The sequence below is a fragment of the Pseudomonas sp. UYIF39 genome, from assembly GCF_029963765.1.
In the GTDB taxonomy this organism is placed as follows: Bacteria; Pseudomonadota; Gammaproteobacteria; order Pseudomonadales; family Pseudomonadaceae; genus Aquipseudomonas.
In genome coordinates, this window is record NZ_JALBYU010000005.1 from 169,254 (window position 1) to 224,569 (window position 55,316).

Consider the following 55,316-nt stretch of genomic DNA (forward strand, 5'->3'; position numbering starts at 1 on the left):
AAGCGGCGGCCAATATCACCGGTGAGAAGGGCGACGAGCTGAAAAAACGCCTGCGCACCGGCACCGTACTGACCTACGACGACCGTAACTGGGAATTGCGCTGGGCTCAGGAGCGTCCGCTGATCAACCTGTCTCGGGCCGTTGCGGTGGACATGGAGAGCGGCACCATCGCGGCGCAAGGTTATCGCTTACGGGTGCCATACGGCACGTTGCTCTGTGTGTCGGACAAACCGTTGCACAGCGAAATCAAACTGCCGGGTTCGGCCAACGCCTTCTATGAGCGCGCGGTCAGCCAGCATTTGAAGATCGGGATCGAGGCGGTGGATCTGTTGCGCACCGAACTCAACTCGTTGCACTCGCGCAAACTGCGCAGCTTTGACGAGCCGCCGTTCCGCTGATTGTTCTCATGGTTATTTAGCGGTCAGGGCACTAGCATTAGCAGCCCTGACCGTTAGATGTTCCTTTTCCCATGTCTCGTCCTCAACGTCCCGTTTCCCGCCGCCCTGGCGTGAAGCCTGCGCCATCGTCCTCAGCCCCGCGCCGTGTCGCCAAAGCGCCGCCGGCCGAGCCGAAGCTGATTCTGTTCAACAAACCGTTCGATGTGCTGACGCAATTCAGCGACGGCGAAGGGCGGGCGACGCTCAAGGATTACATCGAGATTCCCGGGATTTACCCGGCAGGACGACTGGACCGCGACAGCGAAGGTTTGCTGCTGTTGACCAACGATGGTCAGCTTCAGGCGCGGATCGCTGACCCGAAACACAAACTGGCCAAGACCTATTGGGTGCAGGTGGAAGGCGAGCCGAGTGCCGAGCAATTGCAGCGTTTACGCGATGGCGTGGAGCTGAACGATGGCATGACGCTCCCGGCTGAAGCGCGGCAGCTTGAAGAACCTGAACTGTGGCCACGCAACCCGCCCGTACGCTTTCGCAAAAGCGTGCCGACGAGCTGGCTGGAATTGGTGATTCGCGAAGGGCGCAACCGTCAGGTACGGCGCATGACCGCGGCAGTCGGCTTGCCGACATTGCGTCTGGTGCGGGTCAGAATCGGCGACTGGTCGATCGAAGGGCTCGATCAGGGCCAGTGGAAGGAAGTGCCGGCGCGTTTATAACGTGCCGGATTCGATCAGGCCGATGACCACACTTTTGATCACGAACGCGGCGACGCCCAGGCCGAGTACGAAGAACAGGATGAACGAGCCAAAGCGTCCGGCGTTGGACTTCTTCGCCAGATCCCAGACGATGAAACCCATGAAAATGATCAAAATGCTGACCAGACCGGTCATCATCCACTCTTCGAATACTGCAGGATCCATCGAACATCTCCAGCGCGGACGGGGCTAAAAGGCGCTGGAGTATACGCCACGGCGGATTGGCGGAGCATTGACCTGCGGCAGTGTGCCGCAGTCATTTGTCTGAAAACACACTGTGGCGAGGGGATTTATCCCCGTTTCAGTGCGTAGCACTGGCCGAGACTTTTAGCGTTGCTTCGCAACCCAGCGGGTATAAATCCCCTCGCCACAATCAGCTACGCAAATGAGTCAGCGGCAACTCGGTGCTATTGAGCACCTGGTTCAACACAAAACTCGACCGCACACTCGTCACCCCTTCAATCCGGGTGAGGTGACCCAGCAGCAATTTCTGATAATGGTCCATGTCCGGCACCACCACCTTAAGCTGGTAGTCCGCATCCATTCCCGTCACCAAACTGCACTCCAGCACCTGCGGCAACGTACGAATCGCCGCTTCGAAGTTTTCGAAACGCTCCGGCGTGTGTCGGTCCATACCGATCAACACGTAAGCCGTCAGGCTCAGGCCGAGCATCTTGCGGTCCAGCAGGGCTACCTGTCGGGAGATGTAACCGTCGTCCTCCAGCTGCTTTACCCGCCGCGAGCATGGCGAGGGAGACAGGCCGATGCGTTCGGCCAGCTCCTGGTTGGAGATGCGCGCGTCACGCTGCAATTCCGCCAAAATGCTCAGGTCGTATCGGTCGAGTTTGCTCATCAATCAGGCCTTTGTCATAACTATTGCGGTGGATTATCTATCCAGGGTTAAAAATTGCGCAAGTGATGTTTATTTGAGCAATCTTCGCAATCCTCTGCCGGCGCCGCGAGCCTATTCTTATCACCAGAATCACTGCTCGGACAAACAGTCCAGTGCGGCTCGCCCAATCAGGCCAGCTGCGGTCGCCACCCCCACCGGGGATGAGCCGGCCCCCGAGCGACACGCTGTCCAGAAGACGGCGTGAGGTGAGCCGACGTCATAAGCGTCGAGCACGGACGAAGTTCTCAAAGGGAGGCCGACGGGTCTCCCTTTTCTTTTGCCCGGAATTTGGCGACGACGCTCAATAAATAAGTTGCGCGACTGATAACCTGTTGCAGAACCGGCCGGTGCTTTCCCAGTCTTACGTACAGGCCCTAACCCGCAGTGAGGAAAAGCATGAAGTCGCGCATCTGGCGTTTGGCCGGTGTTGGTTTGCTGTGTGTAAGTGTCACTGCGCAATCGCTGGCCGATGAGCCGCAAAATCGTGGTCCCGATGGCGGACAACGCGGCTCGGATGGCCATCAGGACAATAATCAGGGGCATGGCGGCAACAATCAGCCGCGGCCACAGAACAACCCGCAACAGAATAACCAACCGCGCCCGCAGAACAACGACATCATTCGTGGCGACAACAGCCGTCAGTTCGAGCACAACGGTCAGAATCAGAACAACGGCCAGTGGCAGAACCAGCCCCGGCCTCAGCACGATTACAACAATCCGGTTCGCTCGCCGCCGCCACCTCCGCAGTTACCAGCCAATGATTTGCCGATCCAGGGCCGTCCCGACACAGTGCGCCAGACCCAGCAGCCGCAGCGTGGCTATTACCAGGACGTGCCGCGGCGCTACGACAACAACCAGCATTGGCAGAACAACGGTCCGCGTCCCGATGACCATCGCTGGGCCGGTCGCCCGGATGGGCATGGCAATGGCTGGGGCGCCGGCCCGCAGTACCGTCCCGGTCATGTGATCGATCACTTCCCCGACCGTGATTATCGCGTGCCATATCGTGGTCAGGATTACTTCTACTCCGGCGGCTACTGGTATCGCCCGCTCGGCCCGCGTTATGTGGTGGTGCAACCACCACGCGGGATTCGCGTCAGCTACTTGCCCGATTACTCGCGTGAAGTGTGGATCGGCGGGGCGCTGTTGTTCCTGGCGGCCGGTGCTTATTACGCCTATCAGGAAAACACTCAGGATTACGTCGTGGTCGAGCCGCCCGTGCAACCGCAGCCGCAACCAGCCAGCAATGGTTATGACGTGGTGGCATATCCGGCTAACGGTCAGTCGCCGGAGCAGGTCAACCAGGACGGTTACGAGTGCTATCAATACTCGATTCAGCAGAGTGGCTTCGATCCGCGAACGGCCACCTACCAGCCAGCCCCGTCGGTGGTGCAAGCCTACCGACAGGCCCAGGGCAACTGTCTGAGCAGTCGCGGTTATCAGGTTTCTTTCTGAGCCCTGTCTGCCAGTACCGATTCCTGCGGGTCGGCGTGCACCAGCACTTCGGCACGCGGATAAGCCGTGTGAATCGCATCGGCGGCTTGGTCGCTGATGCCGTGAGCGACTGACAGGGTCAAATTCCCCGGCAATTCCAGGTGCAACTGTACGAACCACTGGTTGCCGGAAATCCGCGTACGCAGGTCGTGCGCCCCCAATACTCCCGGTACGCTGCAGGCCAGTTCGAGCATGTGCTTGCTGACGTCCGGCGGCAGTTCTTCATCCATCAGCACCGTAAAACTTTTCCGGGCGATATGAATCGCGCTCCAGAGAATGTAGGCGGCAATCCCCAAGCCGAACCAAGGGTCGACTTGATGCCAGCCAAACCCGGCGAGCACCAGCGCCACCAGAATGCTGCCGTTGAGCAGCAGGTCCGAGCGGTAATGCAGGGAGTCGGCGTGCACCGCGTTGGAGCCGGTCGCCTTGACGACCCGATGTTGCAACATCAGCAGGGCCAGGGTCAGCACCAGGGAAAACACAATCACCCCGATACTGATCCATGGCGCCCCCACCGGTTCCGGGTGTTTCAGTCGATCAATCGCCTGCAAGGCAATCAGCACCGCACTGCCGCCAATAAACAACGCCTGAGCCATGCCCGCCAGCGACTCGGCCTTGCCGTGTCCATACCGATGATCATCGTCGGCCGGGCGCAAGGCGTAATGCACCGCGAGCAGGTTGAGCAGCGAGGTGAAGCCATCGAGGGTCGAGTCGGTCAACCCGGCGAGCATGCTCACCGAACCGCTTAACCACCAAGCGATGGCTTTGGCGACGATCAGCGTGCACGCCACCGCCACCGAGGCGCGGGTCGCCAGCCGCAGCAGGCGGGCATGTTCGGAGTTGGAGATCATAAGTGCAGCAATTCCTTTAAGTGCACGGATTACGCGGCAGGTTGCAGGCCGAACATAGCCAGTTGCTGCGCGCTGCCCTTGTGCTGGATCAGGCGCGGGTCATCCAGCGGGAAGCTGCGGCCCAGTTCGGTTTCGAGAATAGTCTGCAACTTGCGGTTATCGACCTTGCCGTCGGCGCCGATGGCTTCCTTGAGCTTTTCCGGGGCCACCTGGGCGGTCTTGCCGGGCTCGAAGTAAATCGCGCCGGTGGCGAAGTCCACGGCAAACGCGATTAGGCCGGGGATGATGTAGAACAGCAGGCCCACGGCATCGAGCGCGGCGATGGCAGGGTCGATCTTGCCGTCGATCTGACCGCGACGGTCAGGGTAGAAAATCGATCCGCAAGCGGTCACCTGGGTCAGCAACGTCGCGACCAATACACCGCCAATCAAGCGAAAGGGAACACGCATATGAAATCTCCTGAGTCATCTGGAAAACGAAGCGTCGTCGATATGAATTAGGACAGCAACGAGCGACAAGCAGTTCGCCGTTATACTCGCCGCGGCAGGGCGTGCCCACAGTAAATTACGGCCGCGTCTCACCCCCACTGGAATAGTTGAGGATTGATGTTGTTTTTTCCAGATCGACAACGCGCGACGGCTGATGAATTTTATCGGGGTTCGGCCCTCCGGGCTGAAGCTGTGGGCGCGCCATGCTGCGTTGCGGGACTTGGCAAGGAAACGACCCTTACCGGCGTCCCGCGCCTTGCCTGGCACGCCCACAGCTTCAACGCGACTCGCAATTTACTGTGGGTACGCCCTGGGGAGCCAGCATGATTTCTTTGCCGATTGATGAAGTTTTACCCGCCCTGCGTGAAGCCTTGGCTACACGCCACGAAGCCGTGCTCGAAGCACCGCCCGGCGCCGGTAAAACCACCCGAGTGCCACTGGCCTTGCTCAACGAGCCCTGGTTGGCCGGGCAGACCATTCTGATGCTCGAACCACGGCGGTTGGCCGCGCGGGCGGCGGCGGAGCGTCTGGCCAGTGAACTGGGCGAAAAGGTCGGCGAAACCGTCGGCTATCGCATTCGTCTCGACAGCAAAGTCGGTCCCAACACCCGCATTGAAGTGGTCACCGAAGGGATTCTGACTCGACGCTTGCAGGACGACCCGGCGCTCGAAGGCGTTGGTCTGCTGATCTTCGACGAATTCCACGAGCGTAGCCTCGACGCCGATCTGGCGTTGGCCTTGAGCCTGAATGGCCGCGAGCTGTTTCGTGACGATCAGCCGCTGAAAATCCTGTTGATGTCGGCAACGCTCGAAGGCGAACGCCTGGCCGGGTTGCTCGATGACGCGCCGATCCTGCGCAGCGAAGGCCGCATGTACCCGGTGGCGATGCGTTGGGGTCGGCCGTTCCAGCCCGGAGAATTCATCGAACCGCGCGTGGTGCAAACCATCCTCGATGCCTTGAACGATGAAACCGGCAGCGTGTTGGTGTTCCTGCCGGGGCAGGCGGAAATCCGTCGCGTAAATCAACAGTTGGCCGATGCGCTGGGCGAGAGCACGCAGGTTTTGCTTTGCCCGTTGCACGGCGAACTCGATCTGGCTGCGCAACGTGCCGCGATTGATCCCGCGCCTGTCGGCAAACGCAAAGTGGTGCTGGCCACCAACATCGCCGAGACCAGCCTGACCATTAATGGCGTGCGCGTGGTGATCGATGCCGGGTTGGCGCGGGTGCCGCGTTTCGATCCGGGCAGCGGCATGGCCCGCCTCGACACCCAGCGTATTTCCAAAGCCAGCGCCACTCAGCGCGCGGGCCGGGCAGGGCGTTTGGAACCGGGTGTGTGTTATCGCTTGTGGTCGCAGGATCAGCACGAGCAACTGGCGGCCTACGCCAGTGCGGAAATCCTCTCGGCGGATCTTGCCGGATTAGCGTTGCAGCTCGGCCGCTGGGGCGTGACACCGGGGCAATTGGTGTGGCTCGACGTACCGCCCGCGGCCGCTTATGCACAGGCTCAGGACTTGCTTGAGCGCCTGGGCGCATTGGACGGCGAAGCGTTGACCCGCCACGGTCAGGCCATGGCCGAACTGCCGGCTCATCCGCGCATCGCGCATTTGCTGTTGCGCGGTCAGGCGCTCGGCTTGGCCGACATGGCCTGCGATGTCGCGGCCTTGCTCGGCGAGCGAGATATCTTGCGCGGTGCCGGAGCCGATCTGCATAGCCGATTGGTGCTGTTGTCCGGCGAAGAACGGGCCGCACGCGGCGCTCAGGGTGGCGTGCAACGAGCCCGGCAACTGGCGCGGCAGTATCGCGGATACCTGCGGGGTAAAGCGTCGGAACCGGTCAGCGATCCGGATCATCCGCGCTGGCTCGGCGCGCTGTTGGCGTTGGCCTATCCCGATCGAGTTGCCCAACAGCGCCGGGCCGGTGGCGCGGAGTATCGTTTGGCCAATGGTCGCGCAGCGCTGTTCGCCGAAGCTGACAGTTTGATGAAGCAACCCTGGCTGGTGATCGCCGATCTGGGCAGTCGTCAGGGCCAGCGTGAAGAACGCATTTATCTGGCGGCGGATTTCGATCCGGCGCTGTTCGATTCAGTGCTGGCCGAGCAGGTTCGCGTGGTCGATCAACTGGATTGGGACGAGCGCGAAGGCGTGTTGCGCGCCGAGCGTCAGCGCAAGGTTGGCGAGTTGATCCTCAGCCGCGAGCCGTTGACCGGACTCGACGAAACTGCTCGCAGTCAGGCACTGGTGAATCTGGTACGACGCAAAGGTCTGGAGCTGTTGCCCTGGACGCCGGAGCTGCGTCAGTGGCAAGCGCGAGTGGCGTTGCTGCGCCAGCTGGACCTCAGCAGTAAAGAGCAGAGTGAATGGCCGGATGTCAGCGACGCCGCCCTGCTCAAAAGCCTCGAACATTGGCTGATGCCGTATCTGGGCAAAGTTTCGCGGCTCAGTCACTTCGCCAATCTGGACCTGTCGAGCATCGTCCACAACCTGCTGCCGTGGCCGTTGCCGCAACGGCTCGATGAGTTGGCGCCGCATCATTTGAGCGTGCCGTCGGGGTCATCGATTCGTCTGGATTACAGCGAGCAGCCGCCGATTCTGGCGGTGCGGTTGCAGGAGTTGTTCGGCCTGGCGGAAACCCCGCGCATTGCCGGTGGTCGTCAAGTGGTCAAACTGCATCTGCTGTCCCCGGCGCGGCGGCCGGTGCAGGTCACTCAGGATTTGGCGAACTTCTGGCGCAGTACGTATGCCGAGGTGAAGAAGGATTTGAAAGGTAGGTATCCGAAGCATTATTGGCCGGATGATCCGCTGGTGGCCGAAGCGACCGCGCGGATCAAGCCCCGCAAAAGCTGACGTTGATGCTCAAGAGGCGGCTTTGGCCGTCAACTGCTCCCGGCAATAGTCGGCAAACAACTGCGCCGGTTTGGTCAGTTGCCCGCGCTTGAGCCACGCCGCCACCAGCCCTGAGCCGGTGATGTCTTCGACGATGTCCACGCACACCACTTTCTGGCCGTCATAGGTGCATTCCGAGTGCGGCCGGGTGACCAGGATCGAGAAACCGAAGCCTTGCCCGACCATGCCCCGGACCATCTCGATCGACGGTGAGCTGAAGGCAATGTTCGGCGTCAGTCCCAACTCTTCGAACAGGCTGACGAAGTAGGTCCGGCTCGGTTGCACGTCCAGCAAAATCATCGGCTCCAGGCACAGATCACGTAGCGACACTTGTTTCAGCTGAGCAAAGCGATGATCCGCCGGCAGCAACGCATAAGGCCGCTGCGCCGGCATCAGTGGTTCGGTCTGGATGGTGGCGTCGAGGTCGTGTTCATACAGGATCGCCAGATCGAAGGTGCCGGAGGTCAGGCCTTGCACCAGTTCTTGCTGTTCGCCGTCGCGGATGCGGATTTTCACCCCCGGATACAACGCCGAGAACCCGGCAATCAACTGCGGCAGGTACAGCGGCGCGACCGTTTCGAAGCAGCCGATATCGATTTGCCCGGCCACCACGTCGTTGTCGGCCAGGGCGTTCTGTTCGAACTCCTTGGCCATGCGCAGCAGTTCCTGGGCCTTGCGGTAGAAGCGTGCGCCGCTGGGGGTTAATGACACGCCCTGAGCGTGGTGACGGATCAGCAGTTGCACGCCGAAGCTGTCTTCCAGGCCTTTGATCGCCGTGGAAATCGCCGGTTGGGCGATGTACAGCTTGCGCGACGCCTCGGCGACGCTGCCGCATTCGACGGTGGTGATGAAGTACTTCAATTGACGCAGGTTGTAGGCAGCCACGGCAAACCTCGGGGTGGATGATTTCGACATCCAGGCAATTTTCGCGCCGACTGCGTCCGTTCTGACGACGGTGTTGTTGTGCCTGAACAATAACCACATACCGCGCCACCGGGGAGATCGGCTGCCCAGTTTTTTCATGGTCTGCGAAGACATTTTTACTATTTTTCCTGGACGCAGGCCTGGGCCACCATCCAATCCACAAGAAAGCCCATGGAGCATCTGAACGTGTTCGAGCTTACATTCTGGCAAAACAAAGCCGCTGCGCTGCGGTTTCCCGATCAGGCCGTGATCGACGGCAAACCCCGTGCGGCGCAGTCGGGGCAGACCTTCGCCGCGATCAACCCCGCCACCGGCCAGTGCCTGGCCAACGTGGCCGCGTGCGGCGATGAAGACGTAGACGCTGCGGTGCGCAATGCGCGGCAGGTGTTCGAGGCTGGCACCTGGTCGGCGCGCTCGCCGAGTGAGCGCAAGCACGTGCTGTTGCGCCTGGCCGATCTGATCATGACCCATCGCGAAGAACTGGCGCTGCTCGATTCGCTGAACATGGGCAAACCGGTGATGGACGCCTACAACATCGACGTGCCGGGCGCCGCCGGGGTGTTTCGCTGGTACGCCGAAAGCCTCGACAAACTCTATGACCAGATCGCTCCGAGCGCGCAGAACGTGCTGGCGACCATCACCCGCGAAGCGCTGGGCGTGGTCGCTGCCGTGGTGCCATGGAATTTCCCGCTGGACATGGCCGCGTGGAAACTCGCACCAGCGTTGGCGGCGGGTAATTCGGTGATCCTCAAACCCGCCGAGCAGTCACCGTTTTCCGCCCTGCGTCTGGCCGAACTGGCGCTGGAAGCCGGCCTGCCAGCAGGCGTGTTGAACGTGTTGCCGGGGCTCGGCGAGCAGACCGGCAAAGCCCTCGGTTTGCACCCGGACGTCGATTGCCTGGTGTTCACCGGCTCCACGGAAGTGGGCAAATATTTCATGCAGTACTCGGCGCAATCGAACCTGAAACAGGTGTGGCTGGAGTGCGGCGGCAAGAGCGCCAATCTGGTGTTCGCCGACTGTCAGGATCTTGATCTGGCGGCGCAGAAAGCCGCGTTCGGGATCTTCTTCAATCAGGGCGAAGTCTGCTCGGCCAACTCGCGGTTGCTGGTGGAACGTTCGATTCATGACGAGTTCGTCGAGCGTCTGAAGGCGCACGCCGAAGGCTGGCAACCGGGTGATCCGCTGGACCCGTCGAGCCGCGCCGGGGCGATTGTCGACAGCCGCCAGACGGCACGCATCATGAAGTTCATCCAGCAGGCCGAACGCCAAGGCGCGACGAAACTGTGTGGCGGTCGACAGTCGATTTTCAACGGCTCGGACAACTTCATTCAGCCGACGATTTTCACCGGCGTGACGCCGGACATGCCGCTGTTTCGCGATGAAGTGTTCGGCCCGGTGCTGGCGGTCACTGCGTTCAATGACGAAGCACACGCCTTGCAACTGGCCAACGACAGCGTCTACGGTTTGGCCGCGTCGCTGTGGACCGACGACCTCAATCGCGCCCACCGTGTGGCGCGGCAATTGCGAGCGGGCACGGTGTCGGTCAACAGCGTCGATGCGCTGGATGTGACTGTGCCTTTTGGTGGCGGTAAACAATCCGGTTTCGGCCGCGACCTGTCGCTGCACTCATTCGATAAATACACCCAGTTGAAGACCACTTGGTTTCAGCTGCGCTGATAACAGCCGCTAATAACAAAACGGAGAACTGGCGATGACCACACCACGTGAAACCCGCGACTACCAGGCCGCCGACGCTGCGCACCACATCCACGCATTCGTCGATCAAAAAGCGCTCAACGATGAAGGACCTCGGGTGATGGTCCGTGGCGAGCGCCTGCACCTGTGGGACAACGATGGTCGGCGTTACCTCGACGGCATGTCCGGGCTGTGGTGCACCAACCTCGGTTACGGGCGCAAGGACCTGGCTGCCGCCGCGTCCCGGCAACTGGAGCAGTTGCCGTACTACAACATGTTTTTCCACACCACCCACCCGCAGGTGATCGAGCTCTCGGAGCTGCTGTTCAGCCTGCTGCCGGGGCACTACAGCCACGCGATCTACACCAACTCCGGCTCCGAGGCCAACGAGGTGCTGATCCGCACCGTGCGTCGTTACTGGACTATTCTCGGCAAGCCCGAGAAGAAAATCATGATCGGTCGCTGGAACGGTTACCACGGCTCGACCCTGGCGGCGACGGCGCTCGGTGGTATGAAGTTCATGCACGAAATGGGCGGCATGATTCCCGACATCGAACACATCGATGAACCGTACTTTTTCGCCCACGAGGGCAACCTGACCCCGGCCGAATTTGGCCTGCGGGCGGCGCAGCAGCTGGAAGCGAAGATTCTCGAACTCGGCGCGGACAAGGTCGCCGGGTTTATCGCCGAGCCGTTCCAGGGCGCCGGCGGGATGATCTTTCCACCCGAGAGTTACTGGCCGGAAATTCAGCGGATCTGCCGCAAGTACGATGTGCTGTTGTGCGCCGACGAAGTGATCGGCGGCTTCGGTCGCACCGGCGAATGGTTCGCCCACGAGCACTTCGGTTTCGAACCGGACACGCTGTCGATCGCCAAGGGTTTGACCTCGGGTTACATCCCCATGGGCGGGTTGATTCTGTCGAAGAAAATGGCTCAGGTACTGGTGGAACAGGGCGGGGTGTTTGCCCACGGCTTGACCTACTCCGGGCACCCGGTGGCGGCGGCGGTTGCCATCGCCAACCTCACGGCGTTGCGCGATGAAGGGGTGGTGACGCGGGTCAAGGATGACATCGGGCCGTACCTGCAACAGTGCTTGCGCGAGGTGTTCGGCAATCATCCGTTGGTGGGCGATATTCAGGGTGTCGGCATGGTGGCGGCGTTGCAATTGGCTGAGGACAAAACCAGTCGCAAGCGCTTTGCCAATGAGAACGACATTGCCTGGCGTTGCCGCACGATTGGTTTCGAGGAAGGCGTGATTATTCGCTCGACCTTGGGGCGGATGATCATGGCGCCGGCGTTGATTGCCAGTCGGGAAGAGGTTGATGAACTGGTCGGCAAGACGCTGAAAGCTGTTGATCGCACGGCTCAAGAGTATGACCGGCTCTGATCTTTTAGTGGCCTGGCGGGCCTCTTCGCGAGCAAGCTCGCTCCCACATTGGAATTGTGTCTACCTCGGTAATGGGGTCGACACAGATCCCCTGTGGGAGCGAGCTTGCTCGCGATAGCTATTGCACATTCACCACACCTCTCCAGGCTTTTGCACCCACCTCGGGCATCCCCGCCCACAGCGCCCTTTCGCAGCGCACGCTACCCAGTTTTTTCATCACTCCCATCGACATATTTCCTAATTTTCCTATTCCCCGCCTTGGGCCAACATCGACCTCGCCAGTCAGCCGAACGCTGCTCACCGAAAGGTCCATCAGAGACCTCAGGCGGCAGCTCTTCTCCATGGCCGCTGGCCGTACTGCCCATGACAAAACTAAATCAACAGCTTTGGGAGTGCTCCATGATCAAGTCCTTGCTGAACTGCATCACTCATCCACTGGCGATCACCGCCATCGCCGCGACGGTCGCTACCAGCGTCCAGGCCGGCACCCTCTCTATCGGCCACACCACGTGGGTCGGTTACGGCACGCTCTACCTGGCTCAGGATCTGGGCTATTTCAAGGAAAATGGTTTGACCGTCGAATTGCCTGTCGTCGAAGAGGCTTCGATGTACATGGCCGCGCAAGCGTCGGGAGAGTTATCGGGTTCGGCGTCGACCATCGACGAAGTGCTCAAGTACCGTCCGCAATTCTGCTTCAAGGCTGTAGCCGCGCTCGATGACAGCCATGGTGGCGACGGCGTGCTTGTGGGCAAGGACGTCAAGAGTCTGCAGGAGCTGAAGGGCAAAGCCGTGGCGGTGAACGAAGGTTCGACCTCGCAATTCTGGCTGTCTTACCTGCTGAAAAAGCACGGCATGACCATGAGCGACATCACCGTGCAAAACATGACGGCTGACGACGCCGCCACTGCGTTCATCGCCGGTCGCGTGCCAGCGGCCGTGACCTGGGAGCCGCATTTGTCGATGGTTCGCAGCAAGCAACAAGGCAAGGTACTGATCGATAGCAGCAGCACGCCGGGAGTGATTGTCGACGTGGTCGCGCTCAACTGCACGGTCATCGAGAAGCAGCCGGAAGACGTCAAGGCGTTGGTGGCCGGCCTTTACAAAGCCGTGCAGTACACCAAGGATCATCCGCAAGAAGCTTACAAAATCATGGCCAAAGGCGTCGGCGGTTACCTCGCTGATCCGAAGGAATTGGCCGCAGCCGCGCAAGGCGTGCGTTTCTACGATCAGGCCATGAGCGAAAAACTTCTTGGCTCGCCGGGCAAACCGGGCGACAGCGAACCGCTGATCAAACTGGCCAACGAGACCGCCAGTGAATTGCAGGGCAAACCCTACAACGTCAGCAATGACGACCTGATCGACAACCGCTTCGTCAGCCCGCTCTAGGAGGTTCGCATGTTCAAGCGCAATTCATGGCTGAGCCGCTGCATCACGCCCAAGACCGGCCTGCCGGTGTCGGTGATCTGGAGCGCGAGCGGTCTGGCCTGGGTGTTGTTGGTCGGCCTGTGGGCCGGTTTGTCTTACGGCGGCGTGGTGCCGGGCATGTTCCTGCCGACACCGGGCGCGGTGGTCGAGGCCGCCGTGCGCCTGAGCCGCGACGGCACCCTTGGCCTGCATGTGTGGGCCAGCCTCGAAGTGGTGATGGTCGGCTTCATCGTGTCGTCGCTGGTGGCGGTGCCGTTGGGGTTGCTGATGGGCAGCTTCCGTATCGTTCAGGCGTTCCTTGAGCCGATGGTCAATTTCATCCGCTACCTGCCGGTGACCTCGTTCGTGCCGCTGTTCATTCTGTGGATTGGTATCGGTCTGGAGCAGCGGGTGTCGGTGATCATCTTCGGCGTGTTCTTCCAGCAACTGGTGATGATCGCGGACGTGTCCAAAGGCATCTCCAAGGACCTGATCAACGCGTCTTACACCTTGGGTTCTACCCGTCGCGATGCGGTGCTGCATGTGATCGCCCCGGCGTCGTTGCCGGGTGTGCTTGATACCTTGCGCGTGACCATGGGCTGGGCCTGGACTTACCTGGTGGTCGCCGAGCTGGTTGCAGCCTCCAGCGGTCTGGGTTACTTGAGCCTTAAAGCCATGCGCGGCTTTCAAGTGGATGTGATTTTCCTGGCAATCGCGATCATCGGCCTGCTGGGCCTGGTCACCGATCAACTGTTCCGTTTTCTCCGTCTGAGGATCGCCGCATGGGCTCAGTAAGCGCCGTCAACCCTCGTTTCGTCACGTCACAGGCCGCGCCGGTACACGCCGCGCCAAGGCTGCAAGTGGACAAGGTCAGTCTTCGCTATCAAAAGCCCGACGGTGGCGTGTTCACCGCGCTGGATAAGGTGTCGTTCGAAGTACCGGATCAGCAATTCGCCGTGCTGGTGGGGCCTTCGGGCTGCGGCAAGTCGAGTTTGCTGTACCTCACTGCGGGTCTGAATGAGCCCACGGAAGGCGAGATCTACGTCGGTGGCCAGCAAGTTCAAGGGCCGGGTGCGGATCGCGGCATGGTGTTCCAGAGCTACACGTTGTTTCCGTGGCTGACCGTGCGCCAGAACGTTGAGTTCGGTCTCAAGCGTCGCGGTATGGCGGCCGCTCAGCGCAAGGAAATCGTCGACTACTACGTCAACGAAGTCGGCCTGACCGGGTTTGCCGACAACTACGCCAAGCAACTGTCCGGCGGCATGATGCAGCGCGTGGCAATTGCTCGGGCGCTGGCCAACGATCCGCAAATCCTGCTGATGGACGAACCCTTTGGCGCGCTCGACAGCCAGACGCGTCTGCAAATGCAGCAGCTGTTGTTGCGGGTTTGGGGTAACAGCAAGAAGACCGTGTTGTTCGTGACCCACGATATCGACGAGGCGATTCTGTTGGGCGACCGGGTCTACGTGATGGGCGCTCGGCCGGGTCGGATCAAGCAGATTCTGGACGTGCCGATCGAACGCCCACGGACCCTGGACATGGTCATGGAGCGCTCGTTCATCGACATGAAGCGCAAGATCTTCGGGTTATTGCACGATGAGCTGGAGGAGGAACATTGATCCAGCGAAATCCCTGTGGGAGCGAGCTTGCTCGCGATTGCGTTTCGTCAGTCGACATACCCGTTGCCTGACACACCGCCATCGTCGGATCGCCGCCCGGAACAAGCTCGCTCCCACAGGTTCTGCATAGGGCGGAGGTCAGGGCGCTGCCGGTAGCAGGAAACGGGCGATCACCGGCAAGTGGTCGGAGATCCGCAAGGTGTCGTCCTGTCTCACCGTCGCCTCGACCCGTTTGATTCGCGGGCTGTAGAACAGGTAGTCGACAGTCCGGTCCGGGCCGTTCAAGCCCGGATCATTCGGGTAATGGGTCAACCATCGCGCCCGATCGATGCCGCTGGCTTCACTGTTGGTCGGGATCATCGGGTATTTGTCCCACAGCACATGCAGCGCGCTGTCGGCAGAGTAGGGCGTGCGTTGCTCGGCAGGCAGGCGTCGAAATTGCCCCAGCGGCAACAGGTTGAAGTCCCCTCCGATCAACCACGGCGTGCCGCGGCTTTCGAACTTGTCGAGGACTTTGACCGTGGCCATCACCTGAGATTGCAACGTTTCGTCTGGCGGGATAACGCGGTCCAGATGGGTGTTGAGCACCGCCATCTGACCGCCGTCGCTCAACGGCAGGTACGTGACCAGCAAGGCATTTTTCGGTTTGAATTGGCGGCTGATGAAGTTGGCCGGTGCGATCGGTAATTGCAGGCGTTCGGCGTGTTCGATCTGGTAGCGGCTGAGGGTAGCCAGTTGCCGGCCGACGCTGCCGAAAATGTGCGGCTCAGGCACGAAGTCGGCTTTCCAGTCGAACGCGTGAGCGCTGCACGGATACAGGTCCGCGACTCGCTCCTGAAGCAGCTTGAACTGGTTTTGGTAATCGCTGGCCTTGGCGCCGTCATCGAGCTCCTGCAATAGCACGAGGTCCGGTTGCTCGTCGCGGATCACCCGCGCCACTTCATCGAGGCTGAAGGCCATGTCTTCGGACGTGGGATTTTCGTCATTGCCGGCCGCCAGGTCATTCCAGAACACGTAGCGTTTTCCCGCCAGGTACTGGACGTTCCAGGTCATCACCTTCAGTGCCTGACCGGGCACCAGCGTCGGTGCCTGGGCGTCGCAACTGACCGGTAGGGCTTCCTTGGCGTCGGGGCGCCAGGTCAGGTTGTAGATCAGCAAGGCAATCAGGCCGGTCACGATCAACAGGCCCAGCAGGGTGTAGCGCAGTAGACGGGTCATGGCTCGGCTTATAGCGTTACAAAAGTTGAGCCCGAGCATAACCGACGGAAGGGCTTAAGCCCACGGGTAGAGCGGTCAGAGCGGGCCGTCAATTTTCTCGGGCACATCGCCGATCAGCATGAACAAGCGGAACAGCACCACGCTGACGAACAGTTGCAGGAAGCTGTGGGCGCTGTCGATCAGCAGGGAAATCACCGGGTTCTGCGGTTCCGGGTAGACCGCCAGGGTCGCGCCTTTGAGCACCCACAACGGGCCCATTACACAGAGAATGCACACCAGAATGCGCAGGAAATGGCCGCGGGTCAGGCGCAGGCTTTCCTTCATCGCCGCCAGTGGTGCGAAGCCGCGCAGCACCAGCAGGTACTCGCCAAACGCCAGGGTCACCATCAGCCAGATGCCCGGCAGGAAATACAGCGACAGGCCGATCAGGATCAGCAAGGTATTGAGCGCGGTGAGCAGGGCGAAGCGTGGCCACAGGTAGGCCGACCTCGACAGCAGCTCGCGGTTGCTCGGTGATTCGCCACGGCTGCGGGCATCGAGAAACAGGATCAGCGCGGCGGTGTACAGCGGATAAACCAGCAAGCCGACTATCACACTGATGCCGGGAAAGCTGTCCGGCTCGGTGGAGTGGTCGACCACTTGTTGCAACAGCGCCTCAAAGATCACCAGCGGCAGGCACAGCCGCACGATCTGGCCCAGATTGCGCTTGAAGAAATACAGAGAGTCACGCAGTACATCGAACGAATTCATCAGTCGGTATCGCAGGTTGAAAGCAGTGGCCCACTTTAACCGATGAAGCGCTTTGGGGCGCAAACGTAAACGTTCGGTAAAGACCATTGAAACATCCTGCATCAACCTCCATTACGAGGTTGTACCTTATCCACAGTGGATAGGGCAGATATTCCCGGCAATCTACGAGGTCGCCATGAACAGCGAAGAACAAACCCTGATCGATGGACTGTTTTCCCGGCTGCAACAGGCCGAAACGGATTCAGCCCCGCGCGACGCCCAGGCCGAGGCGCGGATCAAGGAACACCTGACTCGCCAGCCTGCGGCGGGCTATTTCATGACCCAGGCGATTCTGGTGCAAGAGGCCGCCATCAAAAGCCTCGACGAACAGAACAAACAACTCGCCCAGCAAGTCCAGCAATTGCAGGCCGAACTGCAATCGGCCAAGGCTCAACCGGCTGCTGCGGCGCCGAGCAGCGGTGGTTTTCTGTCGAGCATCTTCGGCGGCAGTTCCCGTGATCCGCAGCCAGCGCCCAGCCAAAGCCCACCCGCTTCGAGTGGTGGCGGCTGGCGTGAACCGGCGCGGCCGTCGTTCAATTCACAGTCGCCACAACAGAACTTCGGTGCAGCGCCGCCTCAGCAGAACTACGCCCCGCAACAGCCAGTCGGCAGCGGTTTCCTCGGCGGTGCGCTGAAAACCGCCGCCGGCGTGGCCGGTGGCGTGATGCTGGCGCAAGGCATCAGCAGCCTGTTTCACCACAACCAGCAGCCGGAAGTGGTTGAAGTGATCAAGGAAGAACCGGCTCAAGTCAACGATCAGAGCGGTGACAAGGGCTGGGACGACGATCAGCGCGTGGCTGACAACGCCAATGATCAGGGCGGCTTTACCGACGCCGACTACAGCGATGACAGCTCATCGTTCTTCGGCGGCGACGACGATTCCTTCGTCTGATACGCCATTCGTCCGGAGCGCTGCGGCGCTTCGGGCCGATTATTCGCGGAACAATCCTTCAGGCTGGCATACTGGGCAACTTTTCGGGCCTGGTGCCTGATCCTGCCCGCGCTCCGGCGCGCCAACGAGGATGACCGGTGAAAAAAATCGCAGTGTTCGCCGATGTCCAGAACCTCTATTACACCGTGCGTCAGGCCTATGGTTGCCATTTCAACTATGCCGCGCTGTGGGCTGATATCAGCAAACAGGGCGAGATCGTCGAGGCCTATGCCTACGCCATCGATCGCGGCGACAGCAAACAACAGCAATTCCAGCAGATCCTGCGCAACCTCGGCTTCACTGTGAAGCTCAAGCCCTACATCCAGCGCAGTGATGGCTCGGCCAAGGGCGACTGGGACGTGGGCATCACCCTCGACATCATGGACGCCGCCGATCATGTCGACGAAGTGGTGCTGGCTTCCGGTGACGGTGATTTCGACATGCTGCTGGAGCGCATCATCACCAAGCACGGGGTGCAAGCCGTGGCCTACGGCGTGCCGGGCCTGACGGCCAACTCGCTGATCCGCGCCGCCAGCCGCTACGTGCCGATCGAAGGCGCGTTGCTGCTCAAGAATTGATTTTTACGGAGTTGAAACAGGTTTGGAACGCATAGCAGTCATCGACTTTGAAACCACCGGGATCTCCCCGAGCAGCAGCTGCCGGGCCACGGAAATTGCCGTGGTGATCCTTGAACAGGGGCGCATCGTCGAACGTTACCAAAGCCTGATGAATGCTGGCGTGCGCGTCCCGGCCTTCATCGAACAACTCACCGGCATCAGCAACGCCATGTTGCGCACCGCGCCATCGGCCGAGCAGGTGATGAACGAGGTCAACGAATTCGTCGGTATCACACCGCTGCTGGCGCACAACGCCGCGTTCGACCAGAAGTTCTGGGACTTTGAGCTGGGGCGGATCAAACGCACACGCTTGCAGAACTTTGCCTGCTCGCTGCTACTTGCCCGCCGTTTGATGCCCGCCGCGCCGAACCACAAACTCGGCACCCTCACCACGTTCGCCAACCTGCCCCACACCGGTAAAGCTCACCGGGCCATGGCCGATGCCGAGATGGCGGCCAACCTGACGGCGCATTTGGCCCAGGAGTTGCGGCAGAAGCACGGGTTGCGCGAGTTGTCTCATGATCTGCTGGTGAGCTTGCAGAAAGTGCCGGCGGCGAAGATCAATGAGCATCTCAAGCGGCATCGCGGGTTCTAACTGACACACCACAAATCCTCTGAATGACACACCACAAATCCCCTGTGGGAGCGAGCTTGCTCGCGATGGCGCCGTGTCAGTCGACATCAATGTTGGATGATAAATCGCTATCGCGAGCAAGCTCGCTTGTATGTTTAGGATTGAAGGGGTGGGCGGGGGGAACGTTAAGCCTGCTGCATTGGCGGACGGAACCATGGGTTCGTTTAAAAGATATACCGTGTTTGTTGGGCGCCGGATATAGCGGCGTTCGCGGATTCTGACGATACCGCTGAACTTCTGTAGGAGCTGTCGAGTGAAACGAGGCTGCGATCTTTTGATCTTGTTTTTAAAGAGCAAAATCAAAAGATCGCAGCCTCGTTTCACTCGACAGCTCCTACGGGATCGCTATTTACCATTCCCTTCCAACTGCCCCAACGGCACGCGCTTCTCTATCGCGCTCGACAACACAATCGACGTCTTGCTGAACCCGAACTTGGCGATCCGGTTGATCAACTCTTCCAGCTCCGGCATCGAACCCACCGCCGCTTGCATGATCACGCACGGATCACCCGTCACCCGGTGGCATTCGGTTAGTTGTGGGATTTTGATCAGGTCGTCGTAGGCCTTCTGGTTGCCGTGCTGGTTCAAGCGCAGTTCGATCACGCACTGGATCGGCAAGCCAAGCTTGGCCATGTCGACTTTCGCCTGGTAACCCGTGATGACCCCGCAGGCTTCCAGTTTAGCGACGCGCTCGGCTACGGCCGGGGCGGACAGGTTCACTTTGCGCGCCAGGTCGGCGTAGGACGCACGACCGTTTTCCAACAGGGCGCTGAGAAGCATGCGGTCGTATTTGTCCATCGTGGTATTCCTGAAAAATGACTGACTTTCGAAAGCACGGTTTATAACGGCAATCTCCGTGTTTTGAAAAGTGTACCGGCGCTATAAACAGGTTTTGTAACTTAATTTAAGCCGCTGGCCTTTCTAGAATAGCCTTTCACTTGTCTTGCCTACGAGCTGACCCATGCCTGGCTTACGTCGTTTTCCCTTACCGTTGATCGCTGCCTTTTTCGCGTTGTACGTGATTTGGGGCTCGACCTATCTAGTCATTCGCATCGGCGTGCAGTACTGCCCGCCATTGATGCTCGGCGGGATTCGCTTTGTGATTGCCGGGACGCTGATGTACGCGTTCCTGCGCTGGCGCGGGGCGCCGGCACCGACCTGGGCGCAGTGGAAAGCCGCCGGGATCATCGGGATTTTGCTGCTCAGCTTTGGTAACGGCGCGGTGAGCGTGGCCGAGCACACGGGCGTCGCCTCGGGTGTGGCGGCGTTGGCGGTGGCGACGGTGCCGCTGTTTACCTTGCTCTGCGGATATTTCTGGGGCGCGCGTAATACCCGTCTCGAATGGGCCGGGATTGTGCTCGGGCTGATCGGCATTGCCATGCTCAACCTCGGTTCTAACCTGCAATCGAGCCCGTTGGGTGCTGCGTTGCTGGTATTCGCGGCAGCTTCCTGGGCCTTTGGTTCGGTCTGGAGCAAACACTTGCCGTTGCCCCAAGGCGCGATGGCCAGTGCCGTGGAAATGTTGGTGGGCGGTGTAGCGCTGCTGATCGGCAGTGCGCTGAGCGGTGAGCATCTGGAAGCCATGCCGCCGATCGAAGGTTGGGCAGCCCTGGCCTATCTGACCTTCTTCGGTTCGATCATCGCTTTCAACGCCTATATGTACCTGTTGAAAAACGTGCGGCCGGCGGCGGCCACCAGTTATGCCTACGTCAACCCGGCGGTGGCGGTGTTGCTGGGGATCGTGTTTGTCGGCGAGACCATCGGTATCGAAGAAGCATTGGCCATGGCGGTGATCATCAGCGCCGTGGTGCTGATCGGGTTGCCGCAGTGGCGCCGGGCTCCGGAACGACCTGCTGCCGTGGTGCAGACAGAATCCCGTGTGAATTAGGGTAAACTGCGCGCCATTGCATCTTGTTTTGCACACTTGTTTTGAAAAACCCGCGCTGAATTTTCCTACGGTAATCCCATGACTTTCGCCTCCCTTGGCCTGATCGAACCCTTGCTGCGCTCTCTCGAGACGCTCGGCTACCAGACCCCTACGCCGGTTCAGGCGCAAGCCATTCCGGCGGTGCTGGCCGGTCGCGACCTGATGGCCGCCGCCCAGACCGGGACTGGCAAGACCGCCGGCTTCGCGCTGCCGCTCCTGCAGTTGCTGGCCATGGAAGGGCCGAAAGTGGCGTCTAACTCGGTGCGCGCACTGATCCTGGTGCCGACCCGCGAATTGGCCGAACAGGTTCACGAAGCCGTGCGTCAGTACGCCGAGAACCTGCCGTTGAGCACTTACGCGGTGTACGGCGGCGTCAGCATCAACCCGCAAATGATGAAGCTGCGCAAGGGTGTTGACGTGCTGGTGGCGACGCCGGGTCGTTTGCTCGACCTGTATCGCCAGAAGGCCCTCAAGTTCAATCAGCTGCAAACCCTGATTCTGGACGAAGCCGATCGCATGCTTGATCTGGGTTTCTCCGAGGAACTGGGGAATATCTACCGCGTGCTGCCCAAGCAACGTCAGACGCTGCTGTTCTCCGCGACTTTCTCCGACGCGATCCGCTTGCTGGCCGGACAAATGCTCAACGATCCACTGAGCATCGAAGTCAGCCCGCGCAACGTGGCTGCCAACACCGTCAAGCAATGGGTGGTGACGGTGGACAAGAAGCGCAAGCCGGAGCTGTTCATCCACTTGCTGCGCAAGGGCAAGTGGAAGCAGGTGCTGGTGTTCGCCAAGACCCGCAACGGCGTGGACGCACTGGTGGAAAAACTCCAGGGCCTGGGCATCAATGCCGACGGCATCCACGGCGACAAACCACAGGCAACCCGTCAGCGTGCGCTGGACCGTTTCAAGGCCAGTGAAGTGCAGATTCTTGTGGCCACCGACGTTGCGGCCCGTGGTCTGGACATCGAAGATTTGCCATTGGTGGTCAACTTCGACCTGCCGATCGTGGCGGAGGATTACATCCACCGCATTGGGCGTACCGGCCGTGCGGGTAACACAGGGCAGGCGATTTCGCTGGTCTGCGCTGATGAAGTGAATCTGCTGTCGGCCATCGAGACGTTGACCCGTCAGGCATTGCCTCGCCAGATGGAACATGACTTCGAGCCTGAGCACCGGGTGCCGGATACCGATGCCAGCGGTCAGGTGGTCAAGAAGCCGAAAAAACCGAAGAAGCCGAAGACCTCCAGTGGCGGTAAACGCAACTTGGGTAAATGGGTTGAGAGTGGGGATGCTTCGGCGCCGGAACCTTCGATCAAGCCTGTGCGAAAAGTGCCGGTGTTTAATACCGGGCCGCGTAAGAAGAAGCCTTAATATTCGCTGCGCCGGCTAGACCGCTATCGCGAGCAAGCTCGCTCCCACATTTGACCGAGTTCTTTCAGAAAGAATGCAATCAGTGTGGGAGCGAGCTTGCTCGCGATGGCCGCGCCTCAGTCCTCAGTCCTTGCGCTTCAACCACTCCACCATCCCCAACCCTGCCGCTCGCCCACTGGCGAAACACGCGGTCAGCAGATAGCCACCGGTCGGCGCTTCCCAATCGAGCATTTCCCCCGCGCAGAACACGCCAGGCAGTTGCTTGAGCATCAAGCGTTCATCCATCGACTCGAACATCACCCCACCGGCGCTGCTGATGGCTTCGTCCAGCGGGCGGGTTTTCACCAGTGTCAGTGCAAGCGCCTTGATCGCTTTGGCCAGCAGCGCCGGATCAGCGAAGCATTCGGCCGGAGTGAGTTCGCGCAGTAACGCCGCTTTCACACCATCGATTCCGAGCTGACTGTGCAAGTGCTTCGACATTGAGCGTGAACCGCGTGGTTTGCTCAGCGCAGCCTGCACTTTATCCACAGGCTTGCCCGGCAACAGGTCCAGGTGAATGGTTGCCGAGGCGTGCTGATTGATGGCTTCGCGGATCGGCGCCGACAAGGCGTAGATCAAACTGCCTTCAATCCCGGTTGCCGTGATCACACATTCCCCGAGCCGCGGCACGTCGTCATTGAGGCCAATGGCGATGTTTTTCAGCGGTGCGCCGGCGAATTTGTTGACCATCAACTCGCTCCAGGCCTGCACCTCGAAGCCGCAATTACTCGGTTGCAGTGGCGCGAGTCCTACGCCGTGTTGTTCCAGTGGCAGCATCCAGGCGCCGTCCGAGCCGAGTCGCGACCAACTGCCGCCGCCGAGGGCCAGCAAGGTTGCGTCAGGTTGGACGATTTTTTCGCCTTCGGGGCTGTCGATGCGCAATCCACCGCGATCATTCCAGCCGAGCCAGCGGTGACGGGTGTGGATAACAACGCCGCTGTCTCGCAGGCGTTTGAGCCATGCACGCAACAGGGGGGCGGCTTTCATGTCTGTAGGAAAGACTCGGCCGGAACTGCCGACAAAGGTTTTGATGCCCAGGTCATGAATCCATTGGCACAGCGCATCAGCGCCAAATGACCGCAACAGCGGCGCGATCTGCGGCGCGCGTTCGGCATAGCGTGAGAGAAACGCCGGGTAGGCTTCGGAATGGGTGATGTTCATGCCACCCACGCCGGCCAGCAGGAATTTTCGCCCCACCGAAGGCATGCCGTCGTACAGGTCGACCTTGATCCCGGCCTGGCTCAGCACTTCGGCCGCCATCAAACCGGCGGGGCCGCCGCCGATGATGGCAACGTGAGAAGAGGAGGAGGGCGAGGGCTGGGTCATGGCGTGAGCTGCGGCGTGGCGGAATAAGCCGCGCATTCTACCAGCACGAATCAGGGTGAGCGTTGCTGAAGAAGCTGATCAAAAAACAACCACCCCTTTGCAAGCTATATGCAGCATGGCCTGTAGGACCTTTCACTCAGGTTATCCACAGGCAGTTCCACAGGCATTGTGGGTAAAGACCCACACCTCAATGACAACCTGATGACTGCCAGACCCGTTGCGCGCTGTGATGCAGGATTCCATGACGGCGCGCCAACGCCTTGCGGTCCTTGCTGTAGCCGCCGCCGATGACCCCGACCACCGGGATATCCCGCCCCAGGCAATGGCGCATAACACTTTCGTCCCTGGCGGCGACGCCTTCGTCTGTCAGCTTCAGGTAGCCGAGCGCGTCATCTTTATGCACATCGACGCCGGCGTCGTACAGCACCAGGTCAGGTTGGTAGAGCGGCAGCAAATAGTTGAGCGCATCGTCCACCACCTTCAGGTAATCGGCATCGCCCATGCCCTTGGGCAGTGGAATGTCCCAGTCACTTTCGGCTTTGCGTGCAGGAAAGTTCTTCTCGCAGTGCAGGGAAACGGTCACCGCCTCCGGGGTGTTGTGCAGAATCCGTGCAGTGCCGTCGCCCTGATGCACATCGCAGTCGAAGATCAGCACCCGATTCACACGGCCGCTTTCCAGCAGGAAATGGCTGATCACGGCCAGGTCATTGAAGATGCAGAACCCGGCAGGATGGTCGTAATGCGCGTGATGGGTGCCGCCGGCCAAGTGACAGGCCAAACCATGTTCCAGCGCCTGCTCGGCCGCCAGCAGGGAGCCGCCAACCGCCCGCACCGTGCGCCGGGCCAGGGCTTCGCTCCACGGCAGGCCGAGGCGCCGCTGATCTTCGCGGGACAACTCACCGCCCATGTAGCGTTCGATATACGCAGGGTCATGTGCGAGCGCGAGAATCTCTGGCGGGCAGAGGTCGGGGCGCAGCAGGTCAGCGTCCCGGGTCAGTCCGCTGTCCACCAGGTGATCGCGCAGCAGGCGAAACTTGTCCATGGGGAAGCGGTGATCCGCCGGGAACTCGGGACTGTAGTCTTCGTGGTAGATCAGGGGCAGGGGCATGGCTGATTTATACAGGACGGTAGGTAGGAATGAGTGAAGGATCCTACCAGCGATGTAGACTTGCGGCATGGGAACGGGGGAGCACGATGGAACCGATACTGGAACTCGAGAGCGCGCGACTGCTGTTGCGGCAGTGGCGCGATGAGGATTTGCCGGAGTTTGCGGCGATGTGCGCCGATCCACAGGTGATGCGATATTTTCCGGCGCCCTTGAGTCGTCTGGAAAGTGCTTCGTTGATCGGACGGATTCGTGGCCATTTTGCCGAGCATGGCTTCGGTCTCTGGGCGCTGGAGCGCAAGGATACCGGGGCATTTATCGGTTTTACCGGCCTGGGTGTGGTCGGTTTCGACGCGCCCTTCACCCCGGCCACCGAGATCGGCTGGCGCCTGGCCCGCGAGCACTGGGGCCTGGGCTACGCCAGTGAGGCAGCGTGGACCGCTCTGCGCTGCGGGTTTGACCGGTTGGCGCTGAAAGAAGTCGTGTCCTTCACCACCGAAACCAATACGCCATCGCAGAAAGTCATGCAGGCAATCGGCATGCACCATGATTCAGCCGATGATTTCGACCACCCGATGCTCGCGGCCGATCATCCCCTGCGTCACCATACGCTGTACCGCATCACCCGTGAACAATGGCTGCAAACCTTGCATGGATAAGCCGGCACGGACGTTTACAATGGCCTCCATGGGCCCTGGCCAGAAATTGAATCGACCGTCGCAGCCAAGACTGCGCGGCATGCGTTGTGTGAGGAGAGTCTGAATGAGCCAAGTGTTGGATGATCTGGTTGACCTGTTGACCCTGGAACCGATTGAAGAAAACCTGTTCCGTGGCCGCAGCCAGGACCTGGGTTTTCGTCAGCTGTTCGGTGGTCAGGTGATCGGTCAGTCCCTGTCGGCGGCCAGTCAGACGGTCGAAGAAGCGCGCCATGTGCATTCGATGCACGGCTATTTCCTGCGTCCCGGCGATTCCGCGTTGCCTGTGGTTTATCAGGTTGACCGGGTACGCGACGGTGGCAGTTTCAGCACGCGCCGGGTGACGGCGATTCAGAAGGGCAACCCGATTTTCACCTGCAGTGCGTCGTTCCAGTACGACGAAGAAGGCTTCCAGCATCAGTCCGAGATGCCCACCGTAGTCGGCCCGGAAAACCTGCCGTCAGAGCTGGAGCTTGCTCAGCAGCGTGCGCACCTGATCCCCGAGCACATGCGTGAAAAGCTGCTGTGCCCGAAACCGATCGAGTTCCGACCGATCACCGAGAAAGATCCCTACAACCCCCAGCCGTCCGATCCGATCAAATACGTCTGGTTTCGCGCCGACGGTGCCTTGGCCGATTCTCCGGCGCTGCATAAATACTTGCTGGCCTACGCCTCGGACTTCGGACTGCTGACCACCTCGATGCAGCCCCATGGCAAATCGGTCTGGCAGAAAGACATGCAGGTCGCCAGCCTCGATCATGCATTGTGGTTCCATGCCGATCTGCGTGCCGATGATTGGTTGCTGTACGCGATGGACAGCCCGTGGGCCGGCAATTCCCGTGGCTTCTCCCGTGGCAGCGTGTTCAACCGCGCCGGGCAACTGGTGGCTTCGGTCACTCAAGAAGGCCTGATTCGCCACCGCAAGGATTGGGCATGAGCCTGGCCGAGGTGCGGCACTGGGTGTTCGACATGGACGGTACTCTGACGGTGGCCGTGCATGACTTCGCGGCGATCCGCGTGGCGTTGGCGATTCCTGCCGAAGACGACATCCTGACCCACCTCGCCACGCTGCCGGCCGATGAAGCCGCCGTCAAACATGCATGGTTGCTGGAACACGAACGGGACCTGGCGCTCGGTTCGAAAGCGGCACCGGGCGCGGTAGAACTGGTGCGTGAGCTGGCCGGGCGCGGTTATCGCCTGGGCATTCTCACGCGCAATGCGCGCGAACTGGCGCACGTCACGCTGGAGGCGATCGGCCTGGCCGACTGCTTCGCGGTGGAGGATGTACTGGGCCGTGATGAAGCACCGCCAAAACCGCATCCCGGTGGTTTGCTGAAATTGGCCCAGGCCTGGAATGTCCCGGCCAGTGAGATGGTGATGGTCGGTGACTACCGCTTTGATCTGGATTGCGGTCGGGCGGCAGGGGCGCGGACGGTGTTGGTGAACCTGCCGGATAATCCCTGGCCGGAATTGACGGATTGGCATGCGGCGGATTGCGTGGCGTTGCGGGAAATGTTGTCGGCTTGAGGGCCTCATCGCGAGCAAGCTCGCTCCCACATTGGTTTTGTGAACACTGGAGATCCCCTGTGGGAGCGAGCTTGCTCGCGATGGTGTCAGCTCAGCCACCAAAAAAACTCACTGACCGAACAACGCCTTCTGCCCCTGCGGCGAGTTAAACATCCCATCCCCGTCATGCCCGACCCCAGGTACTTCAATCAGTTGCTGATTCAAACCCTGAGGATGCAGCCGTTTCAGAGAAGCAAAATAATTGCGCCCACGAGCCAATCGATTGGCTCCCTGAGCTTGGGCCTCGCAGCTTTTATCCAGCGCCGGCTGCTTCGGGTCGCTGTCCTGCTGGCCGAGTAGATAAACGACTTCGCGTTTAACGTAGTTTTCCTCCAGCTGCTTGGCGGTTTGCCCTTGGGCATAGGCCGGTAAATCCGCCAGCCCATATTTCCAGCGATTGAAATTCGGACAACCGGCGTGTTTGAACGCCACCGGCCGTCGTTCATCGAAGTACGCATAAGACGACGGGTTGGCAATGACGTAACGCACCTGTATGTCGGCCGCCTTCAGCGCTGGCTGATCGTGGCCCAGCAACGCGTATCGCTGCACCACTTGAGCGCCACCGGAGTGACCGGCGATGACAATTTGCTTCACGTCCGGAAACTGTTTTCGATCGCCGATTCGGGCGATGATTTCGTCGAGCGCCGCGTAGGAGCTCAGGGAAAACGGAGCGGTGGATAAACCGCCCGCCATCCAGTCATTGCCCTGCCAGCGCAATACGCTGTCAGCCACGGGATGGGCTGCGATGTCGGTTTCATTGAGAAATTGCGGGGCGAGCACCAAGGTGGTCGCGCTTTGCCCTGCCTGTTCGGCTGCGCGTTCGGCGCTCTGGCGATAGGTATCGGCATTGCGCAATCGACCATGGATGATGATCAGCACGCGTTCGATTTTCTTTGGCGCCGGGCCGATGCCCACCGCGATTTCACCTGCAGTCAGCAGCAAGCGTCCGGGGCTGACCTCCTTGACCGCATGCTCGGCAGCCTGGGCGCTTGCACAGGTGATCAGTAGAGTTAACAGCCACTTATTCATTTATAGGTTTTTCGCTGCAAAGGTATCGCACTGGCCGACCTGGCCTTGCGCGAATCCGGTTTTGAACCAGCGCACCCTTTGCGCCGACGTACCATGAGTAAACGAGTCCGGCACCACACGACCCTGACCTTGCTGTTGCAAGCGGTCATCGCCGATGGCGTTGGCGGCGTTCAAGGCTTCTTCGATGTCACCGGGCTCCAGCCAGTTCAGCCGTTTCTGCGCATTGTTGGCCCAAACTCCGGCCAGGCAATCGGCCTGCAGTTCCTGGCGTACCAGCAAACCGCCGTCGCCTTCCATCTGCCGACCCTGTTGGCGGGCGGTCTGAATTTTCGCTGAAACGCCGAGCAAGGTCTGCACATGGTGTCCGACTTCGTGAGCGATCACGTAGGCCTGAGCGAAGTCGCCAGCAGCGGAAAAACGTTGGGACATTTCCTGGAAGAAACTCATGTCCAGGTAGACCTTCTGGTCCGCCGGGCAATAGAACGGGCCGGTCGCCGAAGAGGCCAGGCCGCACGCCGAGTTGACGCGGCCACTGAACAGTACCAGGGTCGGGTTCTTATATTGACGACCGGCCTGCTGGAAAATCTGACCCCAAGTGTCCTCGGTATCACCGAGGATCGAGCGCACGAACTCGGCTCCTTCATCAGTGGCCGGCGGTGCCTTGCGGGTTTGAGTCGGGGCCGGTGCCGATTGCTCGCTCATTTGCCCGGTCAGTTGCCCGAGGATTTGCATCGGGTCCTGGCCGGTGATCCAGCCGATCCCGACGATCAAGATAATTGCCATCAGGCTCAGGCCCTTGCCGCCACCGAAGCGCATCCCGCCACCACCGCCGCCAGAATCATCACCACGGGCATCGACCACGTTGTCGCTGCGTCGGCCTTTTTTCCATAGCATGTGGGAATCCTCTGAATGTCCGTGGGGATGAGTGTTGCTGCTGAGTGGGAGCGGCGCCAGTCCGGTCGTCCATCTTTTGTTGCGCGCAGGACCCTTCCCGGCAACCAGTGGTGGGTTGCCGGGAATACTCCAGACTCGTATTGAACACGGACAACACATCTAATTCCTTCAGGCGACGGGTTTTTATCGGGCAGGCGACGGCCTGTATCGGAAATTATTTGTCGAGCAGGGTTACCGGACTGCGGGTTCCAGATTTCGCATTACTTGGTTTGTCTTTTAGAATCTGGAAAATTTAGTGTGGAACCTCCCATGGCCGGCAGTCAGATCGAACGTGTTTTCAGCGTGCTTGAAAGCCTCACCAGCGACCCTCGGGGCCTGCCGATGCAGACGCTGGCTGAGCAACTGGATATTCCCAAAAGCGCGACCCACCGGTTGCTCGCCGAGCTGATTCGGCTGGGTTACGTGCGACAGAATCCGGAGAACCTGCGGTATCACCTGTCGACCAAACTGGTGGCCATGGGCTTCCGTTACCTCTCGGGCAGCGGCACCGATATTGTTCAGCCGGTGCTTGATCGCCTCGCCGAGGAAACCGGCGAGCTGGTGCGGCTTGGGGTGATTGAAGGTGAGCGGCAGATCTGGATCGCCAAATCCCAGGGTGCCCGTTCCGGCCTGCGTTACGACCCGGACATGGGCCGCGACGCGCCTTTGTTTTACACCGCGTCGGGGCATGCGTGGCTGGCGTGCATGAGCGATGCCGAGGCGCTGTCCCTGGTCGAGCGGCAGGGTGGCGAGCGGCCGAAGGACCTCGGGCCGAATGCACCGCGTTCCAACATCGAATTGCTGGAACGCCTGCGTATGGCGCGGGAGCAGGGGTATGCCTGGGTCGAGGAAAGTTCGGCGGTGGGCACCTCGGCCATCGCTGCGGTGGTGCGACATCCGAGTGATGGCCGAGTCATCGGTGTGTTGAGCATCGCCGGACCCAGCGCACGGATGCCGGGGGCGCGACTGCATGAGTTGGCGCCGCTGTTGTTGAAGTTTACTGATGAGCTGTCGGCGGCCAGTCTGGCGTCGGAACTGTTCAGCTGATTAATCCTGTGCGCTGTTCGCACACTTTTGCGGTTTGCTTGTGTGAGAATCTGGAACCTGGTTCTAAATTATTCGGGTTCGTCTCTCCTGTAAGGGATGCTTTTAAATAGTTGATGCAAAACACAAGGGATACCCAATGACCGTCAGCACTCCGCTCTCCGGTGTAAACCAACCCTTCAAAGGGATCCTGCTGATCGTCGTTGCAACTTTCCTGTTTTCCAGTCACGACGCCTTTTCGAAATACCTCTCGGGCTTCTACCCGATTGTCATGGTGGTCTGGGCTCGTTATCTGGTTCACACCTTACTGATGGCCGGGATTTTTCTGCCGCAATCCGGGCTGGGTGTCCTACGGACCAAACGACCGTTACTTCAGCTGTTGCGAGCGTTGTGCCTGTTGGGCACCAGTCTGTTTTTCACCACCGGCTTACAGTACATCCCCTTGGCCGAAGCCACGGCGGTCAACTTTCTTGCGCCAGTTCTGGTGACTGCGCTGTCGGTGCCACTGCTGCGCGAACACGTCACGCGTGGCCAGTGGATTGCGGTGATTTGTGGATTTATCGGCGTGTTGATCATCGTCCATCCCGGCGGAGAACTCTTTACCCCGGCGGTGTTGTTGCCACTCTGCTCGGCGCTGTTTTTCTGCTTCTATCAATTGCTCACCCGCAAGCTCAGTGAAATCGACAGCCCGACCACCAGCAACTTTTTTGCCGGGCTGTGCAACACATTGGTGATGAGTGCGCTGGTGCCATTCTTCTGGCAAGTCCCCAGCCTGATCCATGGATTGATGATGGTGGCGCTGGGCGCCTGCGGGATGACGGCTCACCTGTTTCTGACACAAGCCTTCCGCCACGCCGCGCCTGCATTGTTGGCGCCGTTCGGTTATTGCCAGATTGTCTTTGCCGGTTTGCTGGGCTGGTTGCTGTTTTCTCACACGCCGACCCTGACCACGGTGGTCGGGATCGCGGTGATTTGTTGCAGCGGGTTGGCAGCAGCCTGGCAACAGAGTCGTCGGTGAGCGAAGCAAGGCAGGCCTGGAGTCAGGCCTGCCGGGGGAGGGGGGTTACGGGGTGACGGTCGGAATCTTGCGCGGTGCCATGAAGTACATCCAGATCAGCGCGATGAAGTACATCGCCGGAATCATGGTGAACAGCACGGTGTAGTTGTTGTTGGTGATCGTCAGAATATGGCCGACCAACTGGGTCATGAACATCCCGCCGATGGCCGCGCACATGCCTCCGAAGCCAAACACCGTACTCATCATGTGTTTAGGCGTGTAGTCCATCACCAGGCTCCAGATGTTCGCGGTCCAGGCCTGGTGCGCACCGATGGCCAGGGAGATGGCGAACACCGCGACCCACAGACTGCTCGAACCCGCCGCCATGATCACGCCGATGATGCAGCAGGCGAACAGGAACATGGACATCAGCCGCGCCTTGATCGGGTTGACGCCGCGGCCGATCAGGAACGAGGACAGGATTCCGCCGCCGACGCTGCCGAAATCGGCAGTGAGGTAGATGATGATCAGCGGGATACCCATCTGGGTCACGTTGATCCCCAGGTTGTATTGCTGATTGAGGAACGGCGGCAGCCAGTAGAGGTAGAACCAGAACACCGGCGCGGTCATGGAGTAGGCGAGGGCGAAGGCCCAAGTGCCACGCATACGCAGGATTTTCGAGAACGGTACGCGGGATTGTTCCGGCTCTACTTCCTTCTGGATGTAATCCAGTTCCGATTGTTTAACGCTCGGGTGATCTTCCGGGTTGAAGTACTTCAAGCCCCAGAACAGCAACCAGATCCCGCCCAGTGACGACATGCACAGGAACGCGGCCTGCCAGCCCCAGACATGGAGGATCAGCGGCAATAACATGGGGGTGAACATCGCGCCGACGTTGGTCCCGGCGTTGAAGATGCCGGTGGCCACGGCGCGTTCGCCGGCCGGGAACCACAACCGGGTGGTCTTCACGCACGCCGGGTAGTTGGCGGCTTCCGTCAGACCCAGGATGAATCGGCAGACCATGAAGCCAACGGCCGAAGTGGCCAGACCATGGGCGCCGGTCGCCAGGCTCCAGAGCAGCACGGCGAAGAAGAACACGCGCTTGACGCCGACCCGATCGATCAACCGGCCTTGCAGCACGAAACCGATGGCGTAGCCGACCTGGAACCAGAAGTTGATGTTGGCGTAGTCCATCGCTGTCCAGCTCATTTCCTTGGCGAGGATAGGCTGCATGACGCCGAGGGCGGCGCGGTCGATGTAGTTCAGGGTGGTGGCGAAGAACACCAGCGCCAGCATGCCCCAACGGGTTTTGCCGACCGCCATCGCACCGCGGATCTTGTCGCCGATACCGCCAATGGCAGGAGTCATGGAGGAACGCTCCACGGGAGAGCTTTGAGAAGGAGTCATGAAGGCCACCGATTATTTTTATGTGGTGTTCTGGGTCTTTGGTAATCGGGTCCGGCCGGACCCAATGTGGTGTTGATGTTGCGCAGTGGACAAAAAATCGTCAATTCGCCAAGGGGCATTGTGTTCGATAATCGAACACAAAACTAACCGGGTAGTACACTTTGAATTGCTGTGCAGATTCCCCCGGCCAATAATTCGCTCACAGATAAACGCGATCCCTGATCCCTACGTAAAAGCGAAAGCGTGCGATGTTGATAACAAGACTGTCTCCACCACCGGGAGTCGATATATGCAGCGTTCCATTGCCACCGTGTCCTTGAGCGGTACCCTGCCGGAAAAACTTGAAGCCATCGCCGCCGCCGGTTTCGACGGGGTGGAAATTTTCGAGAACGACCTTCTCTACTACGACGGCAGTCCGCGGGAAATCAAACAGATGTGCGCCGATCTCGGGATCGCGATCACGCTGTTTCAACCTTTCCGGGATTTCGAGGGCTGCCGCCGCGACCGCCTGCCGCGCAACCTAGAGCGGGCCGAGCGCAAGTTCGACCTGATGCAGGAACTGGGCACGGACCTGGTGCTGGTGTGCAGCAACGCCTCGGCCGACGCCATCGGTGATGAACAGATTTTAGTCAACGATTTGCGCCTGCTGGCCGAACGCGCCGGTGCCCGTGGTTTGCGGATCGGCTACGAAGCGCTGGCCTGGGGCCGCCACGTGAACACTTATCAACAGGTGTGGAACATCGTCCGTCAGGCCGATCACGCGAGCCTCGGCGTGTTGCTGGACAGCTTTCACACGCTGTCGCTCAAGGGCGATCCGAGCGCGATTGCCGAGATCCCCGGCGACAAGATTTTCTTCGTGCAAATGGCCGACGCGCCGATCCTGGCCATGGACGTGCTGGAGTGGAGCCGGCATTTCCGCTGTTTCCCGGGCCAGGGCGAATTCGATCTGCCGGGTTTTCTCGCGCCGATCATCAAGAGCGGTTACACCGGGCCGTTGTCGCTGGAGATCTTCAACGACGGCTTCCGCGCCGCGCCGCCACGGGCCAATGCCGCCGACGGTTTGCGCTCGTTGCTGTACCTGGAGGAGAAAACCCGCGAGCGTTTTGCGCAAGAAGCCACACCACCGGTCTCTATCGACATTCTGTTCGAGACGCCCCAGGCCAGCGAGTACAACGGCATCGAGTTTCTTGAATTTGCCGTGGATGAAAGCCTTGGCGCCAAGCTCTCGAATTGGCTGGAGCGGCTGGGATTCGTCAAGGCAGGGCAACATCGTTCCAAGAGCGTGAGCCTGCTGCGTCAGGGCGATATCAACCTGATCCTTAACTCCGAACCCTATTCCTTTGCCCACAGTTTTTTCGAAGCTCACGGCCCCTCGCTGTGCGCCACCGCCGTGCGGGTCAAGGACAGCGCCAGTGCGCTGGCCCGGGCCGTGGCTTATAAAGGTCAGCCGTATCGCGGGCTGGTTGGGCCCAATGAGCTGGAGCTCGCCGCCGTGCGCGCGCCGGATGGCAGCCTGATTTATCTGGTGGACCAGGACGCCGACGTCTACGGCACCGACTTCAATCTGCAACCCGCCGCCGTGGCCAGTGGCGGCCTCAAGCGCATCGACCATATGGCCATGGCGCTGCCGGCCGACAGCCTCGACAGTTGGGTGCTGTTCTATAAAAGCCTGTTGGATTTCGAAGCCGACGATGAAGTGGTGCTGCCTGACCCGTACGGTCTGGTAAAGAGTCGGGCGCTGCGCAGCCGGGACAGTTCGATCCGCTTGCCGCTGAATATTTCCGAGAACCGCAACACCGCGATCTCACACGCGCTGTCGAGTTATCGCGGCTCCGGTGTGCATCACATCGCCTTCGATTGCGACGACATCTTTGCTGAAGTCAGCCGGGCCAAGGAGGCGGGCGTACCGCTGCTGGATATCCCGCTCAATTACTACGATGACCTCGCCGCGCGGTTCGATTTCGACGACGAGTTCCTCAGCGAACTGGCCTATTACAACGTGCTCTACGACCGCGATGCCCAAGGTGGCGAGCTGTTCCATGTGTACACCGAACCGTTTGAAGGGCGGTTCTTCTTTGAAATTATCCAGCGCAAGAATGGCTACGCAGGTTACGGAGCAGCCAACGTCGCGGTGCGACTGGCGGCCATGGCCAAGTCTCGAAGCGGTGCCGTACGTCAGGCAAAGTTGTAGGGAAATCGTAAACACGGGTACAAACCGCCGCCGCGCGACTTCCTTCACTGTGCGGCGCGGCCCATAATCGCCCACCTGTGCAGTGATGGCCGTGAGCCCGCAATGACGATAACTTCAGAACTCTCCGCAGCGCCTGACGAGCCGATTGTCGAGCCGCGCAAGAGTCGCAAGAACAACCCGGAAAAGACCCGCGAGAACATCCTTCAAGAAGCCATTGTCGAGTTCGTCCAGCAGGGGCTTTCCGGCGCTCGCGTCGATGCGATCGCCGAGCGCATCCACACCTCAAAACGCATGATCTATTACTACTTCGGCAGTAAGGAACAGCTCTACGTCGAGGTGCTGGAGAAACTCTACGGCGATATCCGTAGCACCGAAAACCGTTTGCACCTGACCGAACTGGCGCCGGTGGAAGCGATTCGGCGGCTGGTGGAATTCACTTTCGACCACCATGATCACAACGTCGATTTTGTGCGGATTGTCAGCATCGAGAACATTCACAACGCTGAATATGTGAAGCGCTCCGATGCGATCAAGGCGATGAACAACACCATTCTCGATTCACTGGGCGAGATTTTGCGTCGCGGTGCTGAGGAAGGTGTGTTCCGCTCCGGGCTCGAGCCGTTGGATGTGCATCTGCTGATCAGCTCGTTCTGCTTCTATCGCGTGTCGAACCGCCATACTTTCGGTGAGATCTTTCAGATCGACTTGCCGGACGAAAGTATTAAGCAGCGTCATCGAGAGATGATTTGCGAGTCGGTTTTGAAGTATTTGCAGGCCTGATGTGGGGTGAGGGGATTGCCCCCTCGCCACATCCGTTCAGCCATTCATGCTCTGAAAATGCTCCAGCATTCGCTGCGCATCCGGCACCACGCCGCTGAACAATTCAAACGCCTTCACCGCCTGAAACACGGCCATGTTGCCGCCATCCAGCGTTCGGCAACCCAACGCGCGGGCGTTGCGCAGCAGTTCGGTTTCCAGCGGGAAGTAAACGATCTCCGCCACCCATAACTCACCTCGAAGCAGTTCCACCGGCACTGGCATGCCCGGCAGTTTTTTCATGCCCATGGGGGTGGTGTTCACCAGACCGTCAGCCTGGGCCAGGGTGCTCGGTAAGTCATGGCCCGCCACAGCCCGGCCGACGCCGAAATGTTGATTGAGATTGTCCGCCAGGCTCTGGGCGCGGCTGATTTCCACGTCGAAAATGTTCAGCAGCTGTACGCCTTCACTCAAAAGGGCATGGGCCACTGCCGCGCCAGCGCCACCGGCACCCATTTGCACGACGCGCTCAAGGGCAACGCCCTTCAAGCCACGACGGAAACCTTCGGCGAACCCCAGGCAATCGGTGTTGTGGCCGATGCGTTTGCCGTCCTTCAGCACGACCGTGTTCACCGCCCCAATGCCTCGTGCTTCCGCAGACAATTCGTCGAGCAGCGGGATGATCGTCTGCTTGCACGGAAAGGTGATGTTCAGGCCGGTGAAGTTCATGCGTTCGGCGGCCATCAACAGGTCGGGCAGAGCGCCACTGTCGAGTTTCAACTGGTCCAGATCGATCAGGCGATAGAGGTAACGCAAACCCTGGGCATCGCCTTCATGCTCGTGCAGCGCCGGGGTGCGGGAAGCCTGGATGCCGGCGCCGATCAGTCCGGCCAGTACAGCGGTGGTCTGAGTCACGGCGTTCACCCCTTCAAACGTTGGCTGAAATGTTCCAGCGCCAGGCGATAGCCGTGGCTGCCGAAACCGGCCATCACTGCCGTGGCGATGGCCGACACAAAGGAGTGGTGGCGGAAGGGCTCGCGGGCATGAACGTTGGACAGGTGGACTTCGATCACCGGCAGTTCGCTGGCGACCAACGCATCGCGGATCGCGACTGAGGTGTGGGTCCAGGCAGCCGGGTTGATGACGATCCCGGCGCAACGGCCGCGGGCGGCGTGAATCCAGTCGAGCAGTTCGCCTTCATGATTGGTCTGGGGAAACTCCACCGCCAGGCCGAACTCTTCGGCGGCACGACCGCACATCGCTGAGATGTCGGCCAGGGTTTCGTGGCCGTAAGTCGCCGGCTCACGGGTGCCGAGCAGGTTCAAATTCGGGCCGTTGAGCACCAGAACGATAGGGGGCATTGGGGTCTCTCCACTTATTATTTTTGGCGTTGGCCGAGGGTTTCAGCCTGTGGAGATAAATTGTACTAGCTAGTTAGTTTGGTCAATTGAAGAGGCGTTTCTCAAGGTTAATGTGTGCGGTGATCGGACGGTTTCGGCTTTTCAGCGGGGGAGATGCTCCACCAGAAAATCGATGAACGCCCTTAACCGCAACGGCATATGGCGAGTTTGCGGATAGAGCAGGGTGAACGGTCGCGAGCGTCCACCATAAGGCTTGAGCACTTCCACCAGCGAGCCATCGGCCAGTTCGTTTTCGACGATGAAGCGATAGGTCTGGAACAGTCCTGCGCCATGTTTGGCCAAGGTCACGCCGCCCAGCACATCGTCGGAACAACTGAGATTGCCCTCGGCCAGAATCTCCCGGTGCACGCCATTGTCGTTGAACAGCCAGGCAATCCGCCGACCGCTGCTGGGCAATTCGTACTGGATGCACTCGTGCTGTTTAAGGTCATCCAGCGTTTGTGGAATGCCCGCGTGCTTGAGGTAGTCAGGACTGGCAATCATCACCAGCGCGGCGTCTTCCAACTGTCGGGCGATCAGGCCTGAATCCGGAATCGCCCGCACGCGGATCGCCATGTCATAGCCTTCGCCGACGAAATCGATGTTGCGATTGCTGATGTGCGACTCGACTTTCACCGCTGGAAAGCGTGCCCGAAAAGCCGGCAACAACGGCAGGATCCGGTGATGGGCATAGGTGGTGGGAATGCTGATGCGCAAGGTGCCGGAAGGCTGTTGCTGCTGACCCATGACCTCGCGCTGGGCCTCGACCAGTTGCGCCAGCGCCTGGCGACACTCCTCGTAGTACCGTCGACCACTGTCGGTCAGTTTGACGCTGCGGGTGGTGCGGGCGAACAACCGCACGCCCAGGCGTTCTTCCATGCGCGACACTGAGCGGCTCACGGCTGCGGGCGTCACGCCGGCCACCAGCGCGGCAGCGGTAAAACTGCCGGCTTCGGCTGCCAGACAAAACAGTTCGATGCTGCCCAGCTGAAGATCGTCGAATTGTCGCTGCATGATTGATTACACCGGGGATCAAATGAAGTGTGTGAGTCAGTATTTATCAGATGCCTGCACACAGATACAGTGAGTCCGTGAGAAGCAGCGGCAAGCACTAAGCCTTTCTTAACCAGCAAGCAGGAGAAGCAGCATGCCTTTCGTCAGCGTACGTATTACCCGCGATGGTGTGACCCGGGAGCAGAAGGCCCAGGTCATCGCTGAAATCACCGACACCTTGAAGCGCGTCCTTGGTAAGCCTCCAGAGCTGACCCACATTGTGATCGAGGAAGTCGATACCGATAACTGGGGGTATGCGGGCATCACCACCACCGAATATCGAAAAAACCAGTCGGGTTGATTTCCAGACAAGCCAAGACAGCCGTCCTCGGGACGGCTTTTTTGTAGGCGCGAGGAAAGGATTGCTTACCATTTTGCGGTGTTATCCACCGGCCCGAGCCGAGCCTTGACGCTAGTCTCAAAAGTCGCAGTGATGATTCAACACAGCGCCAGTTATCGGATTTTCCAGGGAATGTCGGGTCTTCGGGCTCATTAACCTAACGGATGGGTTAGCATGAGATTATTCAGCTTCAAAGGGTTTTCAATGGTGATCATGTTGCGCGATGAGCACTGCCCGCCGCACGCACATGTGGATGCCGGAACCTGGAGTGCGCGCTTCAAATTCAGCTTCTGGCACAACAGCGTCGAGCTGTGGGACGTGGTTCCTCATTCTCGCAGGCCACCTGTGGCGGTGCTGGAAGGGTTGCGTCACGCGCTCGGACAACCCGCTCATTTGCGCCGCGCTCGGTGTATCTGGTGGGACAAGCTGCACACGGTCTGCCTCGATCATCAGATATGGGACTGGCAAACCAGCGAAGTCGTGGTGGTGAAAAGGGTCGCCAGTACGACCTGCATGATTGGCTCGGCTTGCTATGAGCCTGAGACGAACAAGACCCTACTGGCGCTGATGGGCGCTCCGGAGGGCGTGGAGATCGAACTATGAAAACGATAACAGCAAAAATGTTGGTGGATCGGCCCGTAACCGAAGCCGTGCTGGATGAAGCCATCCAGCGTGGCCAAGTGCGCCACAAAGGCGGCCTGCAAGCGACTTCGGTGACCTTTGTGGAACCGTGCCTGGCGGTCGGTTTCATTGATGGCAGTGGCGTGTTGTTGCCCGTGCAGCACTATCCGGAGTTCGATGATTTCGACGTCGAAGATTTCGCAGACCTGAAAGTCGGCTTTTCCGGGACAGCCCTTTGCCATGAGGGCAAGGATCTGCAGGTTTCCATCGCCGGGATGATTTCAGCCAGCAAGCCGCTGATGGATATGGCCGCGTCGGTCATCGCCTCACGTAATGGTCGCCAAAGCAGCGCCGCCAAAGCAGAGGCCGCGCGGGCGAATGGCCGTAAGGGCGGGCGTCCGCGCAAGACAGATATCACCCTTTAAGCACGCACAAAAAAGCCGTCGTGATGACGGCTGATTTGTATCGGGTATTGGCAATTACCGGCGGGTCAACAACACCCCGGATTCCATGTGGTGGGTCCACGGGAACTGATCGAACATTGCGCATCGGGTGATGCGATGGGTGTCGTGCAACTGGGCGATGTTGGCCGCCAGGGTTTCCGGGTTGCAGGAGATGTAGAGGATGTTGTCGAAGCGACGGGTCAGCTCGCAGGTATCCGGGTCCATGCCGGCACGAGGCGGATCGACGAAGACGCTACCGAACTCGTAGCTCTTCAGATCGATACCGTGCAGACGACGGAACGGACGAACTTCGTTCAGGGCTTCGGTCAGCTCTTCGGCGGACAAGCGCACCAGGGTGACGTTATCCACAGCGTTTTCGCTGAGATTACTCAACGCGGCGTTGACCGACGCCTTGCTGATTTCGGTGGCCAGCACTTTGCGTACTCGCGTCGCGAGCGGCAAGGTGAAGTTGCCGTTGCCGCAATACAGCTCCAGCAAATCGTCGGAGCGATCGCCGAGTGAGTCGTAAGCCCAGTTGAGCATCTTCTGGTTCACGGTGCCGTTGGGCTGGGTGAACGCGCCTTCCGGCTGGCGATAACTGAAGGTGCGGCCGCCGACGTTCATCTGCTCGACCACGTAATCTTGACCGATCACTTCGCGTTTACCCTTGGAACGGCCGATGACGCTGACGTTCAGGTCGGCTGCCAGTTTCGACGCCGCCGTGTGCCAGTGCTCGTCCAGCGGGCGGTGATAGCACAGCGTGATCATCGCATCGCCGGCCAGAGTGGTCAGGAACTCCACCTGAAACAGCTTGTGGCTCAGGGCCGCACTGGCTTGCCATGCCGCTTTCAGTTGCGGCATCAACTCGTTGATGCGCAGGCTGGCGATCGGGAATTCTTCGATCAGGATCGGCGTGCGCTTGTCTTCCTGGGAAAACATCGCGTAGTGACGCTCGCCGGCTTCGCGCCACAGGCGGAATTCGGCGCGCAGGCGGAAGTTTTTCAGCGGCGAGTCGAACACCGCAGGTTCTGGCGCACCGAACGGGGCCAACAGGTCACGCAGGCGCGCGACCTTCTCTTCGAGCTGAACGGCGTAAGCCTTGGAATCAAAAGTCATGCGTTGAACCAACCCAACTTGATCACGAACAGAATCGACAGAATCACCAGTGCCGGGTTCAGCTCACGGCCGCGGCCGGACAGCAACTTGATCGCGGTCCAGGAGATGAAACCGAAGGCGATGCCGTTGGCGATGGAATAAGTGAACGGCATGGCCAGAGCAGTGACCACGACCGGTGCGGCGACGGTGATGTCGTCCCAGTCTATTTCGGCCAGGCCGGATGTCATCAGTACCGCGACGAACAGCAGCGCAGGTGCGGTAGCAAAGGGTGGAATACTGGCGGCCAATGGCGAGAAGAACAGCGCCAACAGGAACAGAATCGCCACGACAACGGCGGTCAGGCCGGTGCGGCCACCGGCGCTCACGCCGGCTGCGGATTCGATGTAGCTGGTGGTGGTCGAAGTGCCCAGCAGCGAACCGGCCATGGCCGCGGTACTGTCGGCGATCAGGGCGCGACCCATTTTCGGCATGTGGCCGTCCTTGCCCATCAGGCCCGCGCGCTTGGCAACGCCGATCAGGGTGCCGGAGTTGTCGAACAGATCGACGAACAGGAAGGCGAAAATCACGCTGAACAGCCCGATGTCCAGGGCGCCCTTGATGTCCAGTTGCAGGAAGGTCGGGGCCAGTGACGGTGGCATCGACATCACGCCGCCGAACGGGGTGAAGCCCATGAGGATCGAAACGATGGTCACCGCCAGAATGCCAATCAGTACCGCGCCGCGCACTTTCAATGCTTCAAGGGCCACTATCAGGGCAAAGCCGAGGGTCGCGAGGATCGGGGCCGGTTGTTTCAAATCGCCGAGGCCGACCATGGTTGCCGGGTTGCTCACCACGATGCCCGCGTTATGCAGGGCTATCAGGGCCAGGAACAGACCGATACCGGCGGCAATCGCCGAACGCAGCGGCAACGGGATGCTGTTGATGATCCATTCGCGGATGCGGAAGATCGACAGCAGGAAGAACAGCACCGCCGAGATGAATACCGCACCCAGCGCTACTTGCCAGGTGTGGCCCATGTGCAGGACCACGGTGTAGGTAAAGAAGGCGTTCAGGCCCATGCCCGGCGCGAGAGCGATCGGGTAGTTGGCGATCAGGCCCATCACCGTGGAGCCGATGGCGGCTGCCAGACACGTGGCGACGAACACCGCGCCCTTGTCCATGCCGGTCTCGCCGAGGATGCTCGGGTTGACGAACAGAATGTAGGCCATGGCCAAAAAGGTCGTGACGCCCGCCAGTATCTCGGTCCGCACGTTGGTGTTGTGTGCCTTGAGTTGAAACAGCCTTTCCAGCATGTCTGCTCCCCGTGGCGCGCCAGGCGCCGTGAATGTATCGACCTCAACAGCAAAGCACAGACCGCTGCTGGCGCCTGGTAATTTTCTGTGGGTCGGAAAAAGCCGCGCATCATACCAGCCGCGTGGGGCTATGGCTGCTTATGGCTGCGATCGTCGTCGATGTTTTGCGGTAAAGCCAAGTGCGCCATACTGCGCGCTGATTTTGGGGGGACTTATGTATTGCATGAATAAACGTCTGATTGCCGTACTCGCAATGGCGATCGCCTTTTTCCTGGGGGCACACACCGCTTCGGCTGCATCGGCGGCGCCGTTGAGTCAGCTGAAGGTACTCAAGGTCGAGTCGCCGAGCTGTGGTTTTGAAAACATTGCCGATGGGCAGGAGCAGACGCGCTGTAATCACAATGGGCCGAACATCAAAATCTATGTGCTGGAAGTCGGTTACGGCCGTGGGGCGCATGTCGGGCTGGACGGTTTTGACGTAAACGGCACCCGGACCCCGATCTGTGCTTTTGATAATGGCAACCTGGCTGAGTGCACCGTCGGAAGAAAAACCGTCGGCTATTTGTATGTCTTCGATCTGGCCGGCAAGCAGGAAGGCACGTTCACCTTCAGCAACACCTCCATCAACGCGCCTGGCAATACGCTATCGACGCAGCTTTACATCAAGTAACGACGGGCTCGAACAAGGGGCAGGAAAGCTGACTACGCTTTAAAGATCATCCAGTGGACTGCGCCCATGACCTTTAGAGCTCTCATTACCCTCGCCGAGGGCATCGATGACCTGCAATCAGTGACCCTGATCGATGTGCTGCGCCGTGCCAAGGTTGAAGTGGTGGTGGCCAGCATCGAGGGACGGCGCATGCTCACCTGCGCGCGCGGCACCCGAGTGACGACCGATGCGATGCTGGTAGACGTGCTGGCCCAGCCGTTCGACCTGATCGTCCTGCCCGGCGGTGCCGTGGGGGCGCAACATCTGGCAGCCCATCAACCCCTGCAACAATTGATCAAGGATCAGGCAGCGGCAGGGCGCCTGTTCGCCGGCATCGCCGAGGCCCCGGCGCTGGCGCTGCAAGCCTTTGGCGTACTGCGTCAGCGGCGCATGACCTGCCTGCCATCGGCCAGTCATCAACTGTCGGGTTGCACCTTCGTTGATCAACCGGTGGTGGTCGATGGCAACTGCATCACTGCCCAAGGTTCAGGGGCGGCGTTGCAATTCGCCCTGACGCTGGTGGAACAACTCTGCGGTAAGGCCAGGCGAGCGGCGGTGGCGGGGGAGTTGGTGGTTTAGAGCGTGCCTTGAAAAACTGCTTCAGGCCTTCACTTCTTCCACCGGCACATGCATTCGATCTCGGTTGGCCAGGGTCGGGAACAGTTTGATCCACGCTCCGGTCACCACCAATGTGCCAATACCCCCCATGACCACGGCCGGCACAGTGCCGAACCAGTGGGCGGTCAAGCCGGATTCAAACTCGCCCAACTGGTTCGAAGCGCCAATGAACAGACCGTTCACGGCACTGACCCGGCCGCGCATTTCATCCGGGGTTTCCAGTTGCACGAAGGAAGCGCGGATCACCATGCTGATCATGTCCGCCGCGCCCAACACCACCAACACCACCAACACCGCCAGGGAAAACCAGAGCGAGGTCGACAGGCCGAACGCAATGGTCGCGACACCGAACACGCCCACGGCGGTGAACATGACCCGTCCGACTTTGCGTTCCACGGCAAATCTCGCCAGGTACAGCGACATCAGCAGCGCGCCGACTGCCGGCGCTGAACGCAGCAGGCCCAAGCCCCAAGGGCCGGTCAGCAGAATGTCCTTGGCGAACACCGGCAGCAACGCCGTCGCGCCACCGAGCAGGACGGCAAACAGATCCAGAGAAATCGCCCCGAGAATGTCCGGACGACTGCGAATGAAGCGGATACCCGCCAGCAACGAATCCAGCGTCGCCTTGCCCTTGTTCAGCGGTGTCTGCCGTGCAGGCAGGTTGAGCATCAGCAGGCAGGCGATGATGTAGAGGATCACCGTCGGGCCATAGACCCAGACGCTGCCGAAGGCGTAAAGCAACCCACCGAGGGCCGGGGCAACGATAGTCGCCGATTGCTGTGCGGATTGGGCGGCGGCGACCGCGCGGGGGAACAGCGCGCTGGGCACGATGCTCGGCAACAGAGCCTGAGTGGTCGGCATTTCGAAGGAGCGGGCGGCACCGAGCAGGAACGCGAGGATGAAGATCATCTCCCGGGTGACATTGTCGGTCGCGCTACCGATGGCCAGCGACAGGGCGATCAACGCTTGCAGGGACTGACAGATTGCCGCGACCTTGCGCCGGTCATAACGGTCCGCGACATGCCCGGTGTGCAGCATGAACAGCACTCGCGGGGCAAACTCCACCAGACCGACCAGGCCCAGGTCGAGCACATTGCCGGTCAGTTGGTAGAGGTTCCAGCCAATGGCCACCGTGAGCATCTGAAAGCCGCTGGCGGTAAACACCCGAGCCAGCCAGAACGCGATAAAAGGGCGGTGATGACGTAACAGCAAGGGCGCTTGGCTGGGCATCTGAGGGCAGGTCTTGAGCGAGGAGAGGGTCGAGATTATCACCAAGCTGTAACCAAAAGTTGCAGGGCTGGGAAATTTCGTTAGCTAGACACCAATCTCGAAAACGCGGAAATCCCCCTGTGGGAGCGAGCTTGCTCGCGATGGCGGCGTATCAGTCACTCATCTGTCGCCTGACACACCGCTTCGCGAGCAAGCTCGCTCCCACAGAGGTATGTGTTACTGCTTATGACCAGGCCAGTGAGGCAACCTGTCACGCGGCAAAAGACCACACCGTCCATCGTCAAAAATGGGACTACTCTTTTAACGTTGCTTGATCCAGATCAAGACCGCTCGTGGAATTGATCCGGCGGCCAGATGGCCAGACTCCCTACGTTGTGATGTTTGTAAAAAAAGAACGAATTCGAATTCGCCACACTCCATATCCGTGGGGGCAGTGGGTGCAGGGCCTCCACCCCGCAGCCGGTATTACCTGACAGAGGAAGACTTATGTTCGGTTTGGAGGCACTTGATCTCGCCCGGATGCAGTTCGCGTTCACCATTTCGTTTCACATTCTATTTCCCGCCATCACCATTGGCCTGGCAAGTTACCTGGCGGTGCTCGAAGGCCTGTGGCTGAAAACCCATAACGACACGTACCGCGATCTGTACCACTTCTGGTCGAAGATCTTTGCCGTCAACTTCGGCATGGGCGTGGTCTCCGGGCTGGTCATGGCCTATCAGTTCGGTACCAACTGGAGCCGTTTTTCGGACTTCGCCGGCTCTGTGACCGGGCCGCTGCTGACGTACGAAGTGCTCACTGCTTTCTTCCTCGAAGCCGGTTTCCTCGGTGTCATGTTGTTCGGCTGGAACAAGGTCGGGCGCAATCTGCACTTCTTCGCCACGGTCATGGTCGCCATCGGCACACTGATCTCGACCTTCTGGATTCTCGCTTCCAACAGCTGGATGCAGACGCCGCAAGGCTACGAAATCGTCAATGGCCAGGTCATTCCCGTGGACTGGCTGGCAGTAATCTTCAACCCGTCCTTCCCGTACCGACTGATGCACATGGCGACGGCAGCGTTCGTCGCGACTGCCTTCTTCGTCGGCTCCTCGGCGGCCTGGCATTTGCTGCGCGGCAAGGACAACCCGGCGATCCGCACCATGCTCTCGATGGCCATGTGGATGGCCTTGATCGTGGCGCCGATTCAGGCCGTCATCGGTGACTTCCACGGGCTGAATACGCTTGAGCATCAGCCGGCGAAAATCGCCGCGATTGAAGGCCACTGGGAAAACCACGGCGATGAGCCGACCCCGCTGATCCTGTTCGGCTGGCCGGACATGAAAGCCGAGAAGACCAAATTCGCGGTAGAGATTCCGTACCTGGGCAGCCTGATCCTCACGCACTCGCTGGACAAACAGGTGCCGGCGCTCAAGGAATTCCCGCCTGAAGACCGGCCGAATTCGACCATCGTGTTCTGGTCGTTCCGGATCATGGTCGGGCTCGGCTTCCTGATGATCTTCACCGGTTTGTGGAGCCTGTGGCTGCGTAAGCGCGACAAGCTCTATACCTCACGGCCGTTCCTGTACCTGGCATTGTGGATGGGGCCGTCCGGCCTGATCGCGATCCTCGCCGGTTGGTTCACCACTGAAATCGGCCGTCAGCCGTGGGTGGTCTACGGCCTGATGCGCACGGCGGATGCCTCCTCCAATCACAGCTTCATGCAGATGAGCATCACGCTGATCATGTTCGTCGTGGTCTATTTCGCGCTGTTCGGCGCAGGCCTGGGCTACATGATGCGCCTGGTGCGCAAAGGTCCGAAGATCGACGAAGGCAAGGAAACCAACGACGGTGGTCCCGGCCAGAAACGCACGCCGGCCCGTCCGCTGTCCGCCGCCGATGACAACGGTGACAGCGACCACCGCCCCAGCCTGACCAAGGAGATTTGACTCATGGGTATTGATCTTCCGCTGATCTGGGCCGTGATCATCATCTTCGGCATCATGATGTACGTGGTCATGGACGGTTTCGATTTGGGGATCGGGATTCTCTTCCCGTTCATTCCGGGCAAGACCGACCGTGACGTCATGATGAATACCGTCGCGCCGGTCTGGGACGGTAACGAAACCTGGCTGGTACTGGGCGGCGCGGCGTTGTTCGGTGCTTTCCCGTTGGCTTATTCGGTGGTGCTCTCGGCGCTGTACCTGCCGCTGATTTTCATGCTGATTGGGCTGATTTTCCGCGGCGTGGCCTTCGAGTTCCGCTTCAAAGCCAAGGACGACAAGCGCCATCTCTGGGACAAGGCGTTCATCGGTGGCTCGGTCGCCGCCACCTTTTTCCAGGGCGTTGCGTTGGGTGCGTTCATTGATGGGTTGCCGGTGGTCAATCGCCAATTTGCCGGTGGCTCACTGGACTGGTTGACGCCGTTCACCCTGTTCTGCGGCGTGGCGCTGGTGGTGGCTTATGCGCTGCTCGGTTGCACCTGGCTGATCATGAAGACCGAAGGCAAGTTGCAGGAGCAGATGCATGACCTGGCTCGGCCACTGGCTTTCGTTGTACTGGCAGTGATCGGTATCGTCAGCATCTGGACCCCGCTGGCCCACGCCGAGATTGCCGCTCGCTGGTTCACCCTGCCAAACCTGTTCTGGTTCCTGCCGGTGCCGATTCTGGTGCTGGTGACCATGTACGGTCTGATCCGCGCGGTGGCTCGCAATGCGAACTACACGCCATTCCTGCTGACGCTGGTGCTGATCTTCCTCGGCTACAGCGGTTTGGGTATCAGCCTGTGGCCGAACATCGTGCCGCCGTCGATCTCGATCTGGGACGCCGCCGCACCGCCGCAAAGTCAGGGCTTCATGCTGGTGGGCACGTTGTTCATCATCCCGTTCATCCTGGGTTACACCTTCTGGAGCTACTACGTGTTCCGCGGCAAGGTCACCCACGAAGATGGTTACCACTAGAGCCCGCGACAGTGGCGCAGGGCTGATACCTGCGCCCTTTCTTCAGAGGAGATTACGATGATGGCGGGTAAACATTCCTTGCAGGAAATCGAAGCAGCAGAGAAAAAGCCGCTCTGGCAGCGCCTCGGCTGGCTGGCGATGATCTGGACCGGCAGCGTTCTGGCGCTGTTCATCGTGGCCAGCCTGATGCGCATGTTCATGAATGCCGCAGGCCTGACGACCCACTGATTTTTTGCCCGTTATTTGCGGGCTTTAAGGATCACGAACTTGGGTGTGGACGCCACTTGCTCGACACCGCGGAACAACCGCGCGAGCTTGCTGTGATACCCCAGATGACGGTTGCCGACGATGTACAACGCGCCGCCTACCACCAGCGCCTCTCGGGCCTGCTGGAACATGCGCCAGGCCAGGAAGTCGCCGACGACTTGTTGTTGGTGAAACGGTGGGTTGCACAGCACGACATCCAGAGACTGAGGTTCCTGACCGGCCAAACCATCGCCAGCACGTACCACCACGTCCCGGTCACCCAGCGCCGCGCGCCAGTTTTCGGCGGCCGATTGCACGGCCATGAACGACTCGTCCACGAGCGTGTAGTGGGCCTCGGGGTTTTGCAGGGCACTGGCGATGGCCAAAACCCCATTGCCACAACCAAGGTCGGCAACCCGCGCTGAGCCAAGGTTCTTTGGCAGGTGCGGCAAAAACGCTCGCGTGCCGATATCCAGCCCTTCGCGGCAAAACACATTGGCGTGATTCAGCAGTTCGATTTCAGGGGCGTCGAGTCGATAACGGGTCGGGTAGGGGGACGCGACGGGTGCTTTGACCTCAGCGGTCGCGATCAATAGCCGAGCCTTCTTCACCGCCAGCGAGGCTTGTACCGGGCCGATGTAGCGTTCCAGCAGATCGCCCGCGGCTCGGGGCAAATGCTTGATCATCGCAGCAGCAATCACCTGGGCTCCCGGCGCCAGTTGACCCTGCAAGCGAATCAATTGTTCTTCCAGCAAGGCGAGGGTTTTCGGGACCCGGATCAGTACCCGGTCAAAAGGACCTGAAAAGGCTTCGCTGGCAGGTACGCTCGGCACCGCATCAAACGCCTGGCCGTTACGGATCAGATTTTTTTCCAGTCCCTGAAAGGCCAGGAACGAGTCACCGCTGCTGGTCACTTGAACCTTGCCCACAAGGCTGGCGGCCAATGCGCCAAAGCTGTCGTTGAGCACCAAAACCCGAGTGTCGGCCGAGGGCTGTTGGTCAGCCAGATGGGTGAGCAGGTATTCGTCTGCGGCATCAAATGCCTGCAGCGGTTCGTTCTGCTGTTCGGGCTGGCGGATCAGGTCGAGTCGGGCGAAGGGTGTTTCGAGCAAGGGCATGAGGCGGGGCTCTGGGTAATCAACGGGGTCATCAACAGGTGTCCCGCGGCCCTGGGGCGTTGTAGCGGGCGAGACCGTCCGAGTGTACTGCGTCGTGAAGGTTCACACGTCATCACTCAGGAGGGCCCGCAAATGGTACGTTTTTTTCTTTTGGATTACTTGCTGGTTTTTTGGGTCAGCGTATCGCGCTGCAGTTGAGAATACCGTCCTTGGTTGCGGCGATGACTGCCGAAATCTTGTTATTGACCCCGAGCTTCAGAATCGCGCTTTGCACATGGAAATTGACCGTGCGTGCGCTGAGATTAAGGATTCTGGCACTCTCATACGCAGTCTTGCCATCAGCCGCCAGTTTCAATACATCGATCTCGCGGGGGGACAAATGCGGCACGGGTGGCTTCGCCGATTTCCTCGGCAGCGTCTGTGCGATCAATGCATGCAGATGGCGCCCGATGAACACCGAAAAGCCGAGATTTTCATACAGCTCAAACGCAGTGATTGGGCAATGGCTTCTGGCCAGGCTCAGAATGCTGCAAACACCACTGTCCTCATCATGGACCGATTGCGACCAGCCGTGCTGCAATCCTTGTTTCTCAAGCGCGTCCCACAACCACGGGTCTTGGAAAAAAGTTCTTCGCTCCAAAGGACAGGCAACCTGGAGTGATTGCAGTGAGCCACTATTGGGTCTATTGCGCTGAAATTTTTTTGTTCATATTCAATGTTCCAGTCCGTAGGGTAGTTGTTGAGCTGTACTGTATTGAAGTGGTCAGTTTTTGTTGAGTATGTTGTTGAAAAGGCGAAAAATTTAAAACCTATATTTTTCGCGAAACCCAGTGAAATCCGGTAGGCATTATCAATCTCCGTTGCCCGCGATAATTGGTTGAGTTGTGATTCCTTCCACCTCTCCATTGTGTCTCTCCAGATTTGACGTTACATGGGGCTGCCGTTTTTGGATCCAAGATCCGGCACGAACCGAGTGTAGGATATTTCCTGTGTATGTGTTGAGAATTTTTGGCTTTGTTTAAGGTTTTTAAACAAGTATCTGGTTCTAACGTTTGGGAGTGCCGGCATAGATAATGAAATGTCGGGCTTACTATAATCAGGCTTGAATTTGTGTGTTAGCCGAGTGGTTAACATTAAGTCGTGCTATGAAGTTAATACGAATGAGGTCCTGGCTAAAGCCACTACAAATCACCGGTGTTTAATCACTCCGCTTTGCGGGACACTGTGGCTATCTGTTGAATGGAGCACCCCATGACCGCCAGTGCAGAAAAATTCACTCGCCAGACCTTGCTCGACGTCCAGTCGCTGACCCCCAGTCTGTTCACCCTGCGGACCACCCGGGATCCGGGTTTTCGTTTTCGTGCAGGGCAATTCGCCCGGCTGGGCGTAACCAAGGCTGACGGCAGCACCGTATGGCGGGCTTATTCCATGGTGTCGTCGCCCCATGACGAGTTCCTCGAATTCTTTTCCATTGTGGTGCCCGGGGGGGAGTTCACCAGTGAGTTGAGTCGGCTGGGAGTCGGCGATACTCTGCTGGTCGAGCGTCAGGCCTTTGGTTACCTGACGCTGGATCGCTTTGTCGACGGACGTGATCTCTGGTTGTTATCCACAGGCACCGGCCTGGCGCCGTTTCTGTCGATCCTGCAGGACTTCGAGGTCTGGGAGAAATTCGAACGAATCATCCTGGTCTACAGTGTGCGCGAAGCCCGGGAACTGGCTTATCAGGACCTCGTCAGCGGGTTGGCCCAGCGCGACTATTTAGCGGAGTTTGCGCACAAGCTGCAGTTCATCACCACCGTCACCCGCGAGCAACATGCTGGCGCTCTAAGCGGGCGGATCACTGCGCTGATCGAAAATGGCGAGCTGGAGCGGGCGGCAGGCCTGGCGCTGACGGCCGAGTACTCAAGGGTCATGCTCTGCGGCAATCCGCAGATGATCGATGACACGCGCAAATTGCTCAAACAGCGCCACATGCACTTGAGCCTCAGTCGCCGACCCGGGCAAGTGGCGGTGGAAAACTACTGGTAAAAAAAACGGCGCCTCAAGGGCGCCGTTGCTTGTTTTACTGACCTGTTGAGGGCCGGTTGTTCTGAGCCTTGAGTAGATCGCGGATCTCTTCCAGCAATTCTTCTTCCTTGGTCGGAACCGGCGGCAGCGTTGGCGCAACGGCCTCTTCGCGTTTCAGGCGGTTGATGGCTTTGACGCCCATGAAGATCGCGAAGGCGACGATGATGAAGTCAATCAGGCTCTGGATGAATTTGCCGTACGCCAGCACTACCGCCGGAATATCGCCGTTGGCTGCTTTGAGCGTGACGGCCAGGTCACTGAAGTCCACCCCCCCGATCAGCAGGCCTATAGGTGGCATCACCACGTCGCCGACAAACGATGAAACGATCTTGCCGAAGGCGGCACCGATGATGATACCGACGGCCATGTCGACCACGTTACCTTTGACCGCGAAGGCCTTGAACTCACTTATCACGCCCATAGGTTATTTCCTTGTTACAGATGAGGTTGGTGAACGCAGTGTAAATCAGCATGATGCATCCCGCTCGAAACACTTGCTTACAGAACTTGCCTGCTACCGACCTTCTCTGCGGTAAAAAGTTTGAAAATGCCACTGCTCTTGTTCGGGGTAGCCGCTTTAACGTAGGGCCTCCAGCGCGCCCGCAGAACATTTACCCATCGATTGTTCGTCTCTGCCGAGTGGAGGAAGGTGCAGGATGTAACATAGAAAGTAGGGGCTTTAGCATCACTGGGTTGATATAAGGGCAATGCTCGGTACATGAAGTTTTATGTGGATGGTTTGCAAGGTGTATGGACTCGCACCTCAAACAAACTCCCTGTGTTCGATGTTGAGAATGCTATTATATTGCCATTGGCTTGGTTGTTCGTGTTGTAACGTTGGCTTGACAGTTGGATTGTACGTTCAAGTTATAAATGAAAAGGATTTGTACAGGTTTTATTTTTGTTTCATGGGGCGAGACTAATGCCGGGTTGGATATGTTTGGAGACGTTGTACAGGTTTCATCGTTAGTAATGCCGTGAATGTATTCCAAGGGCTGAACAAGTTGCTACCGAAGATCCGTTGGGTAACTTCAGTCGCCCTGATTCGCACCAGCTGAGCTATCATCGCGGTTTTTGTCGGGAGTTCAGATGGCCAAGGCCAAGCGCATGTATGGCTGCACCGAGTGCGGCTCAACCTTCCCCAAGTGGGCTGGCCAGTGCGGCGAGTGCGGGGCCTGGAACACCCTGACCGAAACCATGGTGGAGAGCGGTGGTGCCGCAGCCCCCAGCGGTCGCACCGGCTGGACCGGTCAACAGGCACAGATCAAGACCCTGGCCGAAGTCAGCGTCGAAGAGATTCCGCGTTTTTCCACAGCATCCAGCGAGCTCGATCGGGTGTTGGGCGGTGGTCTGGTCGATGGTTCGGTGGTGCTGATTGGCGGTGATCCGGGCATCGGCAAATCGACCATTCTGCTGCAAACCTTATGCAACCTCGCCAAAGTCATGCCGGCGCTGTACGTCACCGGCGAAGAATCCCAGCAGCAAGTGGCCATGCGCGCCCGCCGTCTCGGCTTGCCTCAGGATCAACTGCGGGTGATGACCGAAACCTGCATCGAGACCATCATCGCCACCGCCCGGCAGGAAAAACCCAAGGTGATGGTGATCGACTCGATTCAGACGATCTTCACCGAGCAACTGCAATCGGCACCGGGTGGCGTGTCCCAGGTCAGGGAAAGCGCGGCGTTGCTGGTGCGCTATGCCAAGCAGAGCGGCACAGCGATTTTCCTGGTCGGTCACGTGACGAAAGAAGGTGCATTGGCCGGACCGCGAGTGCTGGAGCACATGGTCGACACGGTTCTGTATTTCGAAGGCGAATCCGATGGGCGTTTGCGTTTGCTGCGGGCGGTGAAGAACCGTTTCGGCGCCGTCAACGAACTGGGCGTATTCGGTATGACCGACAAGGGTTTGAAAGAAGTCTCCAACCCTTCGGCGATTTTTCTCACCCGTGCGCAGGAAGAAGTGCCGGGCAGTGTGGTCATGGCGACGTGGGAAGGGACGCGGCCGATGCTGGTGGAAGTCCAGGCGCTGGTGGACGACAGTCACCTGGCCAACCCACGTCGGGTAACGCTGGGGCTGGACCAGAATCGACTGGCGATGTTGTTGGCGGTGCTGCACCGTCACGGCGGCATTCCGACTCACGATCAGGATGTGTTTCTCAACGTGGTAGGCGGGGTGAAAGTGCTGGAAACGGCCTCCGATCTGGCGCTGATGGCGGCGGTCATGTCCAGTTTGCGCAACCGGCCACTGCCCCATGATCTGTTGGTGTTCGGCGAGGTCGGGCTTTCCGGCGAAGTACGCCCGGTGCCGAGCGGCCAGGAACGCTTGAAAGAAGCCGCCAAGCACGGCTTCAAACGCGCCATCGTGCCTAAGGGTAATGCGCCTAAAGAAGCGCCGCCGGGGTTGCAGATTATTGCCGTAACGCGTCTGGAGCAGGCGCTGGACGCGTTGTTCGAGTAACCGTTAAACAGGAAACAAACCCTGTGGGAGCTTGCTCCCGCATTGGAATGGGGATTGGCCTTCAAACCTCGATGAGTGCACCCAACTCCCGCTCCAGCTCCTGGGAGTCGCCCAGGTTGAGTTCAACCAATCGCCGCAAGCGTTCGATGGATTCCAGGCTGATGTGTTTGCAGACGAACCCGAGCTGACCATGATCATCGTGGGTCAGTTGCACATCCATCTTGATGGCGACGTCCTCGTTGAGATGAATATCGACCAGGAAATGCCATTCCCGATTCCCCAGCCACGGTTCGGGTTTTTCGATCAACAGTCCCTTAAGGGACAGGTCGATCAACTTCACCGGCCAGATGAATTCCCCCTGACTCAGCTCGGTTCTGGCATCGAACGCAATACGTTTGAAGCGGCGGCGATTGGCAGGGTGTTCGCTCATGGCGCAATCCTCGTAAATGTTCGCTGACTATAGACCCGCATTGTCAAAGGCTGCCAGCAAAGTGATGGCTCAACCTATGTCGGGGGATGGCCTTTGCGGCCGTTAGGACTAAACTCGGGATGATTGTCTTTCTTGTCCACCATGGCTGGAATCATAAAATGAAAAATAATAATAGCCTGCTACGCCACCTACCCTGGCTGGTGCTGGCAATCGTAGGGGCGTGCGCCCTCGGTGTCGTGGCATTGCGCCGAGGCGAGGCGATCAACGCCTTGTGGATTGTGGTCGCCGCCGTGGCCATCTATCTGGTTGCGTATCGTTACTACAGTCTGTTCATCGCTAACAACGTGATGCAACTCGACCCGCGACGGGCCACCCCCGCCGTGCTCAACAATGACGGTCTGGACTACGTGCCGACCAACAAACACATCCTCTTCGGTCACCACTTCGCCGCCATCGCTGGCGCAGGGCCGCTGGTCGGTCCGGTCCTGGCGGCGCAGATGGGTTACCTGCCCGGTACGTTGTGGCTGATTGCCGGCGTGGTGCTGGCGGGTGCCGTTCAGGACTTCATGGTCCTGTTCATGTCCACCCGCCGCAACGGTCGTTCCCTGGGCGACATGGTCCGTGAAGAAATGGGCCGCATCCCCGGGACCATCGCGCTGTTTGGCTGCTTCCTGATCATGATCATCATCCTCGCGGTGCTGGCTCTGATCGTGGTCAAGGCCCTGGCCGAAAGCCCGTGGGGCATTTTCACGGTGATGGCGACCATCCCGATCGCGATGTTCATGGGCATTTACATGCGCTACATCCGTCCGGGCCGCATCGGTGAAATCTCCGTGGTCGGCGTGCTGTTGCTGCTTGGTTCGATCTGGCTGGGCGGGCAGATTGCCGCCGATCCGGTGTGGGCCAAGGCATTCAGCTTCACTGGCGTGCAGATTACCTGGATGCTGGTTGGTTACGGTTTCGTGGCCGCCTCGTTACCGGTTTGGCTGATCCTGGCGCCGCGGGACTACCTATCGACCTTCCTCAAAATCGGCACCATCATGGCCCTGGCGATCGGCATCCTGGTCACCATGCCCGAGCTGAAAATGCCGGCGCTCACCCAGTTCGTCGACGGTACCGGGCCGGTATGGAAGGGCGGTCTGTTCCCGTTCCTGTTCATCACCATCGCCTGTGGCGCAGTTTCCGGTTTCCACGCGCTGATTGCTTCCGGCACCACGCCGAAACTGCTGGATAACGAAGTCAACGCCCGTTATATCGGTTACGGCGCCATGCTGATGGAATCCTTCGTCGCCATCATGGCCATGGTGGCCGCGTCAGTGATCGAGCCAGGCGTGTATTTCGCCATGAACAGCCCGGCGGCAGTCGTCGGCGGTGACGTGGTGGCCGTGGCACAAACCGTCAGCAGCTGGGGTTTCGCGATTACCCCGGAAGCGCTGCTAGCGGTGGCCAAGGACATTGGTGAAACCACCGTGCTGGCCCGCGCCGGCGGTGCGCCGACCCTGGCGGTCGGTATCGCGCAGATCCTGCACAGTGTCCTGCCGGGTGAAAACACCATGGCGTTCTGGTACCACTTCGCGATCCTGTTCGAAGCGTTGTTTATCCTGACCGCCGTCGACGCCGGTACCCGTGCCGGACGTTTCATGTTGCAGGATTTGCTCGGCTCCTTCGTGCCAGCGCTGAAACGCACCGAATCCTGGACCGCCAACCTGATCGCAACCGCTGGTTGCGTGGCGATGTGGGGCTGGTTGTTGTACCAGGGCGTGATCGATCCACTGGGCGGCATCAACACCTTGTGGCCGCTGTTCGGTATCTCCAACCAGATGCTGGCCGGTATCGCGCTGATGCTCGGCACCGTTGTGCTGATCAAAATGAAAC

54 protein-coding genes and 1 pseudogene (2 of these 55 cut by a window edge) are annotated in these 55,316 nt (G+C 59.6%); 32 read left to right on the plus strand and 23 right to left on the minus strand.

Annotation, left to right across the window (positions count from 1 at the left end):
- Positions 1–398, plus strand: the end of a protein-coding gene (gene amn / locus MO767_RS08945; RefSeq protein WP_282480193.1) for an AMP nucleosidase. 1,102 nt of this gene lie to the left of the window's left edge; the window shows 398 of its 1,500 coding nt (coding positions 1,103–1,500); its start codon lies off the left edge, out of view; it ends in the stop codon at positions 396–398.
- A gap of 71 nt (positions 399–469) precedes the next feature.
- Positions 470–1,111 carry a pseudouridine synthase gene (locus MO767_RS08950; protein ID WP_033054187.1) on the plus strand — a complete coding sequence of 214 codons (642 nt, stop codon included), beginning with the start codon at positions 470–472 and terminating at the stop codon, positions 1,109–1,111.
- Here the strand turns inward: MO767_RS08950 and MO767_RS08955 are convergent.
- Together MO767_RS08955 and MO767_RS08960 are read right to left on the minus strand one after the other, a co-directional pair.
- Positions 1,106–1,315, minus strand: coding sequence for a DUF2788 domain-containing protein (locus MO767_RS08955; protein WP_123367715.1), 210 nt, complete (start codon positions 1,313–1,315; stop codon positions 1,106–1,108). The genes MO767_RS08950 and MO767_RS08955 overlap by 6 nt on opposite strands.
- Positions 1,316–1,523: 208 nt before the next feature.
- Positions 1,524–2,003: an Lrp/AsnC family transcriptional regulator gene (locus MO767_RS08960; RefSeq protein ID WP_007937367.1), complete on the minus strand. Its 480-nt coding sequence runs from the start codon at positions 2,001–2,003 to the stop codon at positions 1,524–1,526.
- Between the two features lie 435 nt (positions 2,004–2,438).
- Here MO767_RS08960 and MO767_RS08965 point away from each other — a divergent pair, with 435 nt between their 5' ends.
- A complete protein-coding gene (locus tag MO767_RS08965) occupies positions 2,439–3,497 on the plus strand; it encodes a DUF6515 family protein (RefSeq protein WP_282480194.1) in 1,059 nt (352 codons plus the stop codon).
- On the opposite strand, the gene MO767_RS08970 is transcribed toward MO767_RS08965, so the two are convergent.
- Entirely contained in the window at positions 3,482–4,387 is a 906-nt protein-coding gene (locus MO767_RS08970; protein ID WP_282480195.1) for a cation diffusion facilitator family transporter, read from the minus strand. The two genes, MO767_RS08965 and MO767_RS08970, sit on opposite strands and share 16 nt — an antisense overlap.
- 29 nt (positions 4,388–4,416) lie before the next feature.
- Positions 4,417–4,836, minus strand: a complete 420-nt coding sequence (locus MO767_RS08975; RefSeq protein ID WP_282480196.1) for a polyribonucleotide nucleotidyltransferase — start codon at positions 4,834–4,836, stop codon at positions 4,417–4,419.
- 362 nt (positions 4,837–5,198) lie between these two features.
- Between MO767_RS08975 and hrpB the strand changes: the two genes are divergently transcribed.
- Positions 5,199–7,718, plus strand: coding sequence for an ATP-dependent helicase HrpB (hrpB, locus tag MO767_RS08980; RefSeq protein WP_282480197.1), 2,520 nt, complete (start codon positions 5,199–5,201; stop codon positions 7,716–7,718).
- Positions 7,719–7,727: 9 nt separating this feature from the next.
- On the opposite strand, the gene MO767_RS08985 is transcribed toward hrpB, so the two are convergent.
- Positions 7,728–8,642, minus strand: a complete 915-nt coding sequence (locus MO767_RS08985; RefSeq protein ID WP_046048823.1) for a LysR substrate-binding domain-containing protein — start codon at positions 8,640–8,642, stop codon at positions 7,728–7,730.
- A gap of 225 nt (positions 8,643–8,867) precedes the next feature.
- Here MO767_RS08985 and MO767_RS08990 point away from each other — a divergent pair, with 225 nt between their 5' ends.
- From MO767_RS08990 to MO767_RS09010, 5 genes are all read left to right on the plus strand, one after another.
- Positions 8,868–10,358 carry an aldehyde dehydrogenase gene (locus tag MO767_RS08990; RefSeq protein ID WP_282480198.1) on the plus strand — a complete coding sequence of 497 codons (1,491 nt, stop codon included), beginning with the start codon at positions 8,868–8,870 and terminating at the stop codon, positions 10,356–10,358.
- A 34-nt stretch (positions 10,359–10,392) separates the two neighbouring features.
- Positions 10,393–11,763, plus strand: a complete 1,371-nt coding sequence (locus tag MO767_RS08995) for an aspartate aminotransferase family protein (RefSeq protein WP_282480199.1) — start codon at positions 10,393–10,395, stop codon at positions 11,761–11,763.
- 399 nt (positions 11,764–12,162) lie between these two features.
- The gene (locus MO767_RS09000) at positions 12,163–13,149 is read left to right on the plus strand and encodes an ABC transporter substrate-binding protein (RefSeq protein WP_282480200.1); all 987 of its coding nucleotides are present in this window, start codon (positions 12,163–12,165) and stop codon (positions 13,147–13,149) included.
- A 9-nt stretch (positions 13,150–13,158) separates the two neighbouring features.
- Positions 13,159–13,962 (plus strand): ABC transporter permease, encoded by an 804-nt coding sequence (locus MO767_RS09005; protein WP_134422426.1) that lies wholly within the window; start codon positions 13,159–13,161, stop codon positions 13,960–13,962.
- Positions 13,950–14,786: an ABC transporter ATP-binding protein gene (locus tag MO767_RS09010; RefSeq protein ID WP_140680927.1), complete on the plus strand. Its 837-nt coding sequence runs from the start codon at positions 13,950–13,952 to the stop codon at positions 14,784–14,786. Before MO767_RS09005 ends, MO767_RS09010 begins: the two co-directional genes overlap by 13 nt.
- A 138-nt stretch (positions 14,787–14,924) precedes the next feature.
- Here the strand turns inward: MO767_RS09010 and MO767_RS09015 are convergent, their stop codons facing one another.
- Positions 14,925–16,004 carry an endonuclease/exonuclease/phosphatase family protein gene (locus tag MO767_RS09015; RefSeq protein WP_282480201.1) on the minus strand — a complete coding sequence of 360 codons (1,080 nt, stop codon included), beginning with the start codon at positions 16,002–16,004 and terminating at the stop codon, positions 14,925–14,927.
- 75 nt (positions 16,005–16,079) lie between these two features.
- Positions 16,080–16,754: a YciC family protein gene (locus MO767_RS09020; RefSeq protein WP_282480202.1), complete on the minus strand. Its 675-nt coding sequence runs from the start codon at positions 16,752–16,754 to the stop codon at positions 16,080–16,082.
- Between the two features lie 175 nt (positions 16,755–16,929).
- On the opposite strand from MO767_RS09020, the gene MO767_RS09025 reads away from it, so the two are divergent.
- From MO767_RS09025 to MO767_RS09035, 3 genes are all read left to right on the plus strand, one after another.
- The gene (locus MO767_RS09025) at positions 16,930–17,685 is read left to right on the plus strand and encodes a DUF2076 domain-containing protein (RefSeq protein ID WP_282480203.1); all 756 of its coding nucleotides are present in this window, start codon (positions 16,930–16,932) and stop codon (positions 17,683–17,685) included.
- Positions 17,686–17,822: 137 nt separating this feature from the next.
- Positions 17,823–18,302 (plus strand): NYN domain-containing protein, encoded by a 480-nt coding sequence (locus tag MO767_RS09030; RefSeq protein WP_033054212.1) that lies wholly within the window; start codon positions 17,823–17,825, stop codon positions 18,300–18,302.
- Positions 18,303–18,324: 22 nt separating this feature from the next.
- A complete protein-coding gene (locus MO767_RS09035) occupies positions 18,325–18,936 on the plus strand; it encodes a 3'-5' exonuclease (protein WP_046048736.1) in 612 nt (203 codons plus the stop codon).
- A 384-nt stretch (positions 18,937–19,320) separates the two neighbouring features.
- Here the strand turns inward: MO767_RS09035 and MO767_RS09040 are convergent, their stop codons facing one another.
- Positions 19,321–19,773 carry an Lrp/AsnC family transcriptional regulator gene (locus tag MO767_RS09040; protein ID WP_008149219.1) on the minus strand — a complete coding sequence of 151 codons (453 nt, stop codon included), beginning with the start codon at positions 19,771–19,773 and terminating at the stop codon, positions 19,321–19,323.
- A 163-nt stretch (positions 19,774–19,936) separates the two neighbouring features.
- On the opposite strand from MO767_RS09040, the gene yedA reads away from it, so the two are divergent.
- Together yedA and MO767_RS09050 are read left to right on the plus strand one after the other, a co-directional pair.
- On the plus strand, positions 19,937–20,863 hold the full coding sequence (yedA, locus tag MO767_RS09045) for a drug/metabolite exporter YedA (protein WP_282480204.1): 927 nt from the start codon (positions 19,937–19,939) through the stop codon (positions 20,861–20,863).
- Between the two features lie 78 nt (positions 20,864–20,941).
- Positions 20,942–22,276, plus strand: coding sequence for a DEAD/DEAH box helicase (locus tag MO767_RS09050; protein ID WP_282480205.1), 1,335 nt, complete (start codon positions 20,942–20,944; stop codon positions 22,274–22,276).
- 123 nt (positions 22,277–22,399) lie between these two features.
- Here MO767_RS09050 and MO767_RS09055 read toward each other — a convergent pair whose 3' ends face one another.
- Entirely contained in the window at positions 22,400–23,641 is a 1,242-nt protein-coding gene (locus tag MO767_RS09055; protein WP_282480206.1) for a TIGR03862 family flavoprotein, read from the minus strand.
- A gap of 187 nt (positions 23,642–23,828) precedes the next feature.
- Positions 23,829–24,749: a histone deacetylase gene (locus MO767_RS09060; RefSeq protein ID WP_033054220.1), complete on the minus strand. Its 921-nt coding sequence runs from the start codon at positions 24,747–24,749 to the stop codon at positions 23,829–23,831.
- Between the two features lie 86 nt (positions 24,750–24,835).
- Between MO767_RS09060 and MO767_RS09065 the strand changes: the two genes are divergently transcribed.
- The 3 genes from MO767_RS09065 (at position 24,836) to MO767_RS09075 (ending at position 26,968) form a co-directional block, all read left to right on the plus strand.
- The gene (locus tag MO767_RS09065; RefSeq protein WP_282480207.1) at positions 24,836–25,405 is read left to right on the plus strand and encodes a GNAT family N-acetyltransferase; all 570 of its coding nucleotides are present in this window, start codon (positions 24,836–24,838) and stop codon (positions 25,403–25,405) included.
- Positions 25,406–25,508: 103 nt separating this feature from the next.
- A complete protein-coding gene (gene tesB, locus MO767_RS09070; protein ID WP_282480208.1) occupies positions 25,509–26,378 on the plus strand; it encodes an acyl-CoA thioesterase II in 870 nt (289 codons plus the stop codon).
- Complete coding sequence (locus tag MO767_RS09075) at positions 26,375–26,968, plus strand: HAD family hydrolase (RefSeq protein WP_282480209.1); 594 nt, start codon at positions 26,375–26,377, stop codon at positions 26,966–26,968. The genes tesB and MO767_RS09075 overlap by 4 nt, the downstream gene beginning before the upstream one ends.
- 108 nt (positions 26,969–27,076) lie before the next feature.
- Here MO767_RS09075 and MO767_RS09080 read toward each other — a convergent pair whose 3' ends face one another.
- The gene (locus MO767_RS09080) at positions 27,077–28,036 is read right to left on the minus strand and encodes an alpha/beta hydrolase (protein ID WP_282480210.1); all 960 of its coding nucleotides are present in this window, start codon (positions 28,034–28,036) and stop codon (positions 27,077–27,079) included.
- Entirely contained in the window at positions 28,037–28,930 is an 894-nt protein-coding gene (locus MO767_RS09085) for a neutral zinc metallopeptidase (RefSeq protein ID WP_129441012.1), read from the minus strand.
- A gap of 309 nt (positions 28,931–29,239) precedes the next feature.
- Here MO767_RS09085 and MO767_RS09090 point away from each other — a divergent pair, with 309 nt between their 5' ends.
- Positions 29,240–30,016: an IclR family transcriptional regulator gene (locus tag MO767_RS09090; RefSeq protein ID WP_282480211.1), complete on the plus strand. Its 777-nt coding sequence runs from the start codon at positions 29,240–29,242 to the stop codon at positions 30,014–30,016.
- A gap of 136 nt (positions 30,017–30,152) precedes the next feature.
- Positions 30,153–31,031 (plus strand): DMT family transporter, encoded by an 879-nt coding sequence (locus tag MO767_RS09095; protein WP_282480212.1) that lies wholly within the window; start codon positions 30,153–30,155, stop codon positions 31,029–31,031.
- A gap of 45 nt (positions 31,032–31,076) precedes the next feature.
- On the opposite strand, the gene MO767_RS09100 is transcribed toward MO767_RS09095, so the two are convergent.
- Positions 31,077–32,378 (minus strand): MFS transporter, encoded by a 1,302-nt coding sequence (locus MO767_RS09100; protein ID WP_282480213.1) that lies wholly within the window; start codon positions 32,376–32,378, stop codon positions 31,077–31,079.
- 328 nt (positions 32,379–32,706) lie between these two features.
- Here MO767_RS09100 and quiC point away from each other — a divergent pair, with 328 nt between their 5' ends.
- Both quiC and MO767_RS09110 read left to right on the plus strand, forming a co-directional pair.
- Positions 32,707–34,608, plus strand: coding sequence for a 3-dehydroshikimate dehydratase QuiC (gene quiC, locus MO767_RS09105; protein WP_282480214.1), 1,902 nt, complete (start codon positions 32,707–32,709; stop codon positions 34,606–34,608).
- A 102-nt stretch (positions 34,609–34,710) separates the two neighbouring features.
- Positions 34,711–35,388, plus strand: a complete 678-nt coding sequence (locus MO767_RS09110) for a TetR/AcrR family transcriptional regulator (RefSeq protein ID WP_282480215.1) — start codon at positions 34,711–34,713, stop codon at positions 35,386–35,388.
- 36 nt (positions 35,389–35,424) lie between these two features.
- Here the strand turns inward: MO767_RS09110 and MO767_RS09115 are convergent, their stop codons facing one another.
- The 3 genes from MO767_RS09115 to MO767_RS09125 all read right to left on the minus strand — a co-directional run bounded on the left by MO767_RS09115 (position 35,425) and on the right by MO767_RS09125 (position 37,778).
- Positions 35,425–36,279, minus strand: coding sequence for a shikimate dehydrogenase (locus tag MO767_RS09115; protein ID WP_282480216.1), 855 nt, complete (start codon positions 36,277–36,279; stop codon positions 35,425–35,427).
- Between the two features lie 5 nt (positions 36,280–36,284).
- Positions 36,285–36,725, minus strand: coding sequence for a type II 3-dehydroquinate dehydratase (gene aroQ / locus MO767_RS09120; RefSeq protein WP_282480217.1), 441 nt, complete (start codon positions 36,723–36,725; stop codon positions 36,285–36,287).
- A 141-nt stretch (positions 36,726–36,866) separates the two neighbouring features.
- On the minus strand, positions 36,867–37,778 hold the full coding sequence (locus MO767_RS09125; protein WP_095130673.1) for a LysR family transcriptional regulator: 912 nt from the start codon (positions 37,776–37,778) through the stop codon (positions 36,867–36,869).
- Positions 37,779–37,911: 133 nt separating this feature from the next.
- Here MO767_RS09125 and MO767_RS09130 point away from each other — a divergent pair, with 133 nt between their 5' ends.
- From MO767_RS09130 to MO767_RS09140, 3 genes are all read left to right on the plus strand, one after another.
- Positions 37,912–38,118, plus strand: coding sequence for a 4-oxalocrotonate tautomerase family protein (locus MO767_RS09130; protein WP_123367741.1), 207 nt, complete (start codon positions 37,912–37,914; stop codon positions 38,116–38,118).
- Positions 38,119–38,331: 213 nt separating this feature from the next.
- A complete protein-coding gene (locus tag MO767_RS09135) occupies positions 38,332–38,760 on the plus strand; it encodes a DUF4160 domain-containing protein (protein WP_282480218.1) in 429 nt (142 codons plus the stop codon).
- Positions 38,757–39,203, plus strand: coding sequence for a DUF2442 domain-containing protein (locus MO767_RS09140; protein ID WP_282480219.1), 447 nt, complete (start codon positions 38,757–38,759; stop codon positions 39,201–39,203). The genes MO767_RS09135 and MO767_RS09140 overlap by 4 nt, the downstream gene beginning before the upstream one ends.
- A 54-nt stretch (positions 39,204–39,257) precedes the next feature.
- Here MO767_RS09140 and trmA read toward each other — a convergent pair whose 3' ends face one another.
- Entirely contained in the window at positions 39,258–40,337 is a 1,080-nt protein-coding gene (gene trmA, locus MO767_RS09145) for a tRNA (uridine(54)-C5)-methyltransferase TrmA (protein ID WP_282480220.1), read from the minus strand.
- Positions 40,334–41,629, minus strand: a complete 1,296-nt coding sequence (locus MO767_RS09150; protein WP_282480221.1) for an NCS2 family permease — start codon at positions 41,627–41,629, stop codon at positions 40,334–40,336. The genes trmA and MO767_RS09150 overlap by 4 nt, the downstream gene beginning before the upstream one ends.
- 214 nt (positions 41,630–41,843) lie before the next feature.
- Between MO767_RS09150 and MO767_RS09155 the strand changes: the two genes are divergently transcribed.
- Both MO767_RS09155 and MO767_RS09160 read left to right on the plus strand, forming a co-directional pair.
- Positions 41,844–42,299, plus strand: a complete 456-nt coding sequence (locus MO767_RS09155; protein ID WP_282480303.1) for a DUF4879 domain-containing protein — start codon at positions 41,844–41,846, stop codon at positions 42,297–42,299.
- A gap of 66 nt (positions 42,300–42,365) precedes the next feature.
- Positions 42,366–42,917 carry a DJ-1 family glyoxalase III gene (locus MO767_RS09160; protein ID WP_282480222.1) on the plus strand — a complete coding sequence of 184 codons (552 nt, stop codon included), beginning with the start codon at positions 42,366–42,368 and terminating at the stop codon, positions 42,915–42,917.
- Positions 42,918–42,938: 21 nt separating this feature from the next.
- Here MO767_RS09160 and MO767_RS09165 read toward each other — a convergent pair whose 3' ends face one another.
- The gene (locus tag MO767_RS09165; RefSeq protein ID WP_282480223.1) at positions 42,939–44,186 is read right to left on the minus strand and encodes an MFS transporter; all 1,248 of its coding nucleotides are present in this window, start codon (positions 44,184–44,186) and stop codon (positions 42,939–42,941) included.
- 486 nt (positions 44,187–44,672) lie between these two features.
- Here MO767_RS09165 and MO767_RS09170 point away from each other — a divergent pair, with 486 nt between their 5' ends.
- From MO767_RS09170 to MO767_RS09180, 3 genes are read left to right on the plus strand one after another with little or no spacing between them, the layout of a single operon-like run.
- A complete protein-coding gene (locus tag MO767_RS09170) occupies positions 44,673–46,112 on the plus strand; it encodes a cytochrome ubiquinol oxidase subunit I (RefSeq protein WP_282480224.1) in 1,440 nt (479 codons plus the stop codon).
- A 3-nt stretch (positions 46,113–46,115) separates the two neighbouring features.
- Entirely contained in the window at positions 46,116–47,123 is a 1,008-nt protein-coding gene (gene cydB / locus MO767_RS09175) for a cytochrome d ubiquinol oxidase subunit II (RefSeq protein WP_149628144.1), read from the plus strand.
- Between the two features lie 60 nt (positions 47,124–47,183).
- The gene (locus MO767_RS09180) at positions 47,184–47,351 is read left to right on the plus strand and encodes a DUF2474 domain-containing protein (RefSeq protein WP_282480304.1); all 168 of its coding nucleotides are present in this window, start codon (positions 47,184–47,186) and stop codon (positions 47,349–47,351) included.
- Positions 47,352–47,362: 11 nt separating this feature from the next.
- Here MO767_RS09180 and MO767_RS09185 read toward each other — a convergent pair whose 3' ends face one another.
- Together MO767_RS09185 and MO767_RS09190 are read right to left on the minus strand one after the other, a co-directional pair.
- Positions 47,363–48,487, minus strand: coding sequence for a methyltransferase (locus MO767_RS09185; RefSeq protein WP_282480225.1), 1,125 nt, complete (start codon positions 48,485–48,487; stop codon positions 47,363–47,365).
- Between the two features lie 175 nt (positions 48,488–48,662).
- Positions 48,663–49,393 (minus strand): annotated as a pseudogene (locus MO767_RS09190) (autoinducer binding domain-containing protein).
- Positions 49,394–49,738: 345 nt separating this feature from the next.
- Between MO767_RS09190 and MO767_RS09195 the strand changes: the two are divergent.
- Complete coding sequence (locus tag MO767_RS09195) at positions 49,739–50,515, plus strand: ferredoxin--NADP reductase (RefSeq protein WP_282480226.1); 777 nt, start codon at positions 49,739–49,741, stop codon at positions 50,513–50,515.
- Positions 50,516–50,549: 34 nt separating this feature from the next.
- Here MO767_RS09195 and mscL read toward each other — a convergent pair whose 3' ends face one another.
- The gene (gene mscL, locus MO767_RS09200; protein ID WP_282480227.1) at positions 50,550–50,975 is read right to left on the minus strand and encodes a large-conductance mechanosensitive channel protein MscL; all 426 of its coding nucleotides are present in this window, start codon (positions 50,973–50,975) and stop codon (positions 50,550–50,552) included.
- A 668-nt stretch (positions 50,976–51,643) separates the two neighbouring features.
- Here mscL and radA point away from each other — a divergent pair.
- Positions 51,644–53,011, plus strand: a complete 1,368-nt coding sequence (gene radA / locus MO767_RS09205) for a DNA repair protein RadA (protein WP_008149143.1) — start codon at positions 51,644–51,646, stop codon at positions 53,009–53,011.
- A 61-nt stretch (positions 53,012–53,072) separates the two neighbouring features.
- Here the strand turns inward: radA and MO767_RS09210 are convergent, their stop codons facing one another.
- The gene (locus MO767_RS09210; protein WP_282480228.1) at positions 53,073–53,441 is read right to left on the minus strand and encodes a PilZ domain-containing protein; all 369 of its coding nucleotides are present in this window, start codon (positions 53,439–53,441) and stop codon (positions 53,073–53,075) included.
- A 158-nt stretch (positions 53,442–53,599) separates the two neighbouring features.
- On the opposite strand from MO767_RS09210, the gene MO767_RS09215 reads away from it, so the two are divergent.
- On the plus strand, positions 53,600–55,316 hold the 5' portion of the coding sequence (locus MO767_RS09215; protein ID WP_282480229.1) for a carbon starvation CstA family protein. The gene runs 350 nt beyond the window's last position; only the first 1,717 of its 2,067 coding nucleotides appear in the window; its start codon is at positions 53,600–53,602; its stop codon lies beyond the right edge, outside the window.

Excerpts from the sequence above, each read along its gene's own strand:
- MO767_RS09080 (WP_282480210.1), bottom strand. The coding sequence starts at position 28,036 with ATGAATAAGTGGCTGTTAACTCTACTGATCACCTGTGCAAGCGCCCAG.
- yedA (WP_282480204.1), top strand. The coding sequence starts at position 19,937 with ATGCCTGGCTTACGTCGTTTTCCCTTACCGTTGATCGCTGCCTTTTTC.
- mscL (WP_282480227.1), bottom strand. The coding sequence starts at position 50,975 with ATGGGCGTGATAAGTGAGTTCAAGGCCTTCGCGGTCAAAGGTAACGTG.
- MO767_RS09140 (WP_282480219.1), top strand. The coding sequence starts at position 38,757 with ATGAAAACGATAACAGCAAAAATGTTGGTGGATCGGCCCGTAACCGAA.
- MO767_RS09185 (WP_282480225.1), bottom strand. The coding sequence starts at position 48,487 with ATGCCCTTGCTCGAAACACCCTTCGCCCGACTCGACCTGATCCGCCAG.
- MO767_RS08965 (WP_282480194.1), top strand. The coding sequence starts at position 2,439 with ATGAAGTCGCGCATCTGGCGTTTGGCCGGTGTTGGTTTGCTGTGTGTA.
- trmA (WP_282480220.1), bottom strand. The coding sequence starts at position 40,337 with ATGACTTTTGATTCCAAGGCTTACGCCGTTCAGCTCGAAGAGAAGGTC.
- MO767_RS09000 (WP_282480200.1), top strand. The coding sequence starts at position 12,163 with ATGATCAAGTCCTTGCTGAACTGCATCACTCATCCACTGGCGATCACC.
- MO767_RS09040 (WP_008149219.1), bottom strand. The coding sequence starts at position 19,773 with ATGGACAAATACGACCGCATGCTTCTCAGCGCCCTGTTGGAAAACGGT.
- tesB (WP_282480208.1), top strand. The coding sequence starts at position 25,509 with ATGAGCCAAGTGTTGGATGATCTGGTTGACCTGTTGACCCTGGAACCG.
- MO767_RS09005 (WP_134422426.1), top strand. The coding sequence starts at position 13,159 with ATGTTCAAGCGCAATTCATGGCTGAGCCGCTGCATCACGCCCAAGACC.
- MO767_RS09020 (WP_282480202.1), bottom strand. The coding sequence starts at position 16,754 with ATGAATTCGTTCGATGTACTGCGTGACTCTCTGTATTTCTTCAAGCGC.
- MO767_RS09100 (WP_282480213.1), bottom strand. The coding sequence starts at position 32,378 with ATGACTCCTGCCATTGGCGGTATCGGCGACAAGATCCGCGGTGCGATG.
- MO767_RS08960 (WP_007937367.1), bottom strand. The coding sequence starts at position 2,003 with ATGAGCAAACTCGACCGATACGACCTGAGCATTTTGGCGGAATTGCAG.
- MO767_RS08995 (WP_282480199.1), top strand. The coding sequence starts at position 10,393 with ATGACCACACCACGTGAAACCCGCGACTACCAGGCCGCCGACGCTGCG.
- aroQ (WP_282480217.1), bottom strand. The coding sequence starts at position 36,725 with ATGCCCCCTATCGTTCTGGTGCTCAACGGCCCGAATTTGAACCTGCTC.
- MO767_RS09110 (WP_282480215.1), top strand. The coding sequence starts at position 34,711 with ATGACGATAACTTCAGAACTCTCCGCAGCGCCTGACGAGCCGATTGTC.
- MO767_RS09165 (WP_282480223.1), bottom strand. The coding sequence starts at position 44,186 with ATGCCCAGCCAAGCGCCCTTGCTGTTACGTCATCACCGCCCTTTTATC.
- MO767_RS09060 (WP_033054220.1), bottom strand. The coding sequence starts at position 24,749 with ATGCCCCTGCCCCTGATCTACCACGAAGACTACAGTCCCGAGTTCCCG.
- MO767_RS09180 (WP_282480304.1), top strand. The coding sequence starts at position 47,184 with ATGGCGGGTAAACATTCCTTGCAGGAAATCGAAGCAGCAGAGAAAAAG.
- cydB (WP_149628144.1), top strand. The coding sequence starts at position 46,116 with ATGGGTATTGATCTTCCGCTGATCTGGGCCGTGATCATCATCTTCGGC.
- MO767_RS09065 (WP_282480207.1), top strand. The coding sequence starts at position 24,836 with ATGGAACCGATACTGGAACTCGAGAGCGCGCGACTGCTGTTGCGGCAG.
- hrpB (WP_282480197.1), top strand. The coding sequence starts at position 5,199 with ATGATTTCTTTGCCGATTGATGAAGTTTTACCCGCCCTGCGTGAAGCC.
- MO767_RS09025 (WP_282480203.1), top strand. The coding sequence starts at position 16,930 with ATGAACAGCGAAGAACAAACCCTGATCGATGGACTGTTTTCCCGGCTG.
- MO767_RS09195 (WP_282480226.1), top strand. The coding sequence starts at position 49,739 with ATGACCGCCAGTGCAGAAAAATTCACTCGCCAGACCTTGCTCGACGTC.
- MO767_RS08970 (WP_282480195.1), bottom strand. The coding sequence starts at position 4,387 with ATGATCTCCAACTCCGAACATGCCCGCCTGCTGCGGCTGGCGACCCGC.
- radA (WP_008149143.1), top strand. The coding sequence starts at position 51,644 with ATGGCCAAGGCCAAGCGCATGTATGGCTGCACCGAGTGCGGCTCAACC.
- MO767_RS09015 (WP_282480201.1), bottom strand. The coding sequence starts at position 16,004 with ATGACCCGTCTACTGCGCTACACCCTGCTGGGCCTGTTGATCGTGACC.
- MO767_RS09135 (WP_282480218.1), top strand. The coding sequence starts at position 38,332 with ATGAGATTATTCAGCTTCAAAGGGTTTTCAATGGTGATCATGTTGCGC.
- MO767_RS09210 (WP_282480228.1), bottom strand. The coding sequence starts at position 53,441 with ATGAGCGAACACCCTGCCAATCGCCGCCGCTTCAAACGTATTGCGTTC.
- quiC (WP_282480214.1), top strand. The coding sequence starts at position 32,707 with ATGCAGCGTTCCATTGCCACCGTGTCCTTGAGCGGTACCCTGCCGGAA.
- MO767_RS09150 (WP_282480221.1), bottom strand. The coding sequence starts at position 41,629 with ATGCTGGAAAGGCTGTTTCAACTCAAGGCACACAACACCAACGTGCGG.
- MO767_RS09055 (WP_282480206.1), bottom strand. The coding sequence starts at position 23,641 with ATGACCCAGCCCTCGCCCTCCTCCTCTTCTCACGTTGCCATCATCGGC.
- MO767_RS08955 (WP_123367715.1), bottom strand. The coding sequence starts at position 1,315 with ATGGATCCTGCAGTATTCGAAGAGTGGATGATGACCGGTCTGGTCAGC.
- MO767_RS08975 (WP_282480196.1), bottom strand. The coding sequence starts at position 4,836 with ATGCGTGTTCCCTTTCGCTTGATTGGCGGTGTATTGGTCGCGACGTTG.
- MO767_RS09010 (WP_140680927.1), top strand. The coding sequence starts at position 13,950 with ATGGGCTCAGTAAGCGCCGTCAACCCTCGTTTCGTCACGTCACAGGCC.
- MO767_RS09075 (WP_282480209.1), top strand. The coding sequence starts at position 26,375 with ATGAGCCTGGCCGAGGTGCGGCACTGGGTGTTCGACATGGACGGTACT.
- MO767_RS09085 (WP_129441012.1), bottom strand. The coding sequence starts at position 28,930 with ATGCTATGGAAAAAAGGCCGACGCAGCGACAACGTGGTCGATGCCCGT.
- MO767_RS09050 (WP_282480205.1), top strand. The coding sequence starts at position 20,942 with ATGACTTTCGCCTCCCTTGGCCTGATCGAACCCTTGCTGCGCTCTCTC.
- MO767_RS09125 (WP_095130673.1), bottom strand. The coding sequence starts at position 37,778 with ATGCAGCGACAATTCGACGATCTTCAGCTGGGCAGCATCGAACTGTTT.
- MO767_RS08950 (WP_033054187.1), top strand. The coding sequence starts at position 470 with ATGTCTCGTCCTCAACGTCCCGTTTCCCGCCGCCCTGGCGTGAAGCCT.
- MO767_RS09170 (WP_282480224.1), top strand. The coding sequence starts at position 44,673 with ATGTTCGGTTTGGAGGCACTTGATCTCGCCCGGATGCAGTTCGCGTTC.
- MO767_RS09090 (WP_282480211.1), top strand. The coding sequence starts at position 29,240 with ATGGCCGGCAGTCAGATCGAACGTGTTTTCAGCGTGCTTGAAAGCCTC.
- MO767_RS09155 (WP_282480303.1), top strand. The coding sequence starts at position 41,844 with ATGTATTGCATGAATAAACGTCTGATTGCCGTACTCGCAATGGCGATC.
- MO767_RS09160 (WP_282480222.1), top strand. The coding sequence starts at position 42,366 with ATGACCTTTAGAGCTCTCATTACCCTCGCCGAGGGCATCGATGACCTG.
- MO767_RS09095 (WP_282480212.1), top strand. The coding sequence starts at position 30,153 with ATGACCGTCAGCACTCCGCTCTCCGGTGTAAACCAACCCTTCAAAGGG.
- MO767_RS09130 (WP_123367741.1), top strand. The coding sequence starts at position 37,912 with ATGCCTTTCGTCAGCGTACGTATTACCCGCGATGGTGTGACCCGGGAG.